50 protein-coding genes are annotated in these 57,671 nt (G+C 42.8%); 28 read left to right on the top strand and 22 right to left on the bottom strand.

Annotated features, from left to right (window positions below; translation table 11 throughout):
* The first annotated feature begins 58 nt into the window (after window positions 1-58).
* Entirely contained in the window at window positions 59-2,569 is a 2,511-nt protein-coding gene (locus tag BLS28_RS21190) for a TonB-dependent receptor (RefSeq protein WP_091172102.1), read from the top strand.
* Between the two features lie 194 nt (window positions 2,570-2,763).
* Here BLS28_RS21190 and BLS28_RS21185 read toward each other — a convergent pair whose 3' ends face one another.
* Complete coding sequence (locus BLS28_RS21185; protein ID WP_091172100.1) at window positions 2,764-4,572, bottom strand: MutS-related protein; 1,809 nt, start codon at window positions 4,570-4,572, stop codon at window positions 2,764-2,766.
* Between the two features lie 63 nt (window positions 4,573-4,635).
* Between BLS28_RS21185 and rlmH the strand changes: the two genes are divergently transcribed.
* The 5 genes from rlmH (at window position 4,636) to BLS28_RS21160 (ending at window position 7,307) form a co-directional block, all read left to right on the top strand.
* Complete coding sequence (gene rlmH, locus BLS28_RS21180; protein ID WP_091172293.1) at window positions 4,636-5,109, top strand: 23S rRNA (pseudouridine(1915)-N(3))-methyltransferase RlmH; 474 nt, start codon at window positions 4,636-4,638, stop codon at window positions 5,107-5,109.
* Between the two features lie 175 nt (window positions 5,110-5,284).
* Window positions 5,285-6,223: a cation diffusion facilitator family transporter gene (locus tag BLS28_RS21175; protein ID WP_091172098.1), complete on the top strand. Its 939-nt coding sequence runs from the start codon at window positions 5,285-5,287 to the stop codon at window positions 6,221-6,223.
* Window positions 6,224-6,288: 65 nt separating this feature from the next.
* Window positions 6,289-6,570 carry a hypothetical protein gene (locus tag BLS28_RS21170; protein WP_091172096.1) on the top strand — a complete coding sequence of 94 codons (282 nt, stop codon included), beginning with the start codon at window positions 6,289-6,291 and terminating at the stop codon, window positions 6,568-6,570.
* Between the two features lie 64 nt (window positions 6,571-6,634).
* On the top strand, window positions 6,635-7,042 hold the full coding sequence (locus BLS28_RS21165) for a Dabb family protein (protein WP_091172094.1): 408 nt from the start codon (window positions 6,635-6,637) through the stop codon (window positions 7,040-7,042).
* The gene (locus tag BLS28_RS21160) at window positions 7,035-7,307 is read left to right on the top strand and encodes a hypothetical protein (protein WP_091172092.1); all 273 of its coding nucleotides are present in this window, start codon (window positions 7,035-7,037) and stop codon (window positions 7,305-7,307) included. Before BLS28_RS21165 ends, BLS28_RS21160 begins: the two co-directional genes overlap by 8 nt.
* Window positions 7,308-7,334: 27 nt before the next feature.
* On the opposite strand, the gene BLS28_RS21155 is transcribed toward BLS28_RS21160, so the two are convergent.
* The 3 genes from BLS28_RS21155 to BLS28_RS21145 form a co-directional block, all read right to left on the bottom strand.
* Window positions 7,335-7,841, bottom strand: a complete 507-nt coding sequence (locus BLS28_RS21155; RefSeq protein WP_091172090.1) for a DUF5606 family protein — start codon at window positions 7,839-7,841, stop codon at window positions 7,335-7,337.
* Between the two features lie 78 nt (window positions 7,842-7,919).
* Window positions 7,920-8,357, bottom strand: coding sequence for a peptidylprolyl isomerase (locus tag BLS28_RS21150; RefSeq protein WP_090534226.1), 438 nt, complete (start codon window positions 8,355-8,357; stop codon window positions 7,920-7,922).
* A gap of 92 nt (window positions 8,358-8,449) precedes the next feature.
* Window positions 8,450-8,953 (bottom strand): hypothetical protein, encoded by a 504-nt coding sequence (locus tag BLS28_RS21145; RefSeq protein WP_091172088.1) that lies wholly within the window; start codon window positions 8,951-8,953, stop codon window positions 8,450-8,452.
* Between the two features lie 275 nt (window positions 8,954-9,228).
* On the opposite strand from BLS28_RS21145, the gene BLS28_RS21140 reads away from it, so the two are divergent.
* Entirely contained in the window at window positions 9,229-10,410 is a 1,182-nt protein-coding gene (locus BLS28_RS21140; RefSeq protein WP_091172086.1) for an asparagine synthetase B, read from the top strand.
* Between the two features lie 118 nt (window positions 10,411-10,528).
* On the opposite strand, the gene BLS28_RS21135 is transcribed toward BLS28_RS21140, so the two are convergent.
* The 6 genes from BLS28_RS21135 to BLS28_RS21095 form a co-directional block, all read right to left on the bottom strand.
* Entirely contained in the window at window positions 10,529-12,067 is a 1,539-nt protein-coding gene (locus tag BLS28_RS21135; protein WP_091172291.1) for a serine hydrolase domain-containing protein, read from the bottom strand.
* A gap of 284 nt (window positions 12,068-12,351) precedes the next feature.
* The gene (gene sucD / locus BLS28_RS21130; protein WP_090534235.1) at window positions 12,352-13,230 is read right to left on the bottom strand and encodes a succinate--CoA ligase subunit alpha; all 879 of its coding nucleotides are present in this window, start codon (window positions 13,228-13,230) and stop codon (window positions 12,352-12,354) included.
* Between the two features lie 594 nt (window positions 13,231-13,824).
* Window positions 13,825-15,072 carry a C4-dicarboxylate transporter DctA gene (gene dctA / locus BLS28_RS21120; RefSeq protein ID WP_091172084.1) on the bottom strand — a complete coding sequence of 416 codons (1,248 nt, stop codon included), beginning with the start codon at window positions 15,070-15,072 and terminating at the stop codon, window positions 13,825-13,827.
* Window positions 15,073-15,205: 133 nt separating this feature from the next.
* Window positions 15,206-15,982, bottom strand: a complete 777-nt coding sequence (locus BLS28_RS21115; protein ID WP_091172082.1) for a hypothetical protein — start codon at window positions 15,980-15,982, stop codon at window positions 15,206-15,208.
* 337 nt (window positions 15,983-16,319) lie between these two features.
* A complete protein-coding gene (locus BLS28_RS21105; protein ID WP_091172079.1) occupies window positions 16,320-17,120 on the bottom strand; it encodes a hypothetical protein in 801 nt (266 codons plus the stop codon).
* 317 nt (window positions 17,121-17,437) lie between these two features.
* Window positions 17,438-19,702 (bottom strand): glycoside hydrolase family 31 protein, encoded by a 2,265-nt coding sequence (locus tag BLS28_RS21095; RefSeq protein ID WP_091172076.1) that lies wholly within the window; start codon window positions 19,700-19,702, stop codon window positions 17,438-17,440.
* Window positions 19,703-20,283: 581 nt separating this feature from the next.
* Between BLS28_RS21095 and BLS28_RS21090 the strand changes: the two genes are divergently transcribed.
* Window positions 20,284-20,670: a hypothetical protein gene (locus tag BLS28_RS21090; RefSeq protein WP_091172075.1), complete on the top strand. Its 387-nt coding sequence runs from the start codon at window positions 20,284-20,286 to the stop codon at window positions 20,668-20,670.
* Between the two features lie 76 nt (window positions 20,671-20,746).
* Here BLS28_RS21090 and BLS28_RS21085 read toward each other — a convergent pair whose 3' ends face one another.
* Together BLS28_RS21085 and BLS28_RS21080 are read right to left on the bottom strand one after the other, a co-directional pair.
* Window positions 20,747-21,649: a nucleotidyltransferase family protein gene (locus tag BLS28_RS21085; protein ID WP_091172073.1), complete on the bottom strand. Its 903-nt coding sequence runs from the start codon at window positions 21,647-21,649 to the stop codon at window positions 20,747-20,749.
* Window positions 21,650-21,750: 101 nt separating this feature from the next.
* Complete coding sequence (locus tag BLS28_RS21080; protein ID WP_091172072.1) at window positions 21,751-22,866, bottom strand: M42 family metallopeptidase; 1,116 nt, start codon at window positions 22,864-22,866, stop codon at window positions 21,751-21,753.
* 243 nt (window positions 22,867-23,109) lie between these two features.
* Between BLS28_RS21080 and BLS28_RS21075 the strand changes: the two genes are divergently transcribed.
* Together BLS28_RS21075 and BLS28_RS21070 are read left to right on the top strand one after the other, a co-directional pair.
* Window positions 23,110-24,006: a DUF6340 family protein gene (locus BLS28_RS21075; RefSeq protein ID WP_129568388.1), complete on the top strand. Its 897-nt coding sequence runs from the start codon at window positions 23,110-23,112 to the stop codon at window positions 24,004-24,006.
* Between the two features lie 37 nt (window positions 24,007-24,043).
* Complete coding sequence (locus tag BLS28_RS21070) at window positions 24,044-24,949, top strand: DUF6340 family protein (RefSeq protein ID WP_143020835.1); 906 nt, start codon at window positions 24,044-24,046, stop codon at window positions 24,947-24,949.
* On the opposite strand, the gene BLS28_RS21065 is transcribed toward BLS28_RS21070, so the two are convergent.
* Window positions 24,924-25,358, bottom strand: a complete 435-nt coding sequence (locus tag BLS28_RS21065; protein WP_091172066.1) for a GNAT family N-acetyltransferase — start codon at window positions 25,356-25,358, stop codon at window positions 24,924-24,926. The two genes, BLS28_RS21070 and BLS28_RS21065, sit on opposite strands and share 26 nt — an antisense overlap.
* A 194-nt stretch (window positions 25,359-25,552) precedes the next feature.
* The gene (locus BLS28_RS21060; protein WP_217633227.1) at window positions 25,553-27,094 is read right to left on the bottom strand and encodes an acyl-CoA carboxylase subunit beta; all 1,542 of its coding nucleotides are present in this window, start codon (window positions 27,092-27,094) and stop codon (window positions 25,553-25,555) included.
* Window positions 27,095-27,200: 106 nt separating this feature from the next.
* Between BLS28_RS21060 and BLS28_RS21055 the strand changes: the two genes are divergently transcribed.
* From BLS28_RS21055 to can (BLS28_RS21035), 5 genes are all read left to right on the top strand, one after another.
* Window positions 27,201-27,533: a hypothetical protein gene (locus tag BLS28_RS21055; protein WP_091172064.1), complete on the top strand. Its 333-nt coding sequence runs from the start codon at window positions 27,201-27,203 to the stop codon at window positions 27,531-27,533.
* Between the two features lie 82 nt (window positions 27,534-27,615).
* The gene (locus BLS28_RS21050; protein WP_256337500.1) at window positions 27,616-29,220 is read left to right on the top strand and encodes a SulP family inorganic anion transporter; all 1,605 of its coding nucleotides are present in this window, start codon (window positions 27,616-27,618) and stop codon (window positions 29,218-29,220) included.
* 14 nt (window positions 29,221-29,234) lie between these two features.
* Window positions 29,235-29,951, top strand: a complete 717-nt coding sequence (gene can / locus BLS28_RS21045; protein WP_091172062.1) for a carbonate dehydratase — start codon at window positions 29,235-29,237, stop codon at window positions 29,949-29,951.
* A 416-nt stretch (window positions 29,952-30,367) separates the two neighbouring features.
* Complete coding sequence (locus BLS28_RS21040) at window positions 30,368-31,120, top strand: YoaK family protein (RefSeq protein ID WP_091172060.1); 753 nt, start codon at window positions 30,368-30,370, stop codon at window positions 31,118-31,120.
* Window positions 31,121-31,140: 20 nt separating this feature from the next.
* Complete coding sequence (gene can / locus BLS28_RS21035) at window positions 31,141-31,797, top strand: carbonate dehydratase (RefSeq protein WP_091172058.1); 657 nt, start codon at window positions 31,141-31,143, stop codon at window positions 31,795-31,797.
* A gap of 220 nt (window positions 31,798-32,017) precedes the next feature.
* On the opposite strand, the gene pruA is transcribed toward can (BLS28_RS21035), so the two are convergent.
* Entirely contained in the window at window positions 32,018-33,655 is a 1,638-nt protein-coding gene (pruA, locus tag BLS28_RS21030) for an L-glutamate gamma-semialdehyde dehydrogenase (RefSeq protein WP_091172057.1), read from the bottom strand.
* A gap of 131 nt (window positions 33,656-33,786) precedes the next feature.
* Between pruA and BLS28_RS21025 the strand changes: the two genes are divergently transcribed.
* From BLS28_RS21025 to BLS28_RS21010, 4 genes are all read left to right on the top strand, one after another.
* Entirely contained in the window at window positions 33,787-34,254 is a 468-nt protein-coding gene (locus BLS28_RS21025; protein WP_091172054.1) for a hypothetical protein, read from the top strand.
* Window positions 34,255-34,510: 256 nt separating this feature from the next.
* On the top strand, window positions 34,511-35,077 hold the full coding sequence (locus BLS28_RS21020; RefSeq protein WP_091172052.1) for a pentapeptide repeat-containing protein: 567 nt from the start codon (window positions 34,511-34,513) through the stop codon (window positions 35,075-35,077).
* A gap of 46 nt (window positions 35,078-35,123) precedes the next feature.
* A complete protein-coding gene (locus tag BLS28_RS21015; RefSeq protein WP_176844530.1) occupies window positions 35,124-35,849 on the top strand; it encodes a M23 family metallopeptidase in 726 nt (241 codons plus the stop codon).
* Complete coding sequence (locus tag BLS28_RS21010) at window positions 35,846-36,607, top strand: DUF4846 domain-containing protein (protein ID WP_091172048.1); 762 nt, start codon at window positions 35,846-35,848, stop codon at window positions 36,605-36,607. The genes BLS28_RS21015 and BLS28_RS21010 overlap by 4 nt, the downstream gene beginning before the upstream one ends.
* 62 nt (window positions 36,608-36,669) lie before the next feature.
* On the opposite strand, the gene BLS28_RS21005 is transcribed toward BLS28_RS21010, so the two are convergent.
* From BLS28_RS21005 to BLS28_RS20995, 3 genes are all read right to left on the bottom strand, one after another.
* Window positions 36,670-37,269, bottom strand: a complete 600-nt coding sequence (locus BLS28_RS21005; RefSeq protein WP_091172046.1) for a hypothetical protein — start codon at window positions 37,267-37,269, stop codon at window positions 36,670-36,672.
* 72 nt (window positions 37,270-37,341) lie between these two features.
* Window positions 37,342-38,361, bottom strand: a complete 1,020-nt coding sequence (locus tag BLS28_RS21000; protein ID WP_091172044.1) for an aldo/keto reductase — start codon at window positions 38,359-38,361, stop codon at window positions 37,342-37,344.
* Between the two features lie 87 nt (window positions 38,362-38,448).
* Complete coding sequence (locus tag BLS28_RS20995) at window positions 38,449-38,745, bottom strand: GIY-YIG nuclease family protein (protein ID WP_175490110.1); 297 nt, start codon at window positions 38,743-38,745, stop codon at window positions 38,449-38,451.
* A gap of 500 nt (window positions 38,746-39,245) precedes the next feature.
* On the opposite strand from BLS28_RS20995, the gene BLS28_RS20985 reads away from it, so the two are divergent.
* A complete protein-coding gene (locus BLS28_RS20985; RefSeq protein ID WP_091172039.1) occupies window positions 39,246-39,572 on the top strand; it encodes a hypothetical protein in 327 nt (108 codons plus the stop codon).
* 398 nt (window positions 39,573-39,970) lie between these two features.
* Window positions 39,971-41,581, top strand: coding sequence for a mechanosensitive ion channel family protein (locus BLS28_RS20980; RefSeq protein ID WP_091172037.1), 1,611 nt, complete (start codon window positions 39,971-39,973; stop codon window positions 41,579-41,581).
* A 130-nt stretch (window positions 41,582-41,711) separates the two neighbouring features.
* On the opposite strand, the gene BLS28_RS20975 is transcribed toward BLS28_RS20980, so the two are convergent.
* On the bottom strand, window positions 41,712-42,692 hold the full coding sequence (locus BLS28_RS20975; protein ID WP_091172035.1) for an acyl-ACP desaturase: 981 nt from the start codon (window positions 42,690-42,692) through the stop codon (window positions 41,712-41,714).
* 452 nt (window positions 42,693-43,144) lie between these two features.
* Window positions 43,145-43,603, bottom strand: a complete 459-nt coding sequence (locus BLS28_RS20965) for a cellulase family glycosylhydrolase (protein WP_091172031.1) — start codon at window positions 43,601-43,603, stop codon at window positions 43,145-43,147.
* A gap of 329 nt (window positions 43,604-43,932) precedes the next feature.
* Between BLS28_RS20965 and BLS28_RS20960 the strand changes: the two genes are divergently transcribed.
* The 6 genes from BLS28_RS20960 to BLS28_RS20925 all read left to right on the top strand — a co-directional run bounded on the left by BLS28_RS20960 (window position 43,933) and on the right by BLS28_RS20925 (window position 53,779).
* Window positions 43,933-45,279 carry a sensor histidine kinase gene (locus tag BLS28_RS20960; RefSeq protein ID WP_091172029.1) on the top strand — a complete coding sequence of 449 codons (1,347 nt, stop codon included), beginning with the start codon at window positions 43,933-43,935 and terminating at the stop codon, window positions 45,277-45,279.
* Window positions 45,280-45,290: 11 nt separating this feature from the next.
* On the top strand, window positions 45,291-47,378 hold the full coding sequence (locus tag BLS28_RS20955; protein ID WP_091172027.1) for a cellulose biosynthesis cyclic di-GMP-binding regulatory protein BcsB: 2,088 nt from the start codon (window positions 45,291-45,293) through the stop codon (window positions 47,376-47,378).
* A 167-nt stretch (window positions 47,379-47,545) separates the two neighbouring features.
* Window positions 47,546-49,399: a glycosyltransferase gene (locus BLS28_RS20950; protein ID WP_091172025.1), complete on the top strand. Its 1,854-nt coding sequence runs from the start codon at window positions 47,546-47,548 to the stop codon at window positions 49,397-49,399.
* Window positions 49,396-50,964, top strand: coding sequence for a hypothetical protein (locus BLS28_RS20945; RefSeq protein ID WP_091172023.1), 1,569 nt, complete (start codon window positions 49,396-49,398; stop codon window positions 50,962-50,964). Before BLS28_RS20950 ends, BLS28_RS20945 begins: the two co-directional genes overlap by 4 nt.
* 1,410 nt (window positions 50,965-52,374) lie before the next feature.
* Window positions 52,375-53,232 (top strand): TIR domain-containing protein, encoded by an 858-nt coding sequence (locus BLS28_RS20930; protein ID WP_218134489.1) that lies wholly within the window; start codon window positions 52,375-52,377, stop codon window positions 53,230-53,232.
* A gap of 76 nt (window positions 53,233-53,308) precedes the next feature.
* Window positions 53,309-53,779 carry a hypothetical protein gene (locus BLS28_RS20925; protein WP_091172016.1) on the top strand — a complete coding sequence of 157 codons (471 nt, stop codon included), beginning with the start codon at window positions 53,309-53,311 and terminating at the stop codon, window positions 53,777-53,779.
* A 294-nt stretch (window positions 53,780-54,073) separates the two neighbouring features.
* On the opposite strand, the gene BLS28_RS20920 is transcribed toward BLS28_RS20925, so the two are convergent.
* Entirely contained in the window at window positions 54,074-55,405 is a 1,332-nt protein-coding gene (locus BLS28_RS20920; protein WP_091172014.1) for a hypothetical protein, read from the bottom strand.
* The gene (locus BLS28_RS20915; RefSeq protein ID WP_091172012.1) at window positions 55,402-55,938 is read right to left on the bottom strand and encodes a hypothetical protein; all 537 of its coding nucleotides are present in this window, start codon (window positions 55,936-55,938) and stop codon (window positions 55,402-55,404) included. The genes BLS28_RS20920 and BLS28_RS20915 overlap by 4 nt, the downstream gene beginning before the upstream one ends.
* Window positions 55,939-56,202: 264 nt before the next feature.
* Between BLS28_RS20915 and BLS28_RS20910 the strand changes: the two genes are divergently transcribed.
* Window positions 56,203-57,597: a transposase gene (locus BLS28_RS20910; protein WP_091162066.1), complete on the top strand. Its 1,395-nt coding sequence runs from the start codon at window positions 56,203-56,205 to the stop codon at window positions 57,595-57,597.
* Window positions 57,598-57,671: the final 74 nt, after the last annotated feature.

Raw genomic sequence — 57,671 nt, 5'->3', positions numbered from 1 at the left:
AAAATTCAGCATGTAACATTTAAAGTATTTTCGCCTCCAATTACCAAAATAATACTAAATGAAACGTTTTTACATACTTATTGCATTATTCTGCTTCGCGTTATCGGCTCAGGCCCAGTTTGGTGTGGGCGGCGGCGGACCTACAACAACAGGCAGAATATCAGGCACTATCATTGATTCGCTAACCAAAAAACCAATGGACTACGCCTCGGTTGGTTTATATCGCAGCGGAGGCAAATCGCCAATTACCGGTGTTGTAACCGATGAAAAAGGTAACTTTAAATTGGACAATATAAAGCCGGGCGTATATAAGCTGGCTATCTCTTTTATAGGTTACCCAACTAAATATATTGACCAGGTAACCACTACCCCATCAAAACCAGATGCTAAGCTTGGCCAGGTACTGTTGGCCCCAAGCTCACACGCGCTTAAAGAAGTTTCGGTAGTTGGCCAGGCCGCATTAATCGAAAATAAGATCGATAAGATAGTTTATAACGCGGAGAAAGATCTTACTGCCGCTGGCGGTAACGCTACCGATGTGTTACAGAAAGTGCCTTTGGTTGCTGTCGACCTTAACGGTAACGTATCCATCCGCGGCGACCAGAACGTACGTGTATTGATCAATGGCAAGCCATCCGGTGCTACATCTGCCAGCCTATCGGATGTGTTGAAAACCATCCCTGCCGACCAGATCAAGAGTATCGAGGTGGTAACTTCGCCATCGGCAAAATATGATGCAGAAGGTTCGGCCGGTATCCTGAACATCATTACCAAGCAAAAAAATGTTTCAGGTATCAGCGGTTCAATCAGCGGTGGTGTTGGTACACGTCAAAACAACGGCAACGCCAATATCAACTATAACCACAACAGGTTTAGTTTATCGGCAAACGCCGGTGGTAACGCAACATGGCCTCAAACCTCGCTTACCTCAAGCGATCAGAATTTTAATTACAGTGACCCTACCAAACACTATGAGCAAACATCTACAGGAACCAGCCGCGTTAAACGTCACGGCGTAATAGGTTCTGTTTCGGCTGGCTATGATTTTAACGCGTACAACAACTTACGTACTTCTATCCGTTTAAATCAGGGTGGTTTTGATCCGCATTCGCTGTCAACCACAAATCAAACTTATTATTTTGATCACACCAAAGATCAGTCTTACACTTCTGATGGTCGCGGGCATAATAGTTTTGGTGGCTTTGACTGGAACATTGATTACACGCACAAATTTAAAAAAGAAGGTCATGAATTGGACCTGTCTGCACAATGGAGCCATAGCAAAATTGTTACCGATTATACTAACTTGTATTCGGCGGTGTTTGATTCCCTTGAAAACAATATTAATGGTAAAAACAACGAGTATACTATACAAGCCGACTATACTTTACCTGTAAGCAAACTGCTTAAGCTGGAAGCCGGTGGTAAAAACATCATCAGGAGGATAAAAAGTATTTCGGATTATTTTGTACCGGACGGAAACGGCGGTTTTGTATTCAGCGATCCAAACTCAAACAGGTATAATTATAATCAAACAGTTTGGGCCGGTTACACCGTATTAACTTTCTCTCTGCCTAAAGGCTACTCCATTATGACAGGTGCAAGGCTTGAAAATACGGATATTCACGGCGAGCCAATCAATAGCGCTCAAAATCTTAGCCCTTTTGATCAAAACTATAATACGTTTATACCGAGCTTAACTTTTCAAAAGGCGCTTACACCTACTCAAACTATCAAATTATCATATAGCAAGCGTATAACTCGCCCAAGCTTACAGTTTTTGAACCCGTTTGTTAACAGGAGCAATATTACAGCACAAACAGTGGGTAACCCCGACTTAGCGCCCGAAATATCGCAAACAGTTGAATTGGGTTACAACACATTCATAAAATCGTCTGTGATCAACCTGTCTGCTTATTATAAGCATACATCAGGCTTAATTGAAGGTATAGTTGAAAACCTGCCACCTAATGGTGATCAGAACGCTACTTTAACTACCTATCAAAACATTGGCGTAAATAACTCATATGGCGCAAGCTTTTTTGGTTCGGTAACCCCGTTCAAGATCCTGACCATACGCGGTCAAATCAACGCTTACACCTATAAGCCAACCGCTATTGACCAGTTTACGCACCAGCAAACACAAACCAATACTTATGTGCAGTACAACGCATTTTTAAGTGCTCAGCTTACACTGCCAAACAACTTTATAGCGGAGGCATTTGCTGTTGAAAATTCGGCACGCCGCACCATTCAGGGCTCAAACCCATCGTTCAGCATTATGGGCTTTGGCTTTAAAAAACAGTTTATGCAAAAGAAACTTGCATTGGGTATTAATGCCATTGAGCCATTCAATACTTACAAAAACTTTAATACCGACATAAAAACGCCAACATTTACACAAAGCAGCAAATTTGCGTTCCCATTCCGTTCGTTTGGTGTAACGTTTAGCTACAGCTTCGGTAAATTAAGCTTCAGCAACCCGCAACAGCAGAAAAAAGGCATCAACAATGATGACATGAAACAAGGCGACCAGGGTGCCGGCGGTTCACCTACGGGAGGCCGATAATATTTAAGAGTCAAGACTGTTAGAGTCAGGATATAAGAAAAAACTAAAGAGCCGGGAGCGTAAATGCTTCCGGCTCTTTTTCTGAACCAGGATTGTCTGAACTCGAATTTGTTGAATTCATTGAATTGACAGAATTTTAAAATTCGATAAATTCTTAAAATTCGTTTAATTCGAGTTCAGACAAAATCCCGGTTCTATTCCGCGTCCACCTCAATCCCTATCTGTTTAAGCAATAGCGAGGCATTGAAAGTTTTGCACTCGCCGTGCTTGATCTTGTAATCAAACAGCATTTCGCCGTTCACGACCTGGATATCAAAATAAAAATTACGTACGTAATCAGGATATTTGGTTTCGAGATGGGCTATCTGCAAATCATGAGTGGCTACCATACCCACCGCATTTTTGCGGATGAGTTGCTCGATAACCGCCTTTGAGCCGAGGTACTTATCAACCGAATTGGTACCGCGCAGCATTTCATCTATCAGGAAAAACACCTTAGGCTCATTTTCGACCGCGGCCAGCAGCATTTGCAGACGGTCGAGCTCGGCCTTAAAAGTCGAAGTACTTTCATTGAGCGAATCTTTGATGCGCATATAACTGATCATGGTGATCACCGAAACCTGCATGCTTTTGGCACAAACCGGTGCACCGCTTAAGGCCAACACGGTATTAATGCCCACGGTACGCAAAAAGGTACTCTTGCCGGCCATATTTGATCCGGTTATGATGTCAACTTTAAAGGTATTATCCAGTTCGTAATCATTTTCGATGCGTTTGGTGACATCAATAAGCGGGTGGGCAATGGCTTTAGCTGTAAGGGTATAGCCCTGCCTGTCGTCAATAACAGGAAAGCACCAGTCCGGATAGTTTACTACTAAACCGGCCAGGCTCAGGAGTGATTCAAATTCGGCAATGACATCAAAAGCGGCTTCAAGGCTGTCCTGGTTTTGCCGTTTCCAGTTTTCAATGGCGATGATCTGGCGGATATCCCACAAAAAAAACAGGTTGAGTACAAAGCCAATTAATAGGTTAAGGTGATAATTAAGCTTATTGATCAGCTCTCCCAGCTCTTTTATTTTAGCCGATGTTTTATCTGTTTTAAGCTGTTGTGCTAATATATTGTTATAGGGAGCTTGCCATTGCTGGTCTTCAATGCACTTAAATACATTTGCATAGTTGGATAAAGTATCACCTATTTTACCGGCAATAAGATCGGCTTTGCTGATGTAGGCTGCTTTTGAAAACACCACCCCCATATTAAACAAGCCAACCACGATGGCCGCAAGCTTCGCCGGCGAATAAAAATAAGCAACTACCAACAACGCCGTAAACAAGTATGGCGCTATTTTTGTATAAGCGGCAAGCCATTTTTCGCCTGGCATATCGAGCGGAATGTGCAGGTATTTAAACAGGTTTTTAAGTTGGTTTACATCCTGCTTTATGGCGAAAATGAGCCGTGTTTGCAGATCGAGCTTCCAGCTGTTCTTAGCGGCTATTTCTTTAACGGCTTCCTGTCGTTGTGATACGGTTTGCTTGCTTGCCGGGGCATTGAGCCAACCCGCCAGTTTATTATTTCCCGGGGTAGTAGCTGCACGGTTGATGAGCTGGTATAACGATGCATTACCGTAAATATCCAGGTCGGAAGTGTAAAAGTGTTTGTCGTTAGCGTAGCGTGCGCCATCGTTGTAGATATTGCCATGGGTTTGGATACTGGCTATCTCGTTTTCATTTACCTGCTGCAGATCGTCATAATACTGTTTCTGCTTTTCAAAAGCGCTTTGGCGCGCTACCAGCCAGGCAAAGGCAAAAACCAGCAGTACAAAGGCTATGGCGATGATACTAAAATTGTCGAAGTGAATGGCAAAGGCTATAGTTAAGGCCACCATAGCAAATATGCCGAGCCTCAGCAGCGAATAGGTATTGGCAAGCTTTTTATATTTGGCCGCTTCTGCAGCGGCGAGGCTTGCCCTTTGCGTATAATCGTTTATAATTGTTTGTTCCATGTGCAGATAAATTCAACCAAAATAAACACATATATTTTAAATAAACGTTTATTTGTTTCAGATATGAAGATCACGTTCCTTACCGTTGGAAAAACAGAGGATGCCTATTTAAAGGAAGGCATTGATAAATATGTAAAACGGCTAAAACATTACACCAAACTGGAGCTTGTAGAAATCCCCGAGCTTAAGAACACCAAAGCCCTGAGCCCTGAGCAGCAAAAGGCTAAAGAGGCCGAGTTGATCCTCAAGAAAATCACCCCGCTTGATTTTGTGATCCTGATGGATGAGAAAGGTTCTGAATTTACCTCAACCCAGTTTGCGGCTTATATCAATAAAAAAGAAGTTACCACATCTGCCAATTTAATATTCATCATCGGCGGGCCTTATGGCTTTGATACCTCCGTTTACCAGCGGGCTAACGACAAGATCTCTCTTTCGCGCATGACATTTTCACACCAGATGGTACGCCTGTTTTTTGTGGAGCAACTGTACAGGGCTTATACCATTATGAAGGGTGAGCCTTATCATCATGAGTAGGACTGAACCATGATTTATAGGATTTTAGGATTTCATGAATTGGCCTGATAATTTATATTCATAGCCCAATTCATGAAATCCTAAAATCAAGTTAATCAAGGTTCAAAAATGAACAACACATGAATCTGCACATCCATAATCTGCACATCTGCACATTTTCCCCTACCTTTGCTAAATGTCAGCAGGTCACGATCATTCACACTCACATTCGCACGGGCACCATCATCATGACCATGCCCCTAAGCTTGATCATTTAAATTCGGCTTTTATTTGGGGCATAGTGCTTAACTCGGTGTTTGTAGTGGTTGAGGCTATCACAGGTTTTGTTACCCACTCTTTGTCCCTGTTAACCGACGCCGGCCATAACCTGAGCGATGTGGCCTCGCTCGCGTTAGCCTTGCTTGCTTTTAAACTCACCAAAGTAAGCGCTAACAGTAAGTATACCTACGGCTATAAGCGGTCGACTATCATCGTATCTTTTTTTAACGCGGTAATATTATTTGCAGCCGTTGGTTTTATTATTTATGAAGCGGTTACGCGCTTCATGAACCCCGAAACAGTATCGGGCGGCACCATGGCCTGGGTTGCTTTTATAGGCATTGGCATTAACGCTTTTACAGCCTGGCTGTTTGTTAAAGATAAAGATACCGACCTCAATATTAAAGGCGCTTACCTGCACATGGCTGTTGATGCCATAGTATCCTTTGGTGTGGTGATATCTGGTATTGTCATATACTTTACCAAACTATACTGGATTGACAGCGCAGTGAGCCTGATAATAGGTTTTGTGATATTACGCGGCACCTGGAGCCTGCTTACAGCCAGCCTGCGTTTGGAAATGGACGGCGTGCCTGCCGAAATGGACCTTGATAAGATCAAAGCCGAACTTAAAAAAGCCAAAGGGGTGGTTGATGTTCACCACATGCACGTTTGGGCGCTCAGCACCACCGAAAACGCACTTACTGCCCACCTGGTCATCAAGCCTGAAGCCATGGCCGATTTTGATAATATCAAGCATGACCTTCGTCACCGTTTGGAACATCTGGATATCAGCCACAGTACTTTTGAACCCGAATTTTCGGAAGAAGGGTGTAAGCAGCCGGAGTGTTTGTAGGTTAGTTTTTCCTATTTCATAAAATTCCTCATTTTCTTATTTTTAAGGTAAACAATTACCTTAAAATGAGCAAAGCCCAAACCTTAAAAATACTATCCGTTATCACCTTTCTTGAAATCGTCGGGATGGTAATATGGCCAATTATATTGGGCTGGGGCCAGCTTATGGGTTCTGCTGGGCTGCTGCTTTCCGTAATATTCGTTTTTCCGCTTATTTATTATGTGGTTTTTATCATATTCCTGTCCCGTTATGCGCAAAGAGATGTGCAGGATCAGAACATCGGGCTTGTAATATTTTTAAATGTGCTGCCTATTATTGCGCTGCTTTATGTTTTGGATGTGTTTTGATTGAAACAACTTATAAACGTTTTAAATAATTCTTACTACCTTGAAAGCGATTATTTAACCTGTCATGAAATCAACCCGAAGAAAATTCATTACCACAACAGCGGCACTGGCTGCAGGTACAGTTACAGCATCGGCAATATCGCTGAAAGAGCAAAAAGAAGAATGGCCAATAGTACACCACGTATTTTTCTGGCTTAAAAACCCGGGATCAACAGAAGATCGCGATAAACTGGTAGCGGGTGTTAAAACCCTTGCCAAAATTGAAACCGTGCGCAAACTTCGTGTAGGTATTGTGGCCAGTACCGAAAAACGCGACGTAGTAGATAACTCCTGGGCGGTATCCGAGCTGATGTTTTTCAGCGACCTGGCCGGACAGGCAACCTATCAAACTCACCCTATCCACCTGGAGTTTATTAAAAACTGCAGCCACCTTTGGGAAAAGGTTATTGTTTATGATGCGATGGATGTTTAATTTCAAAAACCTATTTACCGCGAAACAAGTCTGCGCCGACATTATTACTCCGGAGGAAACACCACTTTTAAAAAGAAGGCCAGCACCCGGCGCAATAAAAGAAGCATTGAATCATGCTAACGGTTGGGTGTATGAAATAGACGCCACATTTGAGCATGATGTAAACGTGCCGCCGCAAGCTATCAAAGGCGCCTGGAAAGTGGATTCAAGTGGAATAATTGAAGGAGATTTTATCCCCAATCCTAATTATTTAGCTAAGAAGTAAAATATATCTTAAACTAAAAAAAGCCGATTATTCGGCTTTTTTTGTGGCTTTTTTAGCTTTTGCTTTTGGAGCTGCTGGTTCAGCTTCCGGTTCAGCTGTTACAGCTTCGGCAACGGGTTCTTCTGCAACCGGGGCAGGTGCTTGGGTTGGATCGGCCTCTTCAAAAATTGGAAGCGGCTTTAATATCTGGAACCAGGCTATTACCTTTTTAATATCCGATGAGTAAACTTTCTCTTCGTCATGATCAGGCGCTACTTCATAAAAGAAGGTACGCAATGCTTTTCCATCGGCTTTAACATCAGGTATGTTTGATGCTGTTTTCATGCGCTCAAGCACATCAGTTAACCTGATATCATCCTCAACACCAAAAATGGTGATCTCACTTAAAGCAGCTAATTTGGCTGTAGAAAGGTTGGCTATCAGCTTTGTTTTCTGTGCATCTAAACTTTCCAGCACATAGCCGGTTTTGTTTTGTGCCAAAGCTTTCCATAAACCCGGTTTTCCTGATACCGATACAATTCCCTGTAAATTCATATATTTTTTGTTGGGGCTGATTGGATGAGTAGTTTATTATGTTTAACCAATAAACTACTCACCTCATCAACTACTCACTTAATCTTCAATAACTTCGATTCCTAAAATTTTATCTCCCTGGCGAATAGCGTCAACAACGTCAACATTTTCAATCACTTTACCAAAAACGGTGTGGTTACGGTCAAGGTGGGCAGTGTTTGTGCGGTTGTGGCAAATGAAAAACTGTGAGCCACCAGTGTTGCGGCCTGCATGTGCCATTGAAAGCACACCACGGTCATGGTATTGGTTGTTGCCGGTAAGCTCGCAATCAATTTTGTAGCCTGGGCCACCAGCACCGGTACCGGTTGGATCGCCGCCCTGAATCATAAAATTAGGGATAACACGGTGAAATATCACGTTATCATAAAAGTTTGATTTTGCTAATTTTTTAAAGTTAGCAACGGTATTAGGGGCATCCTGATCGTAAAACTCTACGGTCATGTCGCCTTTTTCGGTTTTGATTATTGCTTTGCTCATGTTTTTGTTTTTTTGAAAACAGTTGGCAAAGGTAATAAAATAGAAGGTTAAAGGCGAAAGGTAAAAAGCGAAAGGTTTGCAATATTTATTGGTTACCAGGGTGTAAAAGTCATGGTAAGTACTTTTTCTTTTGGCGAATAACTAATCTCGCCTTTGCTTTTTGAATCAAACATTTTAATTTCCAAAAGCGGCTTTTTATAATCTTTACCCAATTCGGCCAATTGGGCAAAAAACCAGTCGAGTCCTTCCTGATCACCTAAAGTATTAGCAAACCAGGCCAGTTTTTGCAGTTCGGCAAGGTTCACTTTTTCGTCGGCCGTAAAAACGTAAGTCCACTTAACTATTGCCAGCTCATCGGGCTTGCCAATTAGTTGGGCCCGGCTTCCATTGGCATCTGTTGCGACAAAATTTGGTAGCAGGCTGATATCTGTGTCCTGCTTAAAAACAAGACTACTATCGGCTTCTGTAAGCTTTTTAATCAACACATTACGATTGAGGCGCATACCCTTACTTCCATTCTGCGCGTACGCGGCCAAACAGGATATTGATAAAATACCGACAAGGAAAATATTTCTGATAGTAACAGATAAACTCATTTAAGGACCGGATTTAACAACGCCATAAAATTAAAACAACATGCATAAAGCCAGAAGCCCTTATGTGTTAAAAATGGTTAAAATACATTAGCCCTTTATTCGTTACATTTGATAACCCGGCAGTAAACAAATCAACAAGGATCGTGAATAATTCATCAGGCAATAACTTTTCACCTCTTACATTTCGTCTTTTACTTATAAAGCTAAAGTTCCTTTTACCTTTCGCCTTTTACCTTTTACCTTTTACGTCGAGGGCTGCATCTATATTAATTCCTATGGATGATGAGCAAAAGGACCATCTCAAATCGTACGGGATAGCTTTCTGGGTGCTCAAAAACGGCGAAGAAGTCGACTGGCTGCTCAACTATCGTGGTGGCAGTTTCATGATGAAGTACGGCCAAAAAGTTGAGGAAGAGTGCAAGATCCGCGGGGTGAGCTACGAAGTTATTGCCGACGCCAAAGCAAACGAAATTATTACCGAAGTAAGCGATCCATCGGTAAATATGGACCTGGTTAAACTGGAGAAAGCCCCCCGCATGGCGGTTTACTCCCCCAAAAACAAGCTGCCCTGGGATGATGCAGTTACCCTGGTTTTAAAATATGCCGAAATTCCGTACGACGTAGTTTACGATGAAGAGGTGATCCACGGCGAACTGCCTAAGTATGATTGGCTGCACCTGCACCACGAGGATTTTACAGGGCAATACAGCAAGTTTTATGGCGCCTTCCGTTACGCGCAATGGTATACCGATGATATCAAAATCCAGGAGACCATGGCCCATAAACTGGGCTTTAGCAAGGTATCAAAAATGAAGCTGGCCGTAGCCCAAAACATCCGAGATTTTTGCGCAGGCGGCGGCTTCCTGTTTGCCATGTGCTCAGGTACCGATACTTTTGACATTGCACTATCGGCTGCTAATACAGATATCTGCGAACGTATGTTCGACGGTGATGCTGCCGACCAGGACGCGCAATCCAAACTCGATTTTAGTCAAACGTTCGCCTTTCAGAATTTTACGCTGGATATGAACCCCATTTCGCATTCCTTCAGCAATATCGACGTTACCACCACCCGCCAGGTTGATCGTACCCGGGATTTCTTTACGTTGTTTGATTTTTCGGCCAAATGGGATGTAGTGCCGAGCATGCTTACGCAGGATCATGACAAAGTAATAAAAGGTTTTATGGGCTTAACCACGGCCTACAACAAAAGCATGCTCAAACCCGGCGTTACCATTATGGGCGAAATGAAAACCGCCAACGAAGCCCGTTACATTCACGGCGAATACGGCAAAGGCCAATGGACATTTTACGGCGGCCACGACCCTGAAGATTATCAGCATGCTGTAAATGATCCGCCGACAGATTTGAAACTACACCCCAATTCTCCCGGCTACAGACTGATCCTAAACAATGTGCTGTTCCCAGCTGCTAAGAAGAAAAAGCAGAAAACGTGATTGCTTTTGCTTAAAGCAAAATGCTCAAAGCCGAAGGCAACTTGGTAAACCAGTGTAACTATGCAACCCGCCCGCATTTACAACGAGCTTAAATTTAAACGACCGAATTAAGTACAAGCTATTGCACAATGTCGAAATGAAACTCTTGTACCAATGATGGGTTTTCGGGTGTAAGTGTAAAACTCACTTTGATATTTCCAGTTTCACATTTGATAATAAAATAGCCACGTAATTGATTTTCGGGCACCACATTGCCTGCGCTTATTATTCTGCCTGTTTTTGCAAAAGCTTCAGTTGCGGCTGCTTGAAGTTTATCGGGGAAATAATCCATAAAAAAGTTATCAGCAAAAATGCCGCTTTCTTTAGCCTTGCTCCAATCAGCGATGGCCTTAAGCAGATCATTTTTACGTTGCTCCAATATGGCTGATGCAGGCAATTGCCGTGGTTTTATACCCGAAAGAGCCAGTAACGTATCCAGAGCCTGGTTATTGGGATAACCAGCACGGGCATAAGTCAGGTTGGCAAATGAAACAACGCCCACACCGTACTCCGGCAAGATATTCCACTGACTGCCGAAACCCGGTAAGCCCCCTGTATGACCAATGTACACGCGGTTATCACAATCCTTTGCCCAACGTAAACCGTAGGCATAGGCACTGACATTGGGGCATGGTCTGCCCGTGGTTGTTTTGGCATTTACAGTTAAATAATTCACATCCCAGGGGTACTGCATTTCCCGGATAGAACTACGTTTTACAGGCAGGGCTTCGGCATCATCGCGCGGAGGCCAGGCATCCATATGTACAGCCATGTATTTGCTAAAATCCTCAATAGTGGTGATCAGGCCGCCCATCGCACCGTAAGCCCCGTCATGCAACAAAGGTTGTTCAACCCATTTACCATCAAGCCAGCGGTAACCATGCGCCAGTTTATCTTTGGGCACTTTGGTATATTCCCAATAGGTATGTGTCATACCTAACGGTTTAAGGATATTATCTGTGATGTATTGCTCGTAAGTTTTGCCCGATACTTTTTTGATGATATATCCCAGCGTAGCAAACCCAAGGTTGCTGTACTCATAGCCCTGCCCAGGATTATTGGAAAATGAAATGCCTTTTTTGTATAGCGCCAGAAGTTCTTCATCGCTAACTGCAAGTTGCCTGTCGCCCCATGGGTTATCTTCCGGGTAACCTGCTGTATGCGTAAGCAGATGCCTTACGGTTACAGGGACAGCATCTTTGGTCAAATATTTCAACCTCTTCATCTCGGGGATATAAATATAAGCCGGATCATCCAGTTTTAGCTTGCCCTCATCCCTGAGTTTTAGGATAGCCATAGCGGTAAGGCTTTTGGTCATGGAGGCGATCCGAAAATCCGACGATGAATCAGCCTTGATCCTGGCATCAATATCGGTATACCCTAAACCACCGCTGTGCACCAGTTTACCATCAACCACAATGCCATACACCAATCCCGGCCAGTGATTATCTTCAGCATATTTTTTATAAAGCTGATCGATGACAGGGAAAGTAGCCTGGATCTTTTTTAACCTGTCGGGATCAGTAAACATTGCGGGCTTGTAGGGTTGGGCCATAGATGAGTAGCTTACCGCAGCTAACGAAATGAATAAGACTAACTTAAGTAGATTTTTGACCATATACATAGATACGGAAAAATTGTCTGAATCTGAATTGCAGAATCCTATCGCTTTGAGCTATTTTATCCATTTGAATACTGTTAATAAAATATGTCATTGCAAACGCAGCGTGGCTAGGCATAACCGCCCTGTATAGCATGCGATTGCTTCGTCGTTCCTCCTCGCAATGACATGTTTTTTGAGATTTAAGAAGTAATCATCTTAAACTAAAAAATCCCGGCCAAATCATGACCGGGATCTTCAATATTAAAAAGCTTTTCGCTTTCGGCTTTGCGCCTTAAGCATTAAGCTAACTTAGCCAATTCTTCTGCCATGGCAGCGCCAATTTCAGCTGGCGACTCAACCACTCGGATACCGCACTCGGCCATGATCTTCATTTTAGCAGCAGCAGTATCATCGGCACCACCTACGATAGCACCTGCGTGGCCCATACGGCGGCCCGGAGGCGCTGTTTGACCAGCAATGAAACCAACAACCGGTTTAGTACCGTTTGCTTTGATCCAGCGGGCAGCATCAGCTTCCATATTTCCGCCAATTTCACCAATCATGATGATACCATGAGTTTCCGGATCGTTCATTAATAATTCAACAGCTTCTTTGGTTGGTGTACCAATGATCGGGTCGCCACCAATACCGATAGCTGTAGTGATACCCAAACCGGCTTTAACCACCTGGTCAACCGCTTCATAAGTTAAAGTACCTGATTTTGAAACCACGCCAACGTTACCTTTTTTGAAAATAAAGCCAGGCATGATACCAATTTTGCTCTCATCAGCAGTGATGATACCGGGGCAGTTAGGACCAATCAGGCGTGCATCCTTATCTGTAAGATATTCTTTTACTGCGATCATATCCTTTGTAGGGATCCCTTCGGTAATACAAACAATAACCTTAATGCCGGCTTCAGCAGCTTCCATAATGGCATCTGCACCAAAAGCAGGAGGTACAAAAATGATGGATACATCGGCACCGGTTGCAACAACGGCATCTTTAACCGTGTTAAAAACCGGCCTGTCTAAATGGGTCTGACCACCTTTACCTGGTGTAACACCACCAACTAACTGAGTGCCATAAGCAATCATTTGCTCGGCATGGTATGACCCTTCTTTACCGGTGAAACCTTGTACAATAACTTTTGAATCTTTATTTACGAGTACACTCATTGGTTTTTTCGTTTTAGTACGGCAAAGCTAAAGTTTTTGCCCGAATGTCAAACCCTATTGTAATCTAAATTTATATGTTAACATAAAAGTGACTTTTAAGGGGATTGGATGTGGTTATAGGGTGTTTATGTGTTTTAAATTTTTTATGATTATAAAGTTCCCGTTGAATAAAACTGTCAACTGAAAACTATCTACTGCCAACTAAATTAGGGCGTTGCCTGCGGCCCAGGCTATTTGTCTGAACTCGAATTAAACGAATTTTAGCAATTTATTGAATTTGCTTTTCATTCTGGTAGATTCGGGTCCAGACAAAAAACCGTAAATCAAAAAAATCCTATAAATCCCGGTTCAGACAAAATCCGAAATCATTACACTACCATCCATAACGTGGCCAATTACTAATTGAATGCAATTGCAAATTCAACCGCTGTAATTAAAACGAACACCAAAAACGTAGCAAGAAATATAATCCCGGCTTTTTTAAGTTTCACTTTATCGCCAGAAATACCCGGGATAAAATTGATCGCAGTAAATGTCAAACCAGTTAACAAAACCAGTGCTTTGAAAATTGTTAATAATATATATATATCCGATTTATTCATTAACTCCCCTTTCAGCGGGCTGGGCAACAAACTCCCCTTCACTCTTCGCAATCACAATTGTCGCCACACCATTGCCAATCACATTGGTAATGGCCCGCGCTTCCGACATAAACCTGTCGACCCCTATTAATATCGCCAGCCCTTCAACCGGGATTATTTTGATGGCTGTGAGCGTGCTGGTGAGCACAATAAAACCGCTTCCGGTTACACCTGCTGCTCCTTTGGAAGTGATCATCAGGATCCCGATAATCGTTAACTCCTGCCCTAATGAAAGCGGGATATTAAACACCTGCGCCAGGAATATCACGCACATGGACAAGTAAATCGTAGTGCCATCCAAATTAAAAGAATACCCCGTGGGGATCACCAGACCCACCACCGATTTGGAACAGCCAAACTTTTCCATTTTCTCCATCATGGCCGGTAATGCCGATTCGGATGAGGATGTACCAAGCACAATCAGGATCTCTTGCCTGATGTATTTCAGATATTCCCAAAGGCTGAACTTAAACAGCCGGCAAATAATATTCAATACTACAAATATGAACAGGAACATGGTCAGATAAACCGAGCCCATCAACAAAGCCAGCGGTTTAAGGGTTTGGATACCATATTTGCTCACCGTAAAGGCCATCCCTGCAAAAGCCCCTATCGGCGCCACCTTCATCACTATCTTCATGATATTAAAAAACACTTTCGAAAGCTTATCAAATAGCTGAATAACCGCTTCGCCACTTTTACCCATCCTGCTTAACCCAAAACCAAACAGTATCGCAAAAAACAGGATCTGCAAAATATCGCCTTCAGCAAAAGCTTTAAACATATTTGAGGGGACTATATGGGCAATAAAATCGCCCCAATGCATTTCGGCGGCAGCTTTTTCGTAAACGGCTAATTTGCCGGTATCCATTTTTGCTGCATGGTTTTCAAAACCGGCACCGGGTTTAATAATATTGGCTACGGTAACACCGATGACAAGTGCGAACGTGGTTACGATCTCGAAATACAACAAAGCTTTACCGCCTACCCTGCCCACTTTTTTCATATCGCTCATGCCGGCAATGCCCAGCACAATGGTTAAAAATATGATAGGCGCAATCAGCATGGTGATGAGACTGATGAACGTTTTGCTGATGAGTTCGGCAGTCGGGGCAAAACCTTTAACATATAAGCCGGCCACTACCCCAAGGGCAATGGCAATGAGTACCTGGAAAGTTAGGTTTGATAAGAGGCGTTTCATGATTGATCCCCCGGCGCCCTAAAGGGGGAGCAACAGGATGGGACGGCAATATAATAAGTTATTGTTTCAGGCACAAAAAAGCCCCGTACCGGAAACCGGCACAGGGCATAATTGATTGATTGAAAGATTGTGATTATGCAGGTGTTGATTTACCGGTTAGTAAATCAATTAAGAAAATTTTATTAAGGAAAGTTAGCTTTGCCTTGTGGTTGCCCAGGAAAACAATGGTGCCGCTATAATCCCAGCCGCCGCCGTTTGTTTTTCCTTCCGAACGGAAAGTAGCTGTGCCGCTGCTGATATCAAACTTATCGTTGCCATGTACATACAGGTTAGTGAACACGTAGGTATTATGCACCCTGCTAAACGTTTTGTATTTAGTGTATTCGTTATCAACATAGGCTTTCATCGGACCATCAAGCGAGAAGTTTGAGTTATTGGTGTTAAGGCCCCTAACCTTATATTTCTGCACAATATTGTAAACGAATGAATAACCCGGGCCACTGCCTTCGGTATTTAATGAATCAACCGAATCGTAACCAACAGTTTTGTTGCCGTCACAAATAAAATAATATTTAGTACCGCCTGTTTTGGTTGCTTTTAAAGTATCACCCTGGTTAAATACACGGTTCAGGCTGGTATCAATATAAAAACCGCAACTATAAGTACTCTGTACTTTAAGCTTTGATGAGGCATTGGTTGAGGGGGTAACACCGTCGTTAAGGCTGGCCCCTCCAAATGAGCCGGCCAACGATTTTGCCAGGTTATCTGCAATGGCCGAACTGGCTACATTATCGCTTGCTTTTACAGTTGATGGATCAGGTTTTACATTAATTCCTGTTTTTGTACAGGCCGAATAAAGAACAGCCACACCTGCTAATAAAGGTAATACACTCCGTAGATTTAGTTTCATAAACGTATAAGATAAAGTTTAGATCTCTTTGCCTCATTTCGCAATAAGCATACCACCAGGTAAAAAATTCGCAAAAAAAACGGCCGGGATATGTGTTTTTAGGCTCATTTTCCTTTTTTATAAAACAGTTAAAGATTTATACTGCTGATAGCAACGGAACACAAAACACACCCACTACCTACTTTCCCCGCTTCGGGGAAAAATACGTGGAAAATATTCCCCGTTTTTTTTATCAAATACAAGGTGATAAAAAGCATGCCGTTTTGAAAAACCATAGCATACAAAAAGCCCTGCCTCCTATTAGGGAGCAGGGCTCTACATATATTTAAAAACGAATTTAATTAACTTCGCCTGTCATCAGATCGGCGGTGTAAACAGTACCATCGATAGTGATCTTAGCTTTGTGACCACCTAAAAACGTTATTGTCCCTTTATAGTTCCAGACATTTTTTCCAATACTTCCTTTACTCGAAAAGGTAGCACTTCCGCTTAAAATAAAATCTGGGTCTTTTGTTGGATCAACAACAATTGATTTAAAATTGTAGTTAAACGTGCCTTCAACATTTGGCTGGTCTGTTGTAGGTTTGGTGTAGTTAACCCTGGCATAATAATTCACAGGGCCATCAAAAGAGTATTGCGCGTGTTCAACACCCGGATTAAGGCTTCTGAGTACCAGGTTTTCACCCATTTTTAAAACCATCGTAAAACCGCTGCCTGTCATAGTCATATTTAAACTATCATTAGCGGTAACACCTGAAGGCACTCCATTGGTACAGGTAAGCTCATATTTAACCTTAGCCCAGATATCAATTTTTGAGGTATCGCTTTGATCTAAATTAAATGCTATCGTGGTATCCATTTTGGCGCCGCACTGTGGCCGAGGGTCAACAGATTGTACTTTGATCTTACCTTTTTTGTTCAGGGATAGATCGGTTGGCATACTTAAACCGCTCTTAAAATCAAACCCGCCGTTTTCGGGGTTAAAAATGCCAACAAGGCTTTGCGCAATTTGCACACTCGCTTCTTTTTTACTTACTGTACTTTGATTATTAGGCGCCATGTTAAGCTTATGGCACGAAGTGTAAATGGCAGTAATACCGGCAAGCAGCAATACTATAATTTTGTACTTGTGTTTCATGTTTAGGATTTTAATTCCGCGCAAATTTAACTTATTATCAATTAATTAAAGAAATTTTGAAAATATTTAGGAGCAGAATGCTATAATATTGTTCATACCCATTTTGAACGATGAGTAAAGGCAAAAGGTTAGCCAATGTTTCGTCCACAATTAGGAGGCTCCGCTGGATCCCGCCATTCTTTAAATTTTCCATAATCATCATACCTCTCTGAGGCCGAATGGCAGGCCAGCCTGTTTTGGGCACCTGAGCCCCCTCCCGCCGCGTATTACAAACCATGAGACTGGTTCGATCACTACTCAAAGAAATGAAACAACAATTATAATTTCACTTCAATCTCTCCGCTTTTATTCTCTATTATTTCTTCCTGCAGCTTAACCCCATCAAAACCATGCAAAACAAATCTCAACTGCATAAACCTCGATTTAAATGAGCCTTCAACTGATGATAAATTAATTGTTTTTTCGATTGGATTAAAAGCGATAGTCCGTTTATAATAAATGTCCTGCTCATAATCATATGATACCCCGTCATCTTCATAATACACAAAGCTATTTGCTTCCCTGCCGTTCCATACGTGTACCTGCAATATACCGTCACCTTTTTCATTGGTGCTTTGTACAACACTTTGCATGGGGATAATACCGCCGGCCCTAACAAATACCGGCAGATCGGTTAATGGCGCCTGAACATTAACAATCTGTTCTCCCTCATAAAACCTATCGCTGCTTAACCTATACCACGAGCCTCGGGGCAGGTAAACATCTTCGGTTAGTTTAGTGCTTTCAACAGGAGCAACCAGCATCGCGTCGCCAAACATAAATTCATTTTGAAAACGCTCATCAAAAACATTCCCGTCAAAACTGTGCTCAATAGCTAATGTGCGGCTTACCGGCAGGCCGGTTTGGGTTGATTGATAAAAGCTGCTGTACAGGTAGGGCAGGATTTTGTACCGTTGTTCAATGTCCTTCTTAATGATTTGTTCATTACCCTTACCCCATTCCCATGGTTCGCGCATTTTACTGCCTTGTATAGCATGATTGCGAAACATTGGGGTATATACACCAAGGGAGTTCCAGCGTACCATGAGCTCAGACGTAGGGTTGCCGCTGAAGCCGCCGATATCCACCCCGATAAAACTCATACCTGTAATACCCAAACTATTTACCAGCCGTTGTCCTAAAAGCATATGGGCATCGGTGCCGGTATTATCGCCCGTCCACACGGCCGAATAGCGTTGTGTGCCCGAATAAGCCGCGCGGGTAAGTACAAACGGCCGTTTGTTTCCCATGATCTTTCTTGTGCCATCATAAGTGGCGCGGGCCATTTGCATGCCATAGGCATTACGCACTTCCGGCATAAACTTATCTCCAAACTTTACTATCCATGGGATATTTTGCCCCCAGGCGGCAGGCTCGTTCATATCATTCCAGAAACCTTCAACGCCGGGTTGGGTAAGAGCGGTAAAGGCTGCTCCCCACCATTCGCGTACCTCTTCCCTGAAAAAATCTGGAAAGTGACAGCGGCCCGGCCACACATAGCCGGTATAATTTTCGCCGTCGGGATATTTGGCAAAATAATCCTGCTCAATACCCTCATCGTATTCCTTATAACCTTCTTCTACCTTAATTCCCGGATCAACAATGGTAACCAGCCTAAAGTCCATCTCCTTTAGTTTATCGAGCATTTGCTTGGGTTTAGGGAAAGTTTTTTTGTTCCAGGTGAAGATCTTGAAATCGTCCATATAGTCGATATCGCAGTACATTACATCGGCAGGGATCTGTTTTTTGCGAAAGGTTTGGGCGATGTTCAACACTTCATCGGCACTCATATAACTCCATCGGCATTGCTGATAGCCCAGGCTCCAGAGCGGCGGCATTTCCATCCTGCCGGTAAGCCAGGTATAATCTTCAATTATTTTGGCAACACCCTGTGCCCCGAAAAAGTAGTAATTCAAATCGCCGCCATCGGCACCGAACCAGCTTGTTTCTTCATCTGTGGATGCACCAAAGTCGAAGTAGCTTTTATGGGTATTGTCAAGAAACAAACCGTAAGTTAACCCGCTGTGTAATCCTATAAAAAACGGAAAGGTTTTATACAGCGGATCGGATTCGGGCGTGTGGTTTGGCGCATCGGTATTCCAGTTTACATACGCCGCGCCACGCCTGTCGAGGTTACCTGTTTTTTCGCCCAGGCCAATAAACCGTTCACCCTCAAACAACCGGCGATAACAGATCACCCGTTCGCCCTGCCAGTTTGTACCAAAGCGGGCGTCATCTTCACTCAGCGAGATACCACCTGCAGTAAAAAAGTTGAAACGTAGTGGCGATTTCTGAATACTGAGCCTTAAGGCGGGTGTAGTAATATCAATATTGACCGATGACTCATCAAAATCGAAATCGGCCAGTGGCTGCCTGATTACCGCAAAGGAAGGATCATCCGGGTTGAAATTTTTACTGATGCTTACCCTGATAATTGTAGGGCTATAGATATAAACCCTTGCTTCGGCTTCGGCGGTTTTAATTGTTAAAATACCATCTTGTTGTTTAAAGCCCTGTACGTTACCTGCAATTTCTAAATTCATGCCTGTGGGGTACCCGGAATAGATAAAGGTACTTAAAGGCAACGTTGTTTGGTTAGGTTGGTTTTGTTAAATGTAGATTTTGAGATAAACGTCAACGGATTTTCCTCTTTTCATTTAACTCTCGCTCGTTTGTAACCATAGGTATTGGGAAGGGGAAAGTTGCTTTGGAAAACAAATAGAAACCATGTCATTATAAGCGCAGCGCGGCAATCTCGTAGCCAATGCAAGTCCGATCTATATAGCTACGAGATTGCCACGTCGCTCCAGGGGCTTCTTCCCCTGCGGCTCCTCGCAACGACATGGTTGTTAATTGAGCTTAAAAAACGTTGCATGGGTTTTTCTATTTCATCCCCAAAAACGACCAACCCGCTTTCCTGCCCGATAAACGCCCTTTAATTTTCGACCAACTTGTAAAACACTGATAATTAGCATGTTTTTGGTGTTTGCCGAATACTTCCGGGTATTGGTCTATATCTTTTCGGTGCTGGTATAACACTTTTTAGCACTTAAAATTAATGTTGTTCATTTGATCATTGAAATAACAAACACAAAATATTTAACATACTTAAAAGCTCAAAATCATGAAAACTTCAATAAAATTATCAGCATTATTCTTATTATTAAGCGCAGGTGTATTTGCTACTACAGCAGCTAAAGCCGTCGATGTAACTCCTAAAGCTAAAGAGGTTGTTACCTTTAAAGCCCTTGACCACGACCGCGGTGTTAAGTTAATACTCGCAAAATCAGAAAACGGCCGTTCATTTATACGCGTTTATAGCAAACAAAATGAACTTTTGCTGAAAGATGTTGTATCAACCAAAACCGATGTTGAAAGGGGTTATGTTTTAACCAATCTTGAAGATGGTGATTACATTATGGAAGTTAAAACCAATAACCAGGTGGTTAAGAAAACCCTGCACGTTTATGAAGACGGTGATCAAAAAACATTCTTTATTTACCAGGACTAATTTAGGAAGCCATATCAAACAAAAAGCTCCCGTTCGGTTGGAACGGGAGCTTTTTGTTTGAAGGAGCAAATATTAATTAGTCCCAAAGTTTTTCGGGATAAACACCGTTAGCTACCAGGTCAGATATGCTTTTTTGAACGATAGGTTTGTCTTCTTTATACGTAACACCAAACCATTTTGAACCGGTTGGGATCACTTTAAACGCAGCAGTACCATCTTTAATCAGCTTATCAGCAGCAAGCGGGATAAAGAATTCCGCTTTAGGATTATTTTCGTTAGCCGCAACAAAATCTACGAACATTTGCTCACTTTGTTTGAAGATAGCCGGTGTAAAGCCCCAGAAATTCATTGATACACGGGTATCGTTAGGAAGCGCATGCTCGCCGGTGGCATCCTTGTAAGCTACGGTACTATCTTCCTTAAAATAAACCTCGGTACGCTCGTTAATTTCAACCATGTTGCCCGCGTCATCAACTTTACATACACCACGGGATACCGAACCATAATCAGAAAGGGTGCGGTCAATCTGATAACCTACCAGTGAATACAGATTGTCCTTCACTTCAGTAGTTAAAAATTTAGCCATTTTTTCAAACGCGTCATAGCCGTAATAATCATCGGCATTGATTACGCAAAAAGGTTCTTTTACCTGATTGCGCGCGGCAAGCACTGCATGGGCTGTACCCCATGGTTTGGCGCGTTCGATTTCTTTGTTGATACCAAATGGCTTAAGGTCAAAGCTTTGGAAAACGTAATCTGTTTCAACACGACCAGCCAATTTAGGCTCAAAAATGGCCTTAAAGCTGTCAACAAACTCTTCGCGGATGATAAAAGTAACTTTGCCGAAGCCTGCTTTTATAGCATCATATATTGAATAATCAATAATTGTTTCGCCATTGGGGCCAAAGCCGTCAACTTGTTTCATACTGCCATAACGGCTAGCCATCCCTGCGGCCAATATCAGTAAGGTTGGTTTCATAGATAGTATCGGGGGTATTTGTTAAAAGCTATTTTATGATTAATTATTATAGGTGAATGGATTTTTGCCCGGATTGTTTTATATGCAATATAAACTTTTTGTTATTTAAAGTACCTGAAATCCTGACCGGCCTGAATATTTAGCAGAGACTCGTATATCAAACGGATCACGTTATCAACATCCTCTTTGTGGATCATCTCGACAGTGGTATGCATATAACGTAAAGGTAATGAGATTAATGCCGATGGCACGCCATCATTTGAGTAAGCAAAGGCATCGGTATCGGTCCCTGTTGACCGTGATGATGCCTGACGCTGGAACGGTATGCCCGCTTTTTGAGCACTTTCAATAAGCAGCTTATTCAGGTTGTTTTGTACTGCCGGAGCATATGATACAACAGGGCCTTTACCGCAGGCTAAGTCGCCCTGGGTAATTTTGTTAATCATTGGCGTTTGGGTGTCATGCGTAACATCGGTAACAATAGCCACATTGGGTTTAATTTTATGCGCTATCATTTCGGCACCGCGTAAACCTATCTCCTCCTGCACCGCGTTAACTATATATAAACCAAAAGGAAGTTTTACATTGTTTTCTTTAAGTAAACGGGCAACCTCGGCAATCATGAAGCCGCCTGCACGATTATCAAGCGCACGGCCAACATAATAGCGGTCGTTAAGCACCATAAATTCATCTTCGTAAGTGATAACACAACCTACGTGGATACCCAGTTTTTCAACTTCTTCTTTTGAGGTGCAACCGCAATCTAAAAAGATATTTTTAAGGGTAGGCGCTTCTTCTTTATCACCGCCCAGGCGGGTGTGGATAGCAGGCCAGCCGAAAACAGCTTTAACCACGCCATTATCGGTATGGATATTTACACGTTTTGAAGGCGCTATCTGATGATCGGAGCCGCCGTTGCGGATAACATATATTAAGCCATCGTTAGTGATGTAATTCACAAACCATGAAATTTCATCGGCATGAGCTTCAATAACTACTTTGTAATCGGCTTTAGGATTGATGATGCCAACCGCGGTGCCATAATTATCAACATAATGGGTGTCAATATAGGGCTTCAGGTATTCGAGCCAAAGCTCCTGGCCTTTCCATTCAAAACCTGTAGGTGAGGGGTTGTTGATATATTTTTCAAAAAACGCGAGTGAAGTTTCGTTTACAACGGACGTATGCTGTGGGGCGTCAGATTTCTTTTTGGCCATATTGAATTAATGTTTTCAATCTAAATGTAGTAATACAGCAAATATAATAAAGCTCATGACATTGCACTAAAATTAAGCCGGATATAAGCAGTAAATCAATTATATAAAATCATTATTAAACGTTTTTGAAAATATTTAGTCACAATGAAGGCGCTGGTTTGTTTTGATACAAAAATGACCGGTTATTTCATAAAGCTTTCATGCTTATGTTATACCTTTCCACGATATTTAATTTTTAATAAGGTGAAACTATTCAGGCTAACTTGTATCCTATTTGCGGCATGTTTTTTAGCGGCATGCAGCGTTCCTCAATATGTAAATGTTCCGGTTGATTACGCGCCGAAGCTGAATTTTAACAGGGCAAAAACAACCATCGTGGTCATTAACCACTACATGCCCGATTCGACCCGTAACCGCAATAAACGCGTATTAACTACATTTAAAGCCGCCGCTTATACCGCTATAAACCATGCAGCGGTACAGCTGCATGCGCTGCCCGGTGTAAAAGTTGTACAACTGGTTGACTCGGTTAACTTTACCGCCAATACCGATTCGGTGAAATTTCTGGCAAAAAAATACAACGCTTCTTATGTGCTCGCGTTTGAGGATTTTAAAGGCGAAACCAAATTGGAGCAGGATTATTATAACGGCGTACCGTCGGTTTACCGGGTATCGGTGGTTAAAACCAGCTTTACTCTTTACGAAGCCAATGGCATCTACTTTAAAAAGCTAAACGGTGAGGCTGAAATAAATGATAATAATCCTTATGGTAATGCATCCAGCTTACTTGCCCATGGCGGGCCGTTATTTGATGCTATCCGTAATTCGGCATTGGATGCCCTAAAGGATTACCTGCCGTACACCGATTATCATGACAGGCCCCTGTATACCAATGGCGACCAGCTAAGCAGCTCGGTAGAACTGATCAAAGCCGGTAAATTTGATAAGGCTTTCCAGCTATTAAACCCGCTTATTGACGGGCCCGACCTGAAGCTTGCCAGCCGCGCAGCTTACAACCTTGCCGTAGTATATGAGGCGCAGGGCGATATCGAGGCCGCACTTGAGGTGGCCAAGATCTCGAACCAGAAACAGCCCAATGATTTTGCCAAAGCTATTATTGTTGATTTGATGAAAGAGTAAAGTCCTCAAAACCTAAACCAACCTTATTACAAATACCTTGAAAAACTTATTTGCCATTTGTGTGCTCGTTGCCATGGGTTTGGCAGCCTGCAGTGTAAATTATGAAATTACAGTACCGGTTAATTACGCCCCTAAACTGGAATTGGGGCATAACGAAACCAAAGTTGTAGTAGTAAACAGGTTTACTGTTGACTCGGTAGCTAATAAAAATAAACGCAAACGAGCTGTACTTAAGGGCGGCGCTTACAGCGCTATTGCAATGGCAGCCAAACAGCTTGATATGCTGCCCCGCATCCAAACAACAGTACTTGCCGACTCTGTTAATTTGATTGCAGATACCACGCCAATAAAAACACTTGCCGAAAAATGCAATGCCAACTATGTTTTAACGCTTGACTCGCTTAGTGCCGATATCCCCGTAGAGCTTGTTGATACCATGGAAGTATATACCACGGTGGTTAATACAAGGTTTACTTTATACGAAAGCAACGGCAAGTATTTTAAAATTCTTAGAGGGAAAGCGAAGGATTTTCATTCGGAGAGCCGTTATTACGGTATAATTGCTGCCTTGCTGGTACATCCTACGGTAAAAGGCAATGGTGCGGCCATAAGCCAGTCGGCAGGTAATGCGGCTATTGATGCGATAAAGGATTATCTGCCATCTACATTAACTAACCAGCGGCAATTATATGCTGATAACGACAGCTTGAAGGTTGCTATTAACCACATGATAGCAAAGCGATATAATGAGGCCTTTAAAATACTGAATCCAATTATTGATGGGCCCGATCTTAAACTGGCCAGCCATGCGGCTTACAATTTGGCGGTGTTATATGAAGCACAGGGCGACATTGAAGAAGCTTTAAAGGCAGCAAAATTATCGAACGAAAAACAACAAAACGTTAAGGCGACTGCAATTATTCCTGATTTAGAGAAGGAGTAAGTTCTTTTTCGAGAATCTCATAATCGAAACCATTTTTTGAAAAGAAATTACCTGTGTGAATAAAACCAGCTTTGAGGTAAAATGGAATGGCCGATAACCTTGCGTTACACCACAGGCGGGTCCCCCCGCTTACAAGGACAAAATCGGTAATATGCTGCAATACCGCACGGCCTATTCCCATGTTTTGCATGGTTTCATCAACAGCAAATTTGCGAAACTGCCAATCGTTCCCTTTATTAAAGAGTGATACTACCGCTATGATATGATTATCTTTAAATGCAGCAAAGTGATACCCGTGGTTATCCTCCTCCATCTCCATTTCGTACAGCTTGCTTTCGGGGTATAATATACGTTGCCTTAACCGCCAGGTAAGCTCGGGACGGATTTGTTCGATAGAGATATTTTTCATTGCGGATTTCGGATGTTCGATTTCGGAATTAGAAACGCAAAGGTAAACAAATCTGATTTTCTATTGCCGAAGGCACAAATAATCACGGCGCTGGCGGCCGCACATACTTGCGCCAGCAAACAGCCAGAAAGGCAATTACGGCATCTACAATAAAAAAGAAATAAATCCGAAATCGAACATCCGAATTCCCAAATCTACAGTGGAATATTCCCGTGTTTCTTCCTTGGGTTGTTCACTACTTTATTTTCCAGCATTTTAAAAGCCTGGATCAATTTAATGCGCGTTTCGGCAGGTTCAATAACTTCGTCGATAAATCCGCGTTCGGCAGCACGGTAGGGATTGGCAAAGGTATCTGAATATAATTGTTCCATCTCCAGCCATTTGGCTTCATGGTCTTCGGCCTTCGTGATCTCGCGTTTAAAAATGATTTCGGCGGCACCTTTGGCTCCCATTACCGCAATCTCGGCCGATGGCCAGGCAAAGTTCATATCGGCACCAATATGTTTGGAGTTCATTACATCATAAGCGCCTCCATAAGCCTTGCGCGTAATTACAGTAACACGCGGAACGGTGGCTTCACAAAAAGCATATAACAGTTTAGCGCCATTGGTGATAATAGCATTCCATTCCTGGTCGGTACCGGGCAAAAAGCCGGGAACATCTTCAAACACCAGCAGCGGAATGTTGAAGGAATCGCAAAAGCGCACAAAACGTGCAGCCTTGGTTGATGAATGGATATCCAATACCCCGGCCAAAAAAGCGGGCTGATTAGCCACTATGCCAATACTGCGGCCTGCCAGGCGCGCGAAGCCCACCACAATGTTTTCAGCAAAATCTTTATGCACTTCCAAAAACGAAGCTTTATCGATGATATGATCAATAACCTCGCGGATATCATAGGGTTGTGAGGCTATTGATGGCAGGATGGTGTTTAACTCGGGCCTAAGCTCGTCGCCGTTTTCGTAGGGAGCGGCGGGAGCTTTATCCTCACAATTTTGAGGCATATAGCTCAGCAGGCTTTTGATATGCTGAATGGCGGCTATTTCATTGGCACAGGCAAAATGAGTAACGCCCGATTTGCTGGCGTGGGTATTGGCACCGCCCAGTTCTTCGGAGGTTACCACTTCATGCGTAACCGTTTTTACTACATTAGGCCCGGTAACAAACATGTATGAGGTATGCTCAACCATCAAAATAAAATCGGTAATAGCAGGCGAGTAAACAGCACCACCTGCGCATGGCCCCATAATAGCCGAGATTTGCGGGATAACGCCCGATGCCATGGTATTGCGGTAAAAAATATCGGCATAACCGCCAAGGGATACCACACCTTCCTGGATGCGCGCACCGCCCGAGTCATTAAGACCGATAAGGGGAGCGCCATTCTTTAGGGCGAGATCCATGATCTTGCAGATCTTTTCGGCATGGGTTTCGGAAAGCGAGCCGCCAAACACTGTAAAATCCTGGGAAAATACGTAGGTGAGCCGTCCGTTTATGGTGCCATAACCTGTAACAACACCGTCGCCGGGATATTTTTCTTTCTCCATGCCAAAATCAATGGAGCGGTGGGTAACCAGCATCCCTATCTCCTGGAACGAGCCTTCATCCAATAAAAAATGTAAACGTTCACGTGCCGTTAATTTTCCTTTTTTATGCTGACTTTCAATACGTACCGGGCCTCCGCCCTGCATGGCTTCATGACGTTTTAGCCTTAACAGATCAAGCTTTTTATCCACAATTCAGGTTGTTAGTAATTGTCTAAAAATAGTAATTATATTGTAAGAATAGCTTTTGCTTACTTATTCTGGTGGTTTAATAACGGATTTTTATATATTTGTGTTGATGAAGATCAGGAATAATAAAATATGGGTAGTGGCGCTGTTCATGACCGTCTTTGTAATAAAGATGGGCATTTCGCTTGCACCTGTTTTTTTATATCTTGATAATAAAACGGTAAGTGCGGTGATCCTTCAGTTGGAGCAGGAAAGCAAAACTGAAAAAGACAGCCCCGAAAAAGACCTTGTGAAAGAGAAAAAAATCTTCGATGAGTATGACCTTCATACCATAAACTTCATCACATTTATTGCCGAAACCAAAGTTCTCCACAACCAGGAAAACGCATTATATAAACAGGTTTATCACCCTGTAGTTCCTACACCCCCTCCAAACGCATAAGGTGAATTTAACCGGATACTTCCCTATCCGGATAGCAATGCTTTTTAATTCATTTTAACAATCTTACTCAATTTTCATTCTTATGCAAATCAAGCAAGGTGAGGCTGCTATGGGCAATCTCAACCTAAAAAAATATTTTCTGCCCAAAAATTTAAAAAGGGATATTCCTTCAAGTGTCGTTGTATTCCTGGTGGCTTTGCCGCTGTGTTTAGGTATAGCGCTGGCATCGGGAGCGCCGCTCTTCGCAGGCGTATTAACAGGCATTATTGGCGGTATAGTAGTAGGTACGCTTAGCGGCTCGCAACTGAGTGTGGCCGGTCCTGCGGCTGGTTTAACAGTAATTGTACTTAATGCCATTACTACGCTTGGCGCTTACGAAACCTTTTTAATGGCCCTGGTACTGGCGGGTGTTTTCCAGATCATACTTGGAATTGTTAAAGCCGGCACCATTGCCAATTACTTCCCGTCATCGGTTATTGAGGGGATGCTGGCAGCGATAGGTATTATTTTGATCATGAAGCAGTTTCCGCACGCGGTTGGCTATGATGCCGATTTTGAAGGCGATGAGGGCTTTCGCCAAATTGATGAACACAATACTTTTTCGGGTATAACACGGGCTTTCGCCAGGATAAACTATGGCGCAGTGATCATCAGCGTGGTGTCCCTGGCATTTATGATTTACTGGCCCAGGTTTAAAAAGCTGGCTATAGTTCCGGCTCCTTTATTGGTGGTACTGGCCGGTATCGGGCTAAGCCTCGCGTTTTCCGGAACAGGCCTTGCCTTGCTTGATAAGCAGTTTGTACGCATACCGCTGGTGAACAGCAGTGCCGAATTTTTTGCGCTGTTTAAATCGGCTGATTTTAGCCAGATAGGCAACAAGCAGGTTTGGATAACGGCTTTCACCATTGCGGTGGTTGCCAGTTTGGAAACACTGCTGAGCCTGGAGGCTGTAGATAAAATAGATCCTATCAAACGTATCTCGCCCACCAACCGCGAACTGCTTGCACAGGGAACGGCCAATATCGTTAGCGGTATGCTTGGCGGCTTACCCATGACGGCAGTAATTGTTCGTTCGTCGGCAAACGTAAATGCCGGTGCCCGCACTAAAGTGAGCGCCATACTGCATGGTATATTGTTATTGGTTGCTTTACTGGCGATACCGTCTTTAATTAACCATATCCCGCTGTCGTGTTTGGCAGCGATCCTGCTTATGACTGGGTATAAACTGGCTCGTATAAGCCTTTTCAAGCACATGTGGCACCAGGGCTTGAGCCAGTTTATCCCTTTCGTAGTTACCATTGTGGCCGTTGTTATGACCGATTTGCTTATTGGTGTGGGCATAGGCATGCTGGTGGGGATCTTTTATATTCTGCGTACCAACCTGCGTAACCCTTATTTCTATCACATTGAAAAAAATGGCAGCAAAAAAGTTATTAAGATTAAGCTGGCCGAGGAAGTATCCTTCCTGAACAAGGCTGCCATACAGGTAACGCTTACCAGCTTGCCACAAGGCGCCGAAGTGGTGATCGACGGAGCGAACTCAAGGTACATCGATCCGGATGTGCTGGAGATCATCCACAATTACAAGCACAATGCCTATACCAAGGGCATTATTGTGCAACTGAACGAAGTAAAGGACAAGTACGATGTACCTCCTTTAAAAGAACTGGTTTATAACCCTAACTAAAAAATCGAAAAACAATGTCAACACAAGAAAAAACAAACGGTAAAGCCGTAATAGATACAAACAATATTAAACTGGCCCAGTCAAGCAGTTACAGTGCTTTAATTAAAAACAACGCCGCCTGGGTTGAGCGTAAACTTGCCGAGGATGGTGAGTATTTTAAGAACCTGGCCAAAGGTCAGAGTCCTGAAGTGCTGTGGATAGGCTGCTCAGATAGTCGTGTTCCGGCTAATGAAGTAACCGGTACCAAACCCGGCGAAGTGTTTGTGCACCGCAATATTGCCAACGTATGCGTACACTCGGACATGAACATGCTGAGTGTGCTTGACTATGCCGTTAACGTACTAAAAGTAAAACATGTTATTGTTGCCGGGCACTATGGTTGCGGCGGTGTTGCCGCTGCTATGAGCAGCAAACAATTTGGCTTAATTGATAACTGGCTGCGCCATATTAAGGATGTGTACCGTTTGCATAGCCATGAACTTGACCGTATAACCGACGAGACCGCCAAAGTTAACCGCCTGGTTGAGCTTAACGTTACCGAGCAGGTATATAACCTGTGTAAAACCACCATTATCCAAAACGCGTGGAAAGAACGTCATGACCTTGAAGTACACGGTTGGGTAATTGACCTGGGCAGCGGCCTGGTTAAAGATCTGAAAGTTAGCAGCAGCAGCCCTCATAATTTAGGCTACGTATACGAGCTTGACGTTGAAGCTGTAGCAGCACACTAAAATATAATTTGATCAGTGCTTCCGACGCCGTAAGGGGCGTAGGGAGGTTTGATTGTTAAGTTGATCCCGGCTCTTAGGAAGTGGCCGGGATTTTTTTTAGCACCCCACCCAAACCCTCCCCGGAAGGGAGGGCTTAAAAATCTTTAATAAAAAATGTCATTTCGATAGAGCAGCGTGGGGATAGAGCGCAGGTGCGAAAGAGAAATCTTCTACGCCCTGTAAAGTGGATGCGCATAGTTCACGTATAAGATTTCTCCTCACTCCCCTCGCTTTTCACCGCATACTGATCGTCGAAATGACAATTTTTATATTTATTCCCAATTCGTTTAAAATATTATCCCTTGCATCAAACAAGCTTATATAAACGCGGTTAAGTTTTTTGTAATTTTAACAGAAACCCCTGCCGTGAAATATCTATGCTTAAAGCTGTAAAAGAACAACGTACCCTTAAAGAAAACCTGATGCTGGCTTCATCAACGGCATTTGTAGCAGGCGTTACCAATGTGGCGGGCATGCTGGCTTTTTTGGCTTTTACCTCAAATATTACCGGGCATGTGGCTAACCTCGCCAAACACATTATTGAACAAAACTACCGCCAGATGATCATATTTTTAGTTTGGCTGCTGATGTTCTTTGCCGGGGCTTTTGTATCCAGTTTTATTGTACGCTCATTTGATGATAAAAGCAGGTGGCGGGCAAACTCCACCCCAATGGTAATTGAAGCTGTTATTTTACTGGGAGTAGCCATTTACGGGCATAATTTTTACCGGGAAACACAGATGGAGCGCGAAATTGTGATCAGCGCTATTTTGTTTTCGATGGGATTGCAGAATAGCCTGGTTTCCAATATCTCGGGTGGCCTGATCAAATCGAGTCATTTAACCGGTTTATTTACCGACCTGGGCAGTGAGGTGGCCGAATGGTTCCATCCGCGTACCAAAAATACGGAAGCCGCCGGTAATAAAATACTGATCAGGTTTACGGTGCTTGGCTTTTACCTGTTCGGCGCACTGGCAGGCGGATACTTCTTTAACCTGTATGAGTTTGCCATATTTTATTTTATCCCTGTTATTTTGCTTACCATTATGTATTATGATGTTTCGCCACTTGCTTTGCATAAACTTAGCCGTATGTTTGCATCAGGCAGAAAACGTCAAACCGCATCTTAAAACATCAATTTTTTAAATATATGTGTGCTCAAATTCATGATACCAGTCATATCACCTATGAAGGCTTACTGGAAGGAAACAAAAAATTTATTGAAGGTGCTTTAGCCGAAGATCCTCTATATTTTGATAAACTGGCTAACGGGCAAAAGCCCCCTATACTTTGGATAGGCTGCGCCGACAGTCGCGTGCCTGCCAACCAAATCACCAATACCGCCCCGGGCGAGATCTTTGTACACCGTAACATTGCCAACATGGTTATCCACTCGGACATGAATATGCTGAGTGTGCTTGATTACGCGGTGAACGTATTAAAAGTGAAGCATGTAATTGTTACCGGTCACTACGGCTGCGGTGGTGTTAATGCGGCCATGGGCAATACCCAGTTTGGCCTGATTGATAACTGGCTGCGCCACATCAAAGATGTTTACCGCTTACATGCCGATGAGCTTGACGCCATTGAAAACGAAACCGAGCGCAGTAACCGCCTGGTTGAACTGAACGTGATAGAAAATGTGAACAACCTTTGCAAAACATCTATCGTGCAAAATGCCTGGAAAAATGGGCAGGAACTTTCGGTACACGGCTGGGTTTACAGCCTCAGCACCGGCCTTATCAACGATATGAAAGTAAGCACATCCAGCAATGAGAAAATGGATGCTGTGTTTAAATTTAAATAGTCGCCCCCCGGCCCCCTAAAGGGGGAGGAATAGAGGATAAATAGAAAAGCGATGAGTCTGTCGACTCATCGCTTTTCTATTTAAAAAAATGTCATTTCCTTTAAACCAAAGGAAATGACAAGTTGTTTTTGAGTTTTTTGCACAAAAAAAGCGATGAATTAATAAACTCATCGCTTTTTTATATCGTTGTCTATTGCTCCCCCTTTAGGGGGCCGGGGGGCTACACCTCCTTAGCCAAAAACGGGTACCTGTAATCCTTTGGTGGATCAAAGGTTTCTTTGATGGTGCGTGGCGATACCCAGCGAAGCAAGTTAATCATTGATCCGGCTTTATCGTTAGTGCCTGATCCCCTTGCGCCGCCAAATGGCTGCTGACCAACTACCGCTCCTGTAGGTTTATCATTAATGTAGAAGTTACCTGCCGCGTTGCGTAAACGGGTGGTAGCTTTTTCAATAGCATACCTGTCCTGCGAGATGATTGAGCCTGTAAGCGCGTAGATAGATGTTTTATCTACAACTTCAAGGATTTCATCAAATTTATCATCTTCGTAAACATATACTGTTAGTACCGGGCCGAAAAGTTCCTCGCACATGGTTACGTAGTACGGATCTTCGACTTTTAATACAGTTGGCTCTATGAACCATCCTTTGCTTTTGTCATAGCTGCCACCGGCAACAATTTCAACACCTTCGTCGGCTTTAGCAGCGTCGATGTATTTGGCCAGTTTATCAAACGATACTTCGGTGATCACGGCATTGATGAAGTTTTCAAAATCTTCTACCGGGCCAATTTTAAACGAAGTAATGTCACGCTGCATGTTTGCTTTTACCGCAGGCCACAATGAAGCCGGGATATAAGCCCTTGAAGCAGCCGAACATTTTTGTCCCTGGTATTCAAAAGCGCCGCGAACAAGGGCAGTGCTTACCACATCGGCGTTGGCACTCGGATGGGCAAGTACAAAATCTTTACCACCGGTCTCGCCTACAATACGTGGATATGTTTTGTATTTGTGGATATTGGTACCAATTGTTTGCCAGATGTTCTGGAACACTTTGGTTGAACCTGTAAAGTGTATGCCAGCAAAATCAGGGTGGTTAAAGATCACCTCGCCTGCAACAGGGCCATCAACATAAATCAGGTTGATAACGCCATCGGGTACGCCGGCTTCTTTAAAAATCTTCATGATCACGTTAGCAGCGTAGATTTGCGTATAAGCAGGTTTCCAAACCACTACATTGCCCATCATGGCTGCAGATGCAGGCAGGTTCCCGGCAATAGCCGTAAAGTTGAATGGCGTAAGCGCGAACACAAACCCTTCAAGCGGGCGTTGTTCTACACGGTTCCAAACACCTTTGCCCGATACCGGCGGCTGTTGTTTGTAAATCTCGGTCATGTACTCCACATTGAAACGCAGGAAGTCGATCAGCTCGCAAGCCGAATCAATCTCGGCCTGGTAAGCGTTCTTTGACTGACCAAGCATAGTGGCTGCATTGATTTCGGCACGGTATGGACCGGCTATCAGTTCGGCGGCTTTCAGGAATATAGCAGCACGCTGTTCCCAGGCCAGGCTTTCCCAGTCGGCTTTGGCTGCAAGGGCTACATCAATAGCGGCTGTGACGTGACTTGCATCACCTTCGCTGAAGGTAGCCAGCAAATGTTTATGATCATGCGGCGGACGAATTTCCAACTTGGTGTTGGTACGTACTTCCTTGCCGCCAATGTACATAGGTATATCTAATTGTTGGGCACGACCGGCTTCTAAAGCTGCCTTAAGCGCCACACGCTCCAAACTCCGCGGACCGTAATTTAAAACGGGCTCATTTATCGGTGCCGGAACATTAAAAAATCCTTTAAGCATAGATGATAATTTATGTTGCCGCAAAGATAGGGATTTTGCAGGGGAAGGTTGGGTAGGCTATTTAGGAAATTACGGGAAGCTGATATTTAGTTAAAATACATTAGCACAACTTAATTGTATATTTTTATGTTATGAAGGACTATACTATTTTAGAAAAGCTTGATGCAATATTGAACTTTATAATTAATGAAAGGGATGAAATAGGACTTTCGGAATATCTCAATAACAACTACAACGAAGCAGTCGAATTATTAGAAAAGCTATCAAAAGATGGCTATATAAAGCGCGAACAGAAAACCAAGAACGATCCATTTAATAGCATTCCTACTACTGAAGGGCGAGTATTCAGCATCTCCGGAGGTTATGTTGGACATAAAGCAGCAAATGATTTGAAAGAAAAATTATCAAATGATAAGGTAATTATAGATCTTAAAAATGCAAAGAGAATTTATAAGACATATTGGATCACCTTTGCATTGGCTTGTTTAGGTGCTCTGTTAGGTATTTATACATTCGTTAACAATCTATTAAGCTCACATCAGAGTACTTCACTTAAAAATGAAACTGTACAAAAAAAGTCTATCAAAGCGATCAAATGAAATCATTCGTTGTTAAAACACTGGCATAGATTGTATCACCGCCGAATGGAAATATAACATGCCCTTCGTTTGTTGTAAACGGTTGTAATTAACAAAATACTGATTTATCGATTGAGCGAAGTAAGATTGCGCGTGAGGTTGAAACAGAAATCTTGTACGCCATGCAAATCCGGTAAGCATGATGGTTGATCATATTTATTTAATTTAAAGAGACCGGAAACCATCCCATTCCCTTTAACCTTTTACATTTGCCCCCATGCAATCCCTCCTCTACGAAGATCAAACTTTTACCAAAATAACCGCCGGCCAGCTCAACGGCGCCACTTACGAAAACTGTAAATTCATCAACTGTGACCTCGCCCATGCCCATCTCACGGGCATTACTTTCGTCGACTGCCAGTTTGATACCTGCAACCTGCTCCTTGCCGAATTAGGCAATACCGGCTTGCAGAACATTCGTTTTAAGCACTGCAAAATAAGCGGCGTAAACTTTGGCAAGGCTAACGACTTTTTGTTCGAGGTACATTTTGAGGATTGTATTTTAGACAATGCCGTGTTTTATAAAAAGAAGAACAAGAAAGCAACCTACACCGATTGTTCCATGATGGAAACCGACTTGACCGAGGCCGACCTGAGCGATTGTAAATTCATTAACTGTAATCTTAAAAACGCTTTCTTCAGTCGTACCATCCTTAAAAACGCCGACCTGAGCACATCCTATAACTTCATCATCGATCCGGATGATAACATCATCAAAAAAGCAAAGTTCTCGCTTCATGGTTTACCGGGATTGCTTAACAAATATGATATCCGGATAGGATAACAATATTTCACCCGCTTATTAGTTAATGTTATTGATTATAAACCTTATGCAAAAACTTGTCCTGTTTTTTTCTTTTCTGTTGATAAGCACCGGGGCTTTAGCTCAGCGTGATACTTCTGCGTTTACCAAATTCAATGATTTTAACAACCTGGTTTTAAATGGTGGTGTCAAAAAACCGGAAGCTCAAAAGCAATTTGAAACCCTGTTAAAACGAATTAACATTCTGGAAATGATCCGTGCTGAGCGGATCATTCCAAAAACGCAATGGGTATTCCCCTTAAAGGGCTATAAAAGCAGCGCCATTGGCGGTACTCATGGTAATGGTTATTTTGATAAAGGATACCGTTACCTTGACGGCAACAAGCATGGCGCCCATCCTGCACACGATATTTTTATCAACGACCGCAATCAGGATTGCATTGACGACCATACTCAAAAAGCGGTTGATGTTATTGCAGTTGATGACGGCTGGGTAATAGCCTGTACCAATCAATGGGAGCCCAACAGCAATATGCGGGGAGGCAAATTTATCTGGATCTATCATCCGGCAACCCATATTTTCACGTACTATGCGCACAATAACCAGATTTTTGTAAAACCGGGCGGCTATGTTACGCAGGGACAAAAAATAGCCGAGGTTGGCAGAACAGGGTACAACGCTTATAAAAAACGCTCCCCTACTCACCTGCATTTTTCGGCATTTAAACTGGTAGATGGTATCCCCGTTCCTTATAACCCTTATGAACAGCTAAAAAAAGCCAAAACGTTATGAAAATCCTGATCACCTGCCTGCTTTTATTTTTGAATATTAACATTGCTCCTCCGGATAACGTGATTAAAAGATTCGCGGTACCGGCAGGCTATCAGCGTATAGCAGCGTCACCCGGCAGTTTCGGGGCATGGCTGCAGGCTTTACCTTTAAAGCCGGCGGGCACACCAACCAAAACTTATAGAGGCGATATTGCCCGTACCGATGTTTACACTGCTGCGGTTATTGACATGAGCATAGGCAACCAGGACCTGCAGCAATGTGCCGACGCGGTGATGCGCTTACGCGGCGAATACCTTTATCAGCAAAAAAAATTCAACGAAATTTCTTTCAACTTTACCAGCGGTTTTAAATGCGATTATGAACATTATGCTAAAGGCTATCGCTACAAAAACGACCATTGGGTATTAAAAGCCAAACCCGATTATTCGTACCCGGCATTTTTAAATTACATGAATTTGGTATTCAGTTATGCGGGCACCCTGTCCCTGCAAAAAGAATTAAAAACTGTAACTAACCCCAAGGATGTAAAACCAGGTGATGTGTTCATCCGAGGGGGCTCGCCCGGGCATTGTTTTATTGTGCTTGAGGTAGTAGAAAATGCCGCTCATCAAAAGCAATTTTTACTGGCGCAGAGTTTTATGCCGGCCCAAAATATCCAGGTATTAAAATATGATTCACCGTGGTTTGCTATGGACCAGCACAGCGGGATCATGTATGGCGAGCTGATCAGTAAAAATTATCTGAAGCGGTTTGATTAAAGTACCCTGTCCGGGATACATGTTGATGTGCCCAAAAAGGAACCGGGAGCACTTACCTATTTTTACTGCTTATCACCGGGTTCTAATATGGCCTTATCTATTACTATATTAAAATGCGGCATCATATTCCCGGCCACCGATATTGATTTTAACACCCCGCCTATCCTGAATAATTTACCATCATAACTTTTAAACTCGTCTATAGTAATGGGATGGGCGGGCACTATACTTTCAGAAGTATATAAATCTGTTCCCTTCCTGTTGGTGCAGGATGAGGCGAGTGTATCCGTTTTATTATCAGAACTTACAATGCGGTTAAGCCCATATTTCAGCGAAGTATATCGGGATGGGGAAAAAATAGTATGACCGATATAACCCGAAACATTTTTCAATGCCTCAGTTTTGGTTAATTTACCCATGTACATTAAACCGGCCTCGGATATAATATGCATGTACCTGATAACAGCCGGTGCATCATCGTCTTGCTTGTTTCCGGGAATTTTCTTTAAAATAGCTTCGGATAGTTTGGCGGCCTCAGGCCAGTTCTCCTCATTTAAAAAGCCTATGAGTGTTGAGAATTGAGCATCGGGAACCAACTCCTGGGCATGTGATCTTGTAAAAGCTACCGATAAGATAAATAGCAGAATGAGGAATTTTTTCATAAAGTTTAGGCGGGCTCTTTCTTATTGTTCCCGCCTAAATTTACATCAAAAAATATATAAATGAAATGAGCGCTACCTTTTTTCAACCCTATCATAAAACCCGCCGAAGCTGTTCATTTTTACAGCATCCTCATTGAAAAAATCGCCGGGGAAACCTAATTCAATAGCGCTTACTTCATTCAGCTTTTTGAAATGTTCGGGGGTTAATTTGGTGTCGATGGCTTTGAGGTTATCATTTAACTGGTCAATTTTGGTAGCGCCCACAATGGGGATACAGCTAAAATCCCTGTCCATCATCCATTGCAGGGCAACATGACTTTCGGATACCCCTAATTCAGCGGCGATGCCAACAACCACTTCAGTAATAGTTTTAGCCCTGTCGTTACGGCGGTTACTTTCCGGTTTTACACGTCCCTGTTCGCCGCGCAGGTATTTGCCGGTTAATGCACCACCTGCCAGCGGGGCCCATGGGGTAACCGTCATGCCATAGTGTTTTGCCATCGGTATCAGCTCCCGCTCGGCAGTCCGGGCCAGCAGGCTGTACTCAACCTGTAAGGCAATGAACTGGCTCCAACCCATCAGCTCGGCAAGGGTATTCCCTTTTGATACCACCCACGCGGGCGTATCACTGATAGCCGCGTAGTTTACTTTGCCCTGTTTTATCAGATCGTCCAACCCGCGCAGCACCTCATCAATAGGGGTAATATTATCCCAGATGTGCAGGTACAGCACATCAATAAAATCAGTTTTGAGGCGTTTAAGGCTTTCTTCCACGCTACGCATCATGTTTTTGCGGTTATTGCCCGATGCATTAGGATTGGTAGTATTATCCTTTAGCGTGTATTTGGTAGCCAGCACAAAATAATCGCGGTCATGATTACCCAGGTATTCGCCAATAATCTTCTCGCTGGTACCCAGTTTATAAACATTGGCGGTATCAATAAAATTGCCGCCTGCGTTGGCATAGGCATCCATAATGGCAAAGCTGGTATCTTTTTCGGCGCCCCAGCCGCCTTCGGTACCGAAGCCCATAGTGCCCAGGCATAATTCAGAAACTTTAAGGCCCGAGCGGCCTAATAATTTATAGTTCATATATGGTGATGTTTTGTGTAACGTTTTTAAAATATGTTATTGGCGAAGCGCGGCAATCTTGCAGCCAATGCATTGTGGCTATGCAGATCAATCATACCAGTCTACACTTAAATCTCCCCACGATGGATTAGTTGCCACTATCAAATCAATTTTCTTTTGTCTTGATCCTGCTTTCAATTGTTTTTCTCTGGCTATGGCATCGTCTATCCATTGAAATTGTTCAAAGTATACCAATTTATCGCACGCATATTTTGCCGTATAACCTTTATAGATCTTTTTCTTATGCTCTAATATCCTGTTATGTAAATCACTCGATACTCCTACGTACAACACTGTGTTAGCTTTGTTTGTTAAAATATAAACGAAGTATTGGTGTATTTTCATTAGATAAGGTTTGGCGCTAATCTAAAAGAATTAATATTAAACTACATCATTTTTAAACATCCATCTCATTGCGGGGAGGTAGATTGGCACATGCATAATCCAACCATTAAAAGTTATGTCATTGAGGAGCAGCACGGGCAAAAGAGCGTCCGGGCGACGTGGCAATCTCGTCGTTATGCCTCTACGATATGCAAAGACGTCGAGCATAGCTACGAGATTGCCGCGCTTCGCTACCCATGACATATTGGATTGGCACATATATAATCCTACCATTAAAAGTTATGTCATTGCGAGGAGCAGCACGGGCAAAAGAGCGTCCGGGCGACGTGGCAATCTCGTCGTTATGCCTCGATGATTTGCAAAGCCGCTGAGCATAGCTACGAGATTGCCGCGCTCCGCTCGCAATGACATATTGTTTTTTTATAATTAGAGGAAAGTCGGTTCCAAACAATCCCTCCTTCAACTTTGTACTATTTAATACATCGCTAATATACCAAATTATGAAAATCATCACCCTTCATACCAATACCGACATTAACCAGTTATACCAGTTACTGCACGAAAAACTTAACCCGCTGTTTCATGAGCAACGAAAAAGCGAATTAAATTTCACCGTTGAGCGCAAAGGCGGGGCGGTTGAAATATCGTTGCCTGCTGTTTATGAAAGCGCACTGTTCAGCATCGCGATTAACGGTAACGAACTTTGGATTACCCGGAATGAGCATTATGTTGATGACGTAAATTCGCTCACCGTCGAATCGATCCTGAACGATCTGTTCAGCAAAATTGCCGGTAATTTGGGGACGGATCTGGTACAGGAGGGGTAAAAAGTTTTGATTTACCAAAGAATAATACGTTAAAAAGAGAGACGACGAAGTATCTCTTGTTATACAATGCGCTATTCATGTGCGGTTACTTCGTTCGCGAAAACATGGTGTCTGTTCCATTTGTTAAATAGGATGATAGTCCTAAGCATTACGCAGTTTAAAAATGCAAAATATTCATTGCCGTTGGTTAAAACCAACGGCAAAAAAGCTAAAAGTCCTGGCTTTAGCCCCAATTAGGCAAGCGGATTTAGGCTGAAGCCCTTTTATCGCTATTCATTATTCCGTTGGTTAAAACCAACGGTAATGAAGTTTTATCTACCGGTAAATGATATTCAACCACTTTAAACAGCTTCTTATTTCCGCTAAATAATTTTTAGCTTTAACAGAAAAACATCCCTATGCCTAAAATTTATAGCCTGCTCATCCTTTTTCTGTTTGCTGCATTTACCACACGGGCACAAAAACTCCCTGAAAAAAACGGCGAACCTGTGATCATTAACCGGGATACCCTGTTTAAATTTTATGCCCCGCAGGGATTGTTTGATCCTAAAGAGCGCGCCGGGATTGTTACCCAACGCATTAAGGCCCTGATGAGCCGGATAGATTTTAACCCGGATTCGTTAACGCTTAAAAACGATACGTCCATATCGGTAATAACTTACAACGGCCAGATGATCATGGGGGTTAATAATACCGATGCCTCTTACTCCGAACTGAACCGGCCGCAGCTGGCAGCAAGCTATCTGTCTATACTAAAAAACAAACTGGGCAATGTTTTTGAAAGCAACAGCCCCAAACAATTAATCACCAACGTGCTCGAAGCCGTGGCGGTTGTTATTTTACTGATTTTACTGATCTGGAGTGTTAACAAGGGCTTCAGGTGGATAAAATTAAAGATTATACTGGGTTGGGAACGCCGTGTTGAAAAGCTGGCAGCCAAAGGGGCGCCCGTGGCTTACGCCTCACGCCTGCTTCCTTTTATCAGCGGACTTGTAAATATTGGCCGGCTGCTCATTATCCTGCTGCTGGTTTACCTGGCTTTACCCGTATTGTTTTATATCTTCCCTTCGTCGCAGCCTATTGCCACACAGTTAATCGGCTTTGTGGTTAACCCCTTGAAAAGTATAATGCTGGCCATTGTTCACTTTATACCCAACCTGCTTACCATAACGGTTATTTACCTGGTTACCCGGTATATTGTAAAACTGGTAAAATTTATAGCTACCGAAATAGCAAACGGGGCCATCGCTTTAAAAGGCTTTTACCCTGAATGGGCTATCCCAACTTACAATATCATCCGGGTACTCATGTATGCGTTTATGTTTGTGGTGATATTTCCATATTTGCCGGGGTCGCAGTCTAAAGTTTTCCAGGGAGTTACGGTGTTTATAGGCGTACTGTTTTCGTTAGGTTCCTCGTCGGCTATTGCCAATATGGTATCGGGTATTGTGCTTACCTATATGCGCCCCTTTAAAATTGGCGACCGCATAAAAGTTGGCGAAATTATGGGCGATGTAATTGAGAAAAACCTGCTGGTTACCCGTGTGCGCACCATTAAAAACGAAGATGTAACCGTGCCCAACGCCACCATTTTAAGCGGTGCTACGGTTAATTATACTTCATCGTCAAAAACTTTGGGTTTGATACTGAATACCAGTGTTACTATAGGCTACGATGCCCCCTGGGAAACCATCCACAATCTGCTCATAAGTGCGGCCGAAGCAACAGAGGGGATCCTTGCCAATCCAAAACCGTTTGTACTGCAAACCGCTTTGAATGATTTTAATGTGAGTTACCAGATAAACGCCTATACAGATCAGCCCGGCAAAATGGCCATGATCTATTCGGTATTGTATCAAAACATACAGGATAAATTTAATGAAGCCGGCATGGAGATCATGTCACCGCATTTTACGGCTGTGCGCGATGGAAGCCACATCCAGATCCCCGAAAACTATGTTGCCGATGGGTATAAAAAGCCGGGGTATAAAATAGAACGGGATAGCTAAAAGCCATTAATAAGCAGAAAGCTATAGGAAAGAAGCTTAAAGCAAAAAGCTCTGAAAAAGAAGCATTAACCTAAAACCCGGTTGCAAGGAAAGCTTTAAGCCTTCGGCCTTTAGCTTTAAGCTTAAAAAACTACCCGTTAATCCAGGTAAACTTATACTCGAGCATTGGGTTTTTCATGCGCTCGGCTACACGCAGTAAGCGGGCGGGAAGGTTTACAACGTAATCCCGGGCTTTTTCGCCGGCTTCGTCCAAACCTGTGATACTTTCGATATGCCAGTCGGTCAAAAGCTCTTTCAGGATATCCACATAGTCGATAGCGGTATAAATACCCAAACGCTGTGCGGCATCGGTAAAGTGGCCAAAGGTTTGACCAACCTTTAAACCAACCTCACGCAGAAAGTGGGCAGGCATTACAATCTTTTTACGCATCATATCCTCAAAAGCTACCATAGCCTCGCTTGGATCTACCTCAAATATTTTTTCGATAAAGTATTTGTAAGCTTTGGCATGGCGGGCTTCATCAGATGCGATAACACCGCACATTTTTGAAAGCAGCGGATCGCCATATTTTTTAGCCTGTGATGCTACACGGCGGTGCGAAACATTGGTTGCCAACTCCTGGAAAGAGGTATAGATAAAGTTACGGTAAGGATCATGACCGGTACCGATGTCAAAACCATCAGAGATGAGGTATTGGGTGGAAATCTCCATCATGCGCATATCCACACGACCAGACAGGTACAAGTATTTGTTAAGCAGGTCGCCATGGCGGTTTTCTTCACCGGTCCAGTGGCGGGTCCATTTCATCCAGCCGCCTTCTTCATTGTCAGATACCCCTTCAACCATGGTAAGCCATGATTCGTAAGTAGGCAACGCTTCTTCGGTAATGGTATCGCCAATTAAAACGGCGATCAGATCATATGAAAGACCTGCGGCGCTTTCCTGCAATTCCTTAATTTCAGTAAAGAACGAGTCCCTTGAAGAATCGGGCAAAAAATCAGACGGCTGCCAGATGGTATCAATCGGTTTCAGGTATTCATGTATCTTTTCTAACATGAACTTTTCGATATGCACCATTACTTCTCTGCGCTTTTCTTCAAAAAATCTCATAATTGTATATTAGTGAGCAAAGGTAATAAAATTGTAACATTAATGTTTAAAATTTCACTGTACGGCGCTAATTGTGTCCTTCATACACAAGGATAATTTTATAGTAACCGGCCTGCCGTTAAACATTGAAAAACTACTGTTATAACCCCAAAGCATGCCAGGAATATCAAGCTCATTTAAAGCCCTGCGTACAGACTTAATATGAGGGCAGCGGCTATGTGCATCGGCATATTTGTTATAGACGCTTTACGCACCACAATAATGGGCACATCATATTTCAGGGGCCGTTTTTTTTACAATTTGCCGCTTATCATTTATGGATTGTTTGTTACCATCTCGCGGATACGTCTGGTAATTGCTTTCGCCGGGGGTGTTTTTTGCTTTTTGATTAAGTGCAGGAAAATTTTCCGCATTGTATGGAAATGATACCCCGGTAGTTGCAACCTGGTCGCTTACCCGGCTTGTGCTCTGGTGAATAAAAAGAAAGGCTCGTAAAAGTGAAAAGTGCAGATGATATGGTCATCGGCCAGCCTTGCCAACCTGCTTAGCTCATAGATGCTGTTATAGTTTGATGCACTTACAATCAGGGTTCTTTGTTTATCAAACCTACGGATAAGCGTAACAATATTATACGCGGCAACTTTCCACAGTTTGGGGTTAATATGGGGCAGTTCATTATAATCCTCAATAAACAAGTTATTATAATCTGCTTTTTTATACCTTTTAGTTAATTTTAACCACAAATCAATTACCAGGGGTGTTTCTGTAAGGTAATTATTATCATTTAAGCGGCCGTAATGATAATCTATAACTAACCTAAATCCGTAAGTATTGCATTGCTCAACAACTTTATCTATATAGGTAAATAGCTGCGCAGTTGTCGCCGGGCCAAAAGGAAGTAAAAGCCACAGGTAGCCTTATGCTTTTGAAGCCCAGTTTTTTGAACAGCATAAAATCGTTTTTTTTTAATGGCGTTTGGGCCGCTGAGCTTTCGTTCCGGATTTGTGCAAGCCATAAAATACTGATGTCCTTGCTTAAACTTTAGCATGGTTTAAAAGCAACTTCCCGAACTTGCCGGGGAATTGGACGGCTTTTTGCAACGGCGATTATTACTGTAGGCAACAGTAACAACAAACCTGTTTAAATTATCGTATAACGAATATTTTTCGTCTATCAATATTAAACGGATTTAATTTAAACAGCGGCCTTAATTTTTAATTACAATTCAAGATAACAAATAATGTTTGTTCAAATTACCAACGAAGAATTAATTAGAGAGACCTCCAAAAAAGCATGGTACCAAACCAATAATATAATCTGGACAATTATATTCCTGTACCCTCTTTTTAGTATTGTTGATTTTATTTACGCTACAAACTACTGGCTGCAGTTTTTTATTATCCGCATTATAACTATCCTTATTATATACGGCCTGTTCAGCTATTTTCAGCATAAACAATTTAGTTACCGCATATTATTGCACATCAGTTTCTTTATGCTTTCGGTAACGGCAGCTATATTATGTAACCTGGTAAACATTCAGTTCCTGACCATTTATTTTATGCTGTTTGCTACCACCCTGCTGTTTTTTAACCTGCAGGTTTTTTGGGAGCCCTTAAACTCCATCATCCAAACCTTAATGGCGCTATTGTTACTGGCTATTTTCTTTAACCTGTTAAGCGAATACAACCTCGACCTGGTTTTAAGTAACGGCGGGCAGATCTTTTTTATCATCTCGGGCATCTCCTGCTTAATACCCGGGGCGCGCTATAAGGTAATCCAGCGTGAAGTACGCGCGCAGATCATGATCGAAAAATCAAACGAACAGCTTAAACAGCAAAACAAGGATATCAACGAAAAAAACAACCTCATCGACCATCAGTATGAGCAGCTCCGCAAGCTCGACAGCCAGAAGAACAGCTTTATCAATATTGCCGGGCACGACCTTAAAAACCTCATCGGCTCTATTATAATGAGCAACAACATGATCAGGGAGGAGGATTTCAGGCTGAGCACCGACCAGAAAGAATTTGTAGGCTACATCGCCGAATCGGCTGATAAGATGCAGTATATGCTTAACAAGCTCATGGATGTTAAGGAGATCGAATCGCCGGATATGAAATTCAACATGGAGATCTTTGATATCAACGTTGAAGTAATGCATATTTTTAAAGGCCTGTATGAAACGGCCCTCATGAAAAACATCCACCTGGTTGATAATATCCTGAAGCTGCCCCTCAACGTGCGGCTCGACAAAGTATTTGCCGGCCAGGTGTTTCAAAACCTGCTATCAAACGCCATCAAATTTTCGCAAACCAATAACAGCATTAAGGTAGTAACCAGCCTGCAGCGCCAGCGTTTTGTTTTCGAGATTATTGACGAAGGTATAGCCATAGGCCAGCAGGAGCTGGACATGATGTTCAACAAGCTTAAAACCCTTAACGATACATCGGGCGTTACCGAAAGCCGCCTGGGTTTGGGCTTATCAATTGCCAAGCTGATGACCCAGGAAATGGGCGGCGAGCTCAGCTACCGCAGTGATGACAACGGTAATTATTTCAGAGTAGAATTTTACGTAATAAATTAATATTGATATCAATGAATAAGTTTTTTACCTTATTAGCCTTTATCCTATTATTCAACACGGCTTCGCAGGCCCAGGGCAACAGCATTGCATCCTTTAAAGCCTACGGCCATGACGATGACGTGGTATACGGCATGAGCGGCGCTATTTCATTTTATTTCAAGGTCACCCCTTTGATTGAAATGAATGGCAGTAAACTGGTTTTATTTTTTGAACCGTCGCAGGCATTGATAAAATCGCATTCGTATATCAACCTGGTTATTAATAACAAACCGGCATACAGCAGCCACCTGGGCCCCGATTCTATCCAGAAAATCATCATTAACCTGAGCCGTGCCGATCTGAGCCCCGATAAGTTCCTCAAGATCCAGATCAAAACACTGCTCACCATTACCGATGATCAGTGTAAAGACCTGGATAACCCGGCGATGTGGTTAAAAATCAAAAACTACTCATACCTATCGCTGGTTAAAAGCAATAAAAACTTTTTTGATAACGTAAATATCAGCAACTGCTTCGACTCTAAAAAAGCTATCGTTTACCCGTCAAACCCAAGCCTGCATGACCTTAAGGCCGTAGCATGGGCCTATTCAAGGTTAAAAAAGACCCAAACACGTGAAATTGCCGTTTACGAAGAAAGCAAACTGCCCGATAGCGTTCGTAACTACATCAGGGTAGGCGCCATTGATAAATTACCTGCCGATGCGCGCGCATTGGTAAAAGTTACCCCGCAAAATACGCAGGGTTTATTCTACCTGCATAAATCAGTAAGTCTGCTTACTGATACCATTGTGCACATGGTTGATGTAAAAGGCCGGTTGGTGCCGGTTAAAACCGTAACGCAGGAGCAGGCCCCTAAAGAGGTACTGTTTGTTACCGGCGGCGATGATACAGGTTATGAAAAGGCTATCACCGCCCTGGGCAACATGAACATCCTGAACTCAACCTATGGCGATTACCTGCTGATCAACAAGGCCGAAAACACCTTCTTTAAAACTATCGACGAAAACCGTTCAAAGCTATCCTTAAAGCAAATTGGCGGCGTGAGCGACTTCCTGTCGGGCATTGGCTCGTTGAAGAGCGCTTACAGCTTTAAAAACAGTGATTTCAGCTTCACCCCTAAAGAAGTGGAGATCCGGTTTGTTGCCAATTACAGCGGCCTTGCCCCCGGCGACCGTGGTTTCTTCAATATATACCTTAACGGTTTGCTCATCAGCAGCGAAAAACTGGATGCATCGGGCAAGCTGAACAGCTCTATCACCATTAACCGTTATCAGCATCATAAATACAACACGCTGGAGGCCGAATTCAGGTTTTACCCAACCAACGGCAACTGTAAAAACAGCTTCACCAACTTTTTTGCCGAAGTTGACGTTGACAAATCATACCTCGAATCAAAAAACCCCTTCATCACCAGCGACCTGAGCTTTTACCAGTATCCCGAGGCCTTTAACAACGGCACCACCAAAATTGTAGTAAGCGAGGAATACGCCAAATATGCCGCCGGTGCTATGGGCGAGATCATTTACGAGCTTAACAATAACATCAACGCCAATAACTTCCCCGAGTTTGTTTACTCGAAAGATTTGAAGCCAACTGATCTGAAGCAATACAATATCATAGCCCTGCTATCGAAAGATGATAAAGTACTTAAGGAGTTTCGCGATGCCCCTATCCAGTTCGACAGGAACTTCAGGCTGTACAACACCGATAATAATAGCCCGGTTTACTCGCTGTCGGATACGGTATCAAACGGCCTGGCGCAAATATTTTACGGCGTAAGCAACAATGCTACCCTGGTGCTTACCGCTACCGGCACGCATGTTTCCGAAGCTTTCCTGGCAGTATCCAAATCCATTACCGAGCAGCTTTCAACCCTGTCAAGCAATGTTTGTATCTCGGATGTTAACTCCAACAAATACCTGTTCAACATCAACAAATCCAGCGAAAACCTGGAGTACATCGATACCAAGAGCGGCCTTACCCGTTTCTGGGACAGCTATAACCTGTACATTTTGCTGGGCATCCTGATCCTGATCCTGCTTTCGTTCCTGTATGTGCGGTCAAAAGTTCAAAAATCGCAGGATCTGTTTAACGATTAATGCCTCACCCTGCCCTCTCCAAAGGAGAGGGTGTTAAGAAAAATGACGCTAAGGCGTCATCATAAATACAGTAACAAACCGCCTGCCCTCTCCAAAGGAGAAGGCTTAAAAAAAAGAGCTCCCTCTCCTTTGGAGAGGGCGGGGGGTGAGGTTATAAAACACCTAATATGGATACATTGAGTATTTCTGTTCCTGAAATTTTGGTTGCCCACGGATTTATTTCGCCGGCCGACCAGGAAAAGATCCATGCTTTTTCGGAAAGATCGGGTATGTCATACCTCAAAATAGCCCTTAACTTCGGCTATGTTTCCCGCAAAAACTATGAACGCGCCCTGGGCAACGCAGGCTACCACTTTGCCGAAATCCGCCAGGAAGCCTTCGACCAAAAGATCCTCGACCAGGTTGACCTTAAATTTGCCAACGACCAGCTGGGCCTCCCCCTCCGCATCGAAAACAATAAGGTGGTTACCGTTATGGCCGACCCCGGCAATGAACTTTTCCTTGATTTTGTAAGGTTTACCTATGACATGGAACCCGAAATCATCGTAGCATCCGATTTGGAGATCACCTGGCTAAGCCACAAGCTTACCGGGCAAAAATATGTGAAGGCATCTGTTTTTGAGCTCCTTAAACGCGACCCTAAAAGCTCGGCCTCAACAACGTTCACCACAGCACAGTTGGTTTTCATTTTTGCCTTGTGGGGCATTACCGCCATCGGCCTGTTCCTCAACTTTAAAAACGTATCCATCACCATTAACTTAATCATCAGTTCGTTTTTCCTGATAGCTATCATCTTCAAACTGTTTTTGGCGCTGGTAGGCTCCCGGTTTGAGCTGCACCAGGCCGTCACCAAAAATGACCTGCGCACTATCGTAAACGAGGAGCTGCCCGTATATACCATCCTGCTGCCCGTTTACAAGGAAGATAAGCTGATCAAAAAACTCATCTGGAACCTGCAAAGCCTCGACTATCCGCGCGAGCAGCTGGATATCAAACTGCTTATTGAAGAAGATGATGATAAAACATTAAACGCCGTAAAAAACCTCGATTTCCCCTCTGTTTTTGAAGTTATTGTGGTGCCTTTCCACATGCCTAAAACCAAGCCCAAGGCCTGCAACTATGGCCTGCACTTTTCGAGGGGCCAGTACCTCACCATTTATGATGCCGAGGATATCCCCGATACCGATCAGCTTAAAAAAGTGGTAGCCCTGTTTAACAAGCTGCCCGAAAACTATATCTGCATTCAAAGCGCCTTAAACTACTTTAACCGCAACGAAAACTTCCTTACCCGGATGTTCACCCTCGAATATTCGTACTGGTTTGATTATATGCTGCCCGGTTTGGATACGCTGGATATCCCCATCCCGCTCGGCGGCACCAGCAATCACTTTAAAATGGACGCGCTGATTGAGCTTGGCGCCTGGGACCCCTTTAACGTAACCGAAGATGCCGACCTTGGCGTGCGCGCCTATGCCAAAGGCTATAAGGTGGCCATTGTAAACTCCACCACGTATGAAGAAGCTAATAACAACTTCTGGAACTGGATCCGCCAGCGCTCGCGCTGGATCAAGGGCTACATGCAAACCTACCTGGTGCACATGCGCAACCCGCCGGCCCTCATCCGTAAAATAGGCTTTCGCGGTTTCCTGGGTTTTAACTTTTTCATCGGCGCCACATCAGCCACCTTTTTAATTTACCCGGTGCTGCTTATCATCTTTATCTGTTACCTCATATTTGATTTTTCAACCATCCGCAATTTGTTTCCGGACTGGGTGCTGTTCATGTCGATATTTAACCTCATGGTGGGCAATATCCTCATGATCTATATCAACATGATGGCCGTGTTTAAACGCCGTTATTTCGAGCTCATTTTGTTTGCCATAGCCAACCCGGTTTACTGGCTCATGCACTCGGTAGCAGCCTATATGGGCCTGTACCAGCTCATCACCAATCCGTTTTACTGGGAAAAAACCAACCACGGTTTAAGTAAGGTTAATAACCCCACAAACGTTATTAAATGAAAATTGCCAAAAGTACATACCTGTTTATATTTACCCTGGTGCTGGCAGCCTGGTACCTGGTTATTGGCGTATACCTTAACCACTTAGGCTATTATAACCAGGAAAGCCTTTTTTATGTCGAAAAAACAAAGATCGTGTTTGAGGGGCTTGGCAACCGCCTTAAAGTAATGGGCCTAACCGCCCCGCTGCTGCCCTTTTACTCCTCGCTTATATTTTCGTCAATAAACAGTTACCTCGCCCCGGTCATCGCATCGGCGTTGGGTACGGCGGGCTTCTTTTATCTTATTTCGCGCTCGTTTGTTATCAGGGTGAAGGACGATTTTTACCTCATCATGGTAGCCCTGCTATTTTTGCTGCATCCCGGTATCATTTACATGGCCTGCTCGGGCAAAGCCATTTACCTGGTAGTGATCTTCGTGTACCTGTTTTTCCTTAACCTGCTTAAGTTTTACCGCTCAAACACCACGTTCCACGTATCCATAGCCAGCATGTGTTTGGTATTGCTCATTTTTTGCGATTACCGATTCATCTGGCTTACGCTGTTCTTTATCCCGCTGGTGCTGTCCATCACGCTGGCCAGCCTTAACCTGGGCGAAAAGGAATCCATTTTCAGGCTGTTCATGAGCTTTAACAGTCCGTCGTTAAGGCGTAAGCTTATTAATAAAACCTTTGCCATTTATGTCATCTTGTTTATCCTGCCTGTGGTATCGCTGGTTTGCTACAAGCTGCTTAACCAAACCCACGCCAGCGACTATAACTACTTTATGGAGAGCCCCCTGGCCACCTGGAATGTACTGGTCGATAAGTTGAATTACGATACCGCCGCCACTGCCGTAAACTACCAGCTGCCCGAGCTCAGCATCCTGGTATCATTAAGGGTGATTTATTTTTGTCCGCTGATACTGTTTGGCCTGTACCTGCTGCGCGAAAGCACTTATCATGTGCTCACCGTGCTCACCCTGTTTGCCTTTGTAGAGTTTTTGCACATTAAGTACGATAAGCTGTTCCTCACCTACCAGTACTATCTTATATTTTTGTTTGTGGCGCTGCTGTGTATCATATTTAAGGTACATACTATCAAAAATAAACTGGCCGTTAAACTGGGCCTGGCCTTTGTAATTGTACTGCAGCTGTATACCGGCTACACCTTTTTAACCAACTCGCTCATTACCGACGAGCGCCGCTTCATCACAACCCTTAGCCGGCTGGAACCTAATACCGATCAAAACGAAAGCAAAGAAATAGCAGCCTACATCAATAGCCTGCCCGATGGTACGCACATCCTCATGGACGATGCCGTATCATACCCCATTGTGGCTTTTACCAACAATATCAAAAAACTAACCCTGCCCTACCAGCTCAACTCGTTCCTGTCGGCCATTGAAACCCCTTACAAATACGACGACTATATCCTGATAGCCACCCCCAAAAACCCCTTCACCGGCTACACCCAGCTCAGCGACCGGTACATCCCCGAAATCCGCCGCCTCAACAGCGGTGTAAACTATAAACGCGCCTACGAAACCGATGGGTGGATTTTGTACAAGGTGGTGACGTTGCAATAATCAGTTGGCAGTTTTTGGTGGGCAGTTTGCAGTTAGTTTTTTAGTTGCAGTAGCAGCAGTTGCAGTGATAGCGGCCTGTCAGCCTGAGCCTGTCGAAGGGTCGCGCGCAGAGGCCTGCCCGCCATACTTCGACGAGCTACCCATGACCAAGAAAAAAAATGTGGTTTTTCGCAGCAGATCAGCTTCGGGTGAAAACGAGCAGAACGATGCTGGGCGGTGCGGCTGAAGGGGCATAGCAAGTTTTTGCAGAAGCGGAGGCATTGCGTGCGAATCGGGGCAAAATAATTGCAGCCCGTGGTTCTGTTCGTTTTGCAGGGTGAAGGCCGCGCCGAGGGCTATGGGGCCAGGCTGTGCGCAAAGAAGCCTTTCTGCTGCAAGCCTTTTTGGTTACTTTTGTGGCGACAAAAGTAACTGGCCCCGCGCGGCCAAGAGCGCGACGATGTAAGTCAAATACTAATGAAGCCCGTTTCCAACCTGTCGGGGATTGCTTTATTCCTTACAGCAATGACGTAGATGTCATTTTACTACCCATGACAAGATAAAAAATGTAGTTTTTCGCAGCAGATCAGCTTCGGGTGAAAACGAGCAGAACGATGCTGGGCGGTGCGGCTGCAGGGGCATAGCAAGTTTTTGCAGAAGCGGAGGCATTGCGTGCGAATCGGGGCAAAATAATTGCAGCCCGTGGTTCTGTTCGTTTTGCAGGGTAAAGGCCGCGCCGAGGGCTATGGGGCCAGGTTGTGCGCAAAGAAGCCTTCTGCTGCAAGCCTTTTTGGTTACTTTTGTGGCGACAAACGGCGGAGCCTTCTTGAGCACCTTAAAAAATGAACAATAGCGAAAAACGTAACTGGCCCCGCGCGGCCAGGAGCGCGACGATGCAAGTCAAATACTAATAAACCCCGTTACCAGCCTGTCGGGGATTGCTTCACTCCTTATAGCAATGACGTGGTGGATTTGTCATTTCACCTTCAGACGCCCCGGATTTAAACACTCAGCATAACAGCCGTTTCTCCATGCCTTAAATCCGAAATTGAAAATCCCAATTCCGAAATGAAACAATGGCGTTGCCTGCGGCCGGGCTTTACGCTGCAAATCCTCGCCTTAGCCTCTGCGCGAAGGCCTGCGCAAGGCTGTGGGTTTTCCGCTGCAATCCCTAACGCGGCTGCGGCGCGGGGGCCCGAAGGGGAGGATAAAAAATGGTTTGTCCGTCCGTTTTGAGGAAGGGGTAGTTGCCGGACGGGTTTCGGACAGGACCTTGAATTTTTATTTATTGCTTAGCCTTGTGGCCAGTTTGCTAAGTATTGGATTTGCTTGCGGTAGCAGGGAGCATATATTATTAAAAAATAACTATTTATATATAATGAAGAATATTTATATTTATTCCCCAATTTAAACTTAGAACCATAAACTTAGATGGGACAAAAATCCTCCAATCCGCAATCTTTATCCACCCGCTTAAACATTTCTAATCACGAATTTGAAAGTAAAATAGATCAAAGGATTAAATTAGGTACAGATTTAGTTCTCCGCAATATTATAAGTCAAGACGAACTGGCTTTACTTCAGACCGACTACACCTCTTGGAACGGTTATAATAATGAATATTTAAAACAAAGTTTTGATAATCCGCAAAACGAGTATAGAAAATCATACGCTGACGCTGGCTATACTTTTATTGGACAAATGGGAGATGTTCCGGGTAACCCTATTTTGACATTAAAGAATTTAATTAATTATAAACTGACGAATCTTAAAGATCTAAAAGATAAATCCGAACTCATAAAATCAGAAATTAATACAACTTCATCCCAACAAATAAATGCTCTCTCAAAAACACATGTTTTCATAGTACACGGTCGCGATGAAATCGCAAAGCTACAAGCAGCACGGCTTATAGAAAAACTCGGTTTTACGCCAATTATTTTGCATGAACAAAGCAGTGCTGGAAAAACTATAATTGAAAAAATCGAAAGTTATTCAAATGTCGGGTTTGGCATTGTGCTTTACACTGCATGTGATATGGGTGCCGTACAAGGGGAGGAAGCCAATTTGAAATCACGAGCGCGGCAAAACGTGGTATTTGAACACGGTTTTTTGATCGGGAAGATTGGTCGTAAAAATGTATGCGCACTGGTAAAAGGTGACATAGAAACTCCTAACGATATTTCCGGCGTTGTTTATATTGATATGAATAATGCGAGGTGGGAAGTCGATGTTGCTAAGGAATTAAAGGAATCGGGATATAATGTAGATATGAACAAATTGTTTTAACTCAACAGCACTTCCACAAAACACTTATTATCAGTAAAATAAAAGCAGAAAATTATTAATCAATATATAACTAATCATGGAATACCTTCAAGGAACGGTCGAAGCGGCTTACAATAGACCGTTTGATAATGAAAATGACGAAGTCGAAGTTCGGAGCATTATCAATACTGAATTTAGGAATCGCATAACATCGAACCTGGATTATATAGAAATTGCGAGAGCTAAGATTATAGAATATTTCAAAAAAAATGATATAATTTTAATTAATCATGCTAAAAGGGATTTAAAAACAGAAGACTTTGTTGAAATCGTTTACTTAGAAGTGGAGTTAACCGGGACTGAAACTTTTGGGAATATTACCGAACCTCATTATAGTGGTAGTCTTAAATATTACGCAAAAACTGAAGTTCTTAGAGTTGTAAATATTTTCCAGGATAAAAGTATCGCTTATTATTCATATGACCATCCAACGTTAAGATTTTTAAACTTATCGGCTAACGTTGAGTTTATTGTTGATGACAACGAGATAGATGAATCCGATGATTAATTAAGTTTTATCCTCCCCTCTGGCCCCACCCGGCGCGAGTATGCAGCGTCGGCAAAAGCACGGCGTACTCGTGACTTTATACTTCATCCTATATAAGTTTACAATACAAATTCAAAAAAGTCACGAGTACTCACCCCACAACCTCCCGCTGCATACTCGCGCCAGCTAAGAAATATTATCATTAAAAATGGAATTTGGAGATTTAAATAAGATAAAGGTTTTCGTACAGGTAGCGAGTACTCTCCCCTTAAACTTAAACCCGCCCTGCATAGTCACGCCGGTTATGAATTTATACTAAGAAACTAAAAATGTTTTTTTCATATTCTCTAAAACAACCTGATCATCAATCGAAAGATCATTATTAGTTGACAAAGTTAAATACTTTCGCACTAAAGCAAGTTCATAAGCTTTCTTGATTTCCTTGAAATCTTGACTATCGACGTAAATTTGAAAAAAGCTATCATTTATTGAAAACCTATTTCCTTCAAAAACGATTTTAATATTGTAAGGATCTGAGAAATAGATTCGAGTATCTTGTTGTTTTTCGTCGATGTCAGAAATATCAATTGAAAACTCCGCATAACTCAAATATTCAGTCTGTAGTTTTGCTCGTTTATTACCGTCAACATCTGTTAACTCCATTGTTTTTTTTATAACTAATTCACTTTCGGTTTCATTAACTCTTACAACTTTAGGTTTTAAGATTGACTGTGCTTTTTTATTAATCGTTGGTAATTCTCTGACCTTGAATTTAAAGTCTTGATCGGATATAGAAATTTTATAATCAGATTTACTTTCTAATGAATTAATAATAGTAGAATAGATTTTAGTTCGTTCTTCATCATCGAATCTTTCAGCAATCTGTTGATGAAATTTTTCAGAATTAAGATCTGCAAATAAAACGTCGTTTTTAAATCCATCGAAAAGAGTTTTTTTAAAGCTGACAAACTTTTCGCTCATGTCATATTTATAGTTCATAATTTCAGTGTCAGCAACCAAACCAATACCAAAACTTTGATAATTCAAATTGACCATTAGAAGATTAGAATCTTTTCGAAACGAAGTCAATGCATTTTCATAATTCGGGTATTCGTCTTCCCCAAAGTTCTTTCTGAATAATATCTCAGCAAAATTTTTGTAAGATGTCTGTATGTTTTTCAAAAAGTCTACAATGTAATCTACGACCACAGCTTTTGAGTATTTATCCGTCTTAGGTTCGATTTTTAGATTAACTGCATTCTCCTTTATAACATTTATATAACTATATTCTACAATATCATTCGCTGATAATTCCCTGACAAGCGAATCCTCTATTTTTTCCTTTAAGCCAATTAATTCAGCTTTTATTTCTGCGTAAGGAGATCCAGATAGCGCCTGATAAATGAGCTTCTCGGCTCTTCCATGTTCTCCTAAATTATAAGCTAAGTTTGCAGCACTTCTAAATAAGACCGATCTCGTGGGTTCGCTATCAAAATCTGCGAATAATTCAAAAGCTGCTTCTTCCTCCAATTCCAAGGCGGCCTTTGTATTTTCATAATAGGCTTCTTTATTTCGATCAATGAGGTTTTGATTTGCAATACGCATCAACTCCATTGCACGGCCATGAATGTTTTTGATGTCTTTCATTTTTTGCTAAAATGTGCTTTTGGAGTAGAATGTTCAACAATAGAAATATATGCAGGTAAAGCAGTATCATCCGATGGCACTGTTTGCATCATCTTTACTTTTACACGTTTTTCAAGGCTATTCGAGAGTGTTTCAATGTTAATTCCAGAAATTTCCAGACGAGCAGTTAAAAAATTTTTCGGATTATATTTTTGGTGCTTGTCATCGTATCCCAACCAGTAATCAACCCCAGTCCCTATACATGCTTCTTCGATGACATTGAATTCAGTAAAATGTCTGGTTAAAAAAAAGGATATGGCCTCTGCACTTTTTTCAATAAATTTCTTTTCTTCCTTGTAACCATTTTTCACTACTGTTTTTGTCCATTTCAATCCAATCTCGTCAACCTGATCACCGTATACCTTTAAAATACAACCTGATTGATGATTATTATGCTCTAAAGCGACAATGCTATTCTCGCTCCAAAAATCAGCTTCAGTTGCACTAAACAATGTAATTGTATCTTTTAGCTCTTCTAATGTAAAGATTGTCATACGGTTGAGGTTATTGGTATTAACATGTAATATTATACAAATAAAATCAAATTATAAATACCTCTGTTATCCAACCTACATGAGTATGTAGCCCTGCGCTGGCGCACGCGTGTCGCGTGTGCCTCAATTGCTAAGTCTGCATCGTCGCCTCGCCTACTAAGCCTACATCCTTCGCTGGCGCACGCGTGTTGTGGCCGTTGCACAACGCGCCAGTTATTTTATAATAATTTATGTTAAGATACTGGTTTTTAGTATCTTAATGACATGCAAGGAAAGAAGCACTATCAAGAGAAACTCTTTACCAATTTCCAATTATCCGACCGTGTTCCGGCAGACAACATATACCGAAAGCTGAAAGAAACACTAGATCTTCAGTTTTTATATGCTTCTACTGCTAAGTATTACGGAAAAGACGGACAAAAAAGTATTGACCCGGTTGTTTTCTTTAAGTTATTACTCGTAGGCTATTTGGAGAATCAGCCAAGTGATAGGCGCATCATTAACATATCATCCATGCGCCTTGATATTCTTTATTTTATTGGTTACGATATCGACGAAGAATTGCCTTGGCATTCTACTTTAAGTCGTACCCGTCAGCTTTATGATGAAGACATATTTAACCAATTATTTAAACAAGTATTAAAGCAGTGCATAGACAAAGGAATGTTAACCGGCAAAAGACAGGCAGTTGATAGTGTGTTTGTAAAAGCGAATGCATCAATGAGTAGTGTTGAGGATATTTTAGAGGATGGACAGGTGTTCACAGACCAGTTAAAAGAAGGTCAGGCAACTGAAGGAGATGATCACTTATCCGATAAATCAGAAAGGCAAAAAACACAAAAGCGCAGTAATGCTAACCGGGCAAGTGCTACTGATCCGGATGCGAGAATGTCTGTAAAACCGGGCAAGGTAACTAAGTTAAATTATCTCAGTCAGCTTAGCGTAGATACATCCAGCTATGTGATTACAAGCATTGGAGCCTGCCATGCAGACAAAAAGGACAACCAATGTCTTGATACAGTGCTTGATAAAGTTTGTGCCAATCTCGGAGATCATGGTTTGGAGGTAAAGGAAGTAATTGCGGATGCTAATTATAGCAGTTCAACTGTATTGCAAAGCCTTGTTTCAAGAGGAATTACCGGATATATCCCCAACACAGGCACTTACAAGTCAGAACGGCAGGGTTTTACATATAATGCTGAAAATGATACATACCAATGTAGTCAGGGTAATAGCTTAAAATTTATTGGTTATAAGGATCATCACGGCGTTTCTAAAGAATATATGAGTAAACGATCCGATTGTGCGGTATGTTCTGTTCGCAAACAGTGCCTCAAAAAATCAACCTATAAAACAATTACAAATTCGCTTTCTAAGCCGCTGTTTGACGACATGCACAAACGATTAAACGAGGCCTATGGCAAACAAATGATGGTCATAAGAAAAAGCACAGTGGAGCCTGTCATTGGAACGCTGGTTGAGTACCTGGGAATGAGAAAAGTAAATACAATTGGAATAGAATTAGCCAATAAATGCATGTTGATGGCAGGAATCGCTTACAATCTTAAAAAGTTAATTAAATATGAAGGAAAGTCGTTCTTGCAGGTAATAATGAGCCTTTTAGAAGCATTTAAAAGCTCCCGTTTTTACTACACCTAATCAGGTTTTTCAGGAAAGTGATTAGATAACGAATACTTATTTGTTGTCTAAGTATTCGTTGTGCAACGGCCACG

Origin of the sequence: Mucilaginibacter gossypii, assembly GCF_900100945.1 — a bacterium.
In the GTDB taxonomy this organism is placed as follows: domain Bacteria; phylum Bacteroidota; class Bacteroidia; order Sphingobacteriales; family Sphingobacteriaceae; genus Mucilaginibacter; species Mucilaginibacter gossypii.
This window is presented reverse-complemented; position numbering and strand designations above follow the sequence as displayed.

What these genes read in the sequence shown, in the direction of transcription:
- BLS28_RS21190 (WP_091172102.1), top strand. Translation starts at nt 59, where the DNA reads ATGAAACGTTTTTACATACTTATTGCATTATTCTGCTTCGCGTTATCG.
- BLS28_RS21115 (WP_091172082.1), bottom strand. Translation starts at nt 15,982, where the DNA reads ATGAAACTAAATCTACGGAGTGTATTACCTTTATTAGCAGGTGTGGCT.
- BLS28_RS20975 (WP_091172035.1), bottom strand. Translation starts at nt 42,692, where the DNA reads ATGAGATTTTTTGAAGAAAAGCGCAGAGAAGTAATGGTGCATATCGAA.
- BLS28_RS21020 (WP_091172052.1), top strand. Translation starts at nt 34,511, where the DNA reads ATGCAATCCCTCCTCTACGAAGATCAAACTTTTACCAAAATAACCGCC.
- BLS28_RS21090 (WP_091172075.1), top strand. Translation starts at nt 20,284, where the DNA reads ATGAAAACTTCAATAAAATTATCAGCATTATTCTTATTATTAAGCGCA.
- BLS28_RS21155 (WP_091172090.1), bottom strand. Translation starts at nt 7,841, where the DNA reads ATGAATTTACAGGGAATTGTATCGGTATCAGGAAAACCGGGTTTATGG.
- BLS28_RS21025 (WP_091172054.1), top strand. Translation starts at nt 33,787, where the DNA reads ATGAAGGACTATACTATTTTAGAAAAGCTTGATGCAATATTGAACTTT.
- BLS28_RS21005 (WP_091172046.1), bottom strand. Translation starts at nt 37,269, where the DNA reads ATGAAAAAATTCCTCATTCTGCTATTTATCTTATCGGTAGCTTTTACA.
- BLS28_RS21095 (WP_091172076.1), bottom strand. Translation starts at nt 19,702, where the DNA reads ATGAATTTAGAAATTGCAGGTAACGTACAGGGCTTTAAACAACAAGAT.
- BLS28_RS21015 (WP_176844530.1), top strand. Translation starts at nt 35,124, where the DNA reads ATGCAAAAACTTGTCCTGTTTTTTTCTTTTCTGTTGATAAGCACCGGG.
- BLS28_RS21160 (WP_091172092.1), top strand. Translation starts at nt 7,035, where the DNA reads ATGTTTAATTTCAAAAACCTATTTACCGCGAAACAAGTCTGCGCCGAC.
- BLS28_RS21085 (WP_091172073.1), bottom strand. Translation starts at nt 21,649, where the DNA reads ATGAAACCAACCTTACTGATATTGGCCGCAGGGATGGCTAGCCGTTAT.
- BLS28_RS20980 (WP_091172037.1), top strand. Translation starts at nt 39,971, where the DNA reads ATGCCTAAAATTTATAGCCTGCTCATCCTTTTTCTGTTTGCTGCATTT.
- BLS28_RS20930 (WP_218134489.1), top strand. Translation starts at nt 52,375, where the DNA reads ATGGGACAAAAATCCTCCAATCCGCAATCTTTATCCACCCGCTTAAAC.
- dctA (WP_091172084.1), bottom strand. Translation starts at nt 15,072, where the DNA reads ATGAAACGCCTCTTATCAAACCTAACTTTCCAGGTACTCATTGCCATT.
- BLS28_RS21145 (WP_091172088.1), bottom strand. Translation starts at nt 8,953, where the DNA reads ATGAGTTTATCTGTTACTATCAGAAATATTTTCCTTGTCGGTATTTTA.
- BLS28_RS20995 (WP_175490110.1), bottom strand. Translation starts at nt 38,745, where the DNA reads ATGAAAATACACCAATACTTCGTTTATATTTTAACAAACAAAGCTAAC.
- BLS28_RS20985 (WP_091172039.1), top strand. Translation starts at nt 39,246, where the DNA reads ATGAAAATCATCACCCTTCATACCAATACCGACATTAACCAGTTATAC.
- BLS28_RS21105 (WP_091172079.1), bottom strand. Translation starts at nt 17,120, where the DNA reads ATGAAACACAAGTACAAAATTATAGTATTGCTGCTTGCCGGTATTACT.
- BLS28_RS21175 (WP_091172098.1), top strand. Translation starts at nt 5,285, where the DNA reads ATGTCAGCAGGTCACGATCATTCACACTCACATTCGCACGGGCACCAT.
- BLS28_RS21040 (WP_091172060.1), top strand. Translation starts at nt 30,368, where the DNA reads ATGCTTAAAGCTGTAAAAGAACAACGTACCCTTAAAGAAAACCTGATG.
- BLS28_RS20910 (WP_091162066.1), top strand. Translation starts at nt 56,203, where the DNA reads ATGCAAGGAAAGAAGCACTATCAAGAGAAACTCTTTACCAATTTCCAA.
- BLS28_RS21065 (WP_091172066.1), bottom strand. Translation starts at nt 25,358, where the DNA reads ATGAAAAATATCTCTATCGAACAAATCCGTCCCGAGCTTACCTGGCGG.
- BLS28_RS21165 (WP_091172094.1), top strand. Translation starts at nt 6,635, where the DNA reads ATGAAATCAACCCGAAGAAAATTCATTACCACAACAGCGGCACTGGCT.
- BLS28_RS21080 (WP_091172072.1), bottom strand. Translation starts at nt 22,866, where the DNA reads ATGGCCAAAAAGAAATCTGACGCCCCACAGCATACGTCCGTTGTAAAC.
- BLS28_RS21000 (WP_091172044.1), bottom strand. Translation starts at nt 38,361, where the DNA reads ATGAACTATAAATTATTAGGCCGCTCGGGCCTTAAAGTTTCTGAATTA.
- sucD (WP_090534235.1), bottom strand. Translation starts at nt 13,230, where the DNA reads ATGAGTGTACTCGTAAATAAAGATTCAAAAGTTATTGTACAAGGTTTC.
- BLS28_RS20945 (WP_091172023.1), top strand. Translation starts at nt 49,396, where the DNA reads ATGAAAATTGCCAAAAGTACATACCTGTTTATATTTACCCTGGTGCTG.
- BLS28_RS21135 (WP_091172291.1), bottom strand. Translation starts at nt 12,067, where the DNA reads ATGGTCAAAAATCTACTTAAGTTAGTCTTATTCATTTCGTTAGCTGCG.
- BLS28_RS21050 (WP_256337500.1), top strand. Translation starts at nt 27,616, where the DNA reads ATGCAAATCAAGCAAGGTGAGGCTGCTATGGGCAATCTCAACCTAAAA.
- BLS28_RS20915 (WP_091172012.1), bottom strand. Translation starts at nt 55,938, where the DNA reads ATGACAATCTTTACATTAGAAGAGCTAAAAGATACAATTACATTGTTT.
- BLS28_RS21150 (WP_090534226.1), bottom strand. Translation starts at nt 8,357, where the DNA reads ATGAGCAAAGCAATAATCAAAACCGAAAAAGGCGACATGACCGTAGAG.
- BLS28_RS21055 (WP_091172064.1), top strand. Translation starts at nt 27,201, where the DNA reads ATGAAGATCAGGAATAATAAAATATGGGTAGTGGCGCTGTTCATGACC.
- BLS28_RS20920 (WP_091172014.1), bottom strand. Translation starts at nt 55,405, where the DNA reads ATGAAAGACATCAAAAACATTCATGGCCGTGCAATGGAGTTGATGCGT.
- BLS28_RS20950 (WP_091172025.1), top strand. Translation starts at nt 47,546, where the DNA reads ATGGATACATTGAGTATTTCTGTTCCTGAAATTTTGGTTGCCCACGGA.
- pruA (WP_091172057.1), bottom strand. Translation starts at nt 33,655, where the DNA reads ATGCTTAAAGGATTTTTTAATGTTCCGGCACCGATAAATGAGCCCGTT.
- BLS28_RS21010 (WP_091172048.1), top strand. Translation starts at nt 35,846, where the DNA reads ATGAAAATCCTGATCACCTGCCTGCTTTTATTTTTGAATATTAACATT.
- BLS28_RS20955 (WP_091172027.1), top strand. Translation starts at nt 45,291, where the DNA reads ATGAATAAGTTTTTTACCTTATTAGCCTTTATCCTATTATTCAACACG.
- BLS28_RS20925 (WP_091172016.1), top strand. Translation starts at nt 53,309, where the DNA reads ATGGAATACCTTCAAGGAACGGTCGAAGCGGCTTACAATAGACCGTTT.
- rlmH (WP_091172293.1), top strand. Translation starts at nt 4,636, where the DNA reads ATGAAGATCACGTTCCTTACCGTTGGAAAAACAGAGGATGCCTATTTA.
- BLS28_RS20960 (WP_091172029.1), top strand. Translation starts at nt 43,933, where the DNA reads ATGTTTGTTCAAATTACCAACGAAGAATTAATTAGAGAGACCTCCAAA.
- can (WP_091172058.1), top strand. Translation starts at nt 31,141, where the DNA reads ATGTGTGCTCAAATTCATGATACCAGTCATATCACCTATGAAGGCTTA.
- BLS28_RS21185 (WP_091172100.1), bottom strand. Translation starts at nt 4,572, where the DNA reads ATGGAACAAACAATTATAAACGATTATACGCAAAGGGCAAGCCTCGCC.
- BLS28_RS21170 (WP_091172096.1), top strand. Translation starts at nt 6,289, where the DNA reads ATGAGCAAAGCCCAAACCTTAAAAATACTATCCGTTATCACCTTTCTT.
- can (WP_091172062.1), top strand. Translation starts at nt 29,235, where the DNA reads ATGTCAACACAAGAAAAAACAAACGGTAAAGCCGTAATAGATACAAAC.
- BLS28_RS21140 (WP_091172086.1), top strand. Translation starts at nt 9,229, where the DNA reads ATGGATGATGAGCAAAAGGACCATCTCAAATCGTACGGGATAGCTTTC.